Below are 57671 nucleotides of genomic sequence, written 5' to 3' on the forward strand. Positions count from 1 at the left end.
TCGTAACGGCCACAGCGGCACCGCGTACGCAGATCTGACGGCGTCCGACGACTGATGCGCGTCGAGCGCGGGGTAACGCAATTGCCGAATGCAAAAAACGCCCCTTGGGGCGTTTTTTTGCGCTGTGCTGTGCTCTTGCCTTGCATGGAGCCCGCTACGGCGTCTCCGGCTTTCAGACCGCCGCTTCCGCAACAGGCTGCGCCTGCGCGGAGCGCATCAAGCCTTCGATCATTCTTGCTTCCGCGCTCGCAATGTCGCTCAGCGAGGCAGCCGACAGTTGCCCGTCGAGAATCGCCAGCGCCGTACAGAGTTGCGCGTATTCATGGTCCTCGAGGGTCCACTGACCGTCTTCGTGTTCGCGCGTGTCGAGCCGAACCATCGCCGCATGGGCGCTCTCGATGTCCGCAAGCACGTCCTCGCCGACGCCAAGACGCGCCAGTTCCCGCGACACCAGCAGATGCCGGCTCAACGTCGTGTGGAGCGCCCGCGAACCCTGCCCGCGCCGGAATGCGTCGAGGGCCACATAGCCCTGCAGCAGCATGGCCGCGGTGACCGGCTCGTGCGCCGTGCGGCTAAAGGTCAGCGCACGCAACAGCGGGGACATGGCCGATTGGGCCGATTGGCCGTGTTTGCGGACTCGCGATTTACTGGACATATCGATTCAACCTCCTTCACTCACTTCCGGCTTCGCCACCGAATTCTCGCGCTCCGGTGATCAACCACCGATGCGCTTGCGGCTCGGCAGACTCTAATGTGAGTCTGCATCGCCATCGTGGCAAGCAACTTTTCGTCATACGTGCGCGATCGGACGCCCGCCTGCGCGCGGCGGCTCGCGACACGCGGCCGGCCGATGCCGAGCCGTATCGCAAATTGCAATGCCCGCATATCGGTTCGAAGCCGGCAAATACAAGTGCGTGATGCCGACCGGCAAAAAAAACCCTGTTCCCGTGAGGGAACAGGGCCGGACAGGATGGAACAGTCGTGCATGCGCGTGGATGCCTGCCGACCTCTAACCACCTAAACCTTATCGAGCTGTTGCTACGTGAATTACTGTATTACCGCCAATGCCGGTGCTGCGTGAACCGCTGTTACTCCAGGATGCTGCCGCTCCAATCACCAGCGTTACTGCTGTTGCTATCGTTGTTTCCACTGCGACTTTTACTGCCACTGCTGATGTTGCCTGAATCACTACCGCATCGCAGCCCGGTCCTTCGCCTTCGACTACCCCTGGCTGCAACCCCCCTGCTGCTTCGCGCATATCGTGCGGATCGCGCGTCGTTGCATTGCTTCTACTGCCTACTGCCTACTGCCTTACTGCCCTGCCGCGTTCGACAACCACGGCAAACTGCCATCAACGGTACGGTTCAAAACAACGCGGGGGATGACCGCGTCGATGGGCTCGGTGTTTTGTCGCGCCATGGAAAACAGTTTATGCGAGTGCATCCGCACGCAATTGCGCGAAGCGAGGGGCTTTGGCGGCCTAATTTGGCGAATCGGTGTAACAGGGGTTTTCGTCGGAGGTTAGCGACGGCCGGTGTCGGGCGCGGACGGCGGCTGGCAGAAGCGATGGGATCGGGCAGGCGACAAGGAGTACGACAACAAACCCGCGTGCGACGGCACGATCGCCGTCGCACGCTTTCAGTTCAAACGTGCGCGCACAGCGGGCTCGCGAGCAGGCCACCCTGCCGCCCGCAAGAGATCGACTCGAAGAACATCAACCACGCGCGGCAAAATCGCTGATCGTCAACAACACTTTTTCACCGGGGCGCGCGAGCAGTTTTCTCTCCGCGACCGCTGTGATGCGTTTGCGGCCGTCCGCGAATGTCTTCAGCACCCGCGCCTCGGCCGCGCCGCGTTGCAGCCAGAAATGCTCTTCCAGCGCCTCACGCGTGACGGCGCATTCGAGGTCCCGTCCTCGCGTCGAAAGCTGGAAAATCACCGCGCGTCCGTCCGCAGAGACGCTGGGTTCAAGTTCGACAACTTCCATGGTTCACCTCGCAAAGTTCGTTAAACCGTTCGCCGTATTGAACGAACGTCACCGAAAAAACTGAATGGAACGAAGGCCCGCAACCCGACCGCTTCGACTGAGCAATGCGCGCGATTGCGTCGCCGCCACGCCCGCATTGACCGACGCACGCAAGCGCGCGTGAATCGGCCAGCACAGCGGCGCATGGACGGGCGAACGTGCCGCCACGCATCCGGCGCCCACCACTCGCGGCCAATGCCACACGTTTGCGCAATGCGCAAACAACCTGTGTCAGGATAAAAGCCGGACGTGACGGCTTCGCCATCGACTCCGCGCATGACAGCGTGTGATTTCGCATCCCGCATTTTTCGTTCTTATGCCAGGCCGGCACCGTTCTCCGGCGTTCCCGCGTCTCGCTCGCGAGAGGCGCAACAAGCTCGGGCCAGCATGACGCGGATGAGACAAAAGCAAAGCGCATGCCACCAAGCTTTGGCCGCCTCGCGCTGCCGGCCGCGCGACCCATGCCCGTCGCCCGCGCGCACCCTACGTCGGCTCGCAAACAACGGCCGCGCCTGAAACAGCGCAGCGCGACCCGCACCGCTCCCCAGTCGCACCCATGCCTGTCCGCATGAGCGGGCGGTCGCATGGATCACTGAAGTAGAAAGACGAAAACATAACCGCGTGGTAAAAAAGCGCTGCTGGCGCGACAATTCACGACCATTCTTACTCACCGCCCGCGCGGGAAACGTGCGCGTGGCAACGTTACCGACATGTCCGTTCAAGAACCTGCCCTGACCCTGCGCCCCGCGCATGGCGACGACGAAGCCTTTCTGTTCGAACTGCGCAAGGCCACGATGACGGAGCACCTCGCGCGCGCCGGCGAACCGACGGACGACGCCGAACATCGCGCGCGTCTGCTGCATCGTTATGACACGGCGCGGGTCATCTGTATCGACGGGGCACCGGCCGGCCTGCTGAAGGCGCATCGCACCGACGCCGAATGGGTGGTCGTGCAATTGCAGATCACGCCGGCGCTGCAAGGGCGCGGCATCGGCGAATGCGCGCTGCGTACGGTCTTGCGGGCCGCTCAGGCCGACGCGTTGCCGGTCACGTTGAAGGTGCTCAAGGGCAATCCCGCGAAACGTCTGTACGATCGGCTCGGCTTCGAGATCGTCGGCGAGGATGATGCACAGTTTTACATGAGGCGCGCAGCGCGCGCGTCCGCGGAAACCGAAGCAGAATGAATGTCGGATAAAGACTGATGCCAGCCGATACCGACTCTATGTGATGGACTCTGATATGACCTTTCGCGACACCTCCGCCATCGACAGCTGGCACGCCCACATTTATTTCGATTCGAGCAGCCGCGACGCCGCGTGGACCTTTCGCGAGCAGATCGAAGCGCACTGGGGCGGCCAGTTGCAGATCGGCCGCTTTCACGAGCGCCTGGTCGGCCCGCACCCGATGTGGTCGTATCAGCTCGGCTTCACGCAGGCGCAGTTCGCCGACGTGGTCGGCTGGCTCACGCTGAATCACGGCGCGCTCGACGTCTTCCTGCATCCGAATACCGGCGACGCGCTGCGCGATCACCGCGACGCGGCCGTGTGGATCGGCCGCTCCTACGAGCTGGTGCTGAAGTCGCTGATGTGAGCGGCGCCGCACCGGCCCGCATGCACACGTGCTCACAGAGTCGAGTACGAACTGCACCAGCCGCGCGCGGCGACCTGCTTGTCGCCGAATAGTGTGCAGCCGCCATAGGCATCCGTCGCCGCGCCCTGGAACAGCGAGCAGTTGGCGCACGTTTGTCCGGCCGCGAAGGCGGGATATTTCGCTTTGTCGACCTTCGACGCGTCTTCCACATAACCCACGGCTTTTGCCTTGGGATCGGTTTCGCTGAGCCGGTTCCCGGCGTCGGCAAAAGCGGCTTGCGACAGCACGAGCGATGAGCCGACGCCTACGCTCAGGAGGAGAAAATGGCGGCGCGATGTTTTCATGATGTTCCGATGGAAAGTGGGGGCGCTAACCCGACGTTTTAATGTGCCGATCAATCGAGGAACCGCGTGAACCGTTCAACCGGTTCGCGCTCGGTGCGCAGCGTGTTGACGAGAGCGGCTTCGTCGGCGAAACCGAGCGACATGCCGCACACCAGTTGCTCGTCTTCCGGCAAGCCGAGATGCTGCGCAATCACCCGATGAAACTGCGTGAACGCGGCCTGTGGACAGGTATGGAGACCACGCCCGCGCGCGGCCGTCATGATCGCTTGGAGGAACATCCCGTAGTCGAGCCAACTGCCGCGCTCCATCACGCGATCGATCGTGAAGAACAGACCCGCCGGCGCGCCGAAAAAGCGATAGTTCTGCGCATGCTGTTCATGCATGCGCGCCTTGTCACCCTTTTCGATGCCGAGCAGACCATACAGATCCCAGCCGATCTTGCGGCGCCGGTCGAGATACGGCGACACCCATCGCTGCGGATAGTACGGATATTCCTCGTGATACAGCGCGTCGCGCCGTGGATCGTCGTAAGCGGCGAGCAGATCGCGCGATAGACGCGCGAGGGACCCGCCCGTCACCACATACACTTTCCACGGCTGCGTATTGGTGCCCGAGGGCGCACGGCTGGCGGCTTCGAGAATGGCTTCGATGTCGGCACGCGGCACCGGCTCGGGGAGAAACGCGCGAATCGAACGCCGCGTCATGAGCGCGGCATCGACGGGATTGGCGGGTGTGGGCATCGGCGGATTCCGGCAGAGGCGGCAAGGTGGCAGTCTGCGAAGATTCTAGCGCGAGCGCACGCTGTTCCGCTTTGCCGCCGGCAAGGCATGTGCGCGTGCATGCGTGAGCGGCGTCGCTCGTTGGCGCGGCTAGCTCAGCGGCGTTTTCAGCGCATCGACCAGATCGAGCACCTCGTACGGCTTGCGCAACGAGATCGCGTGCGGCAAGACCTTGCGTTGCTCCGGCGTCAGCGCGAGATCGTAGCCCGTCAGAAAGATCACGCGCAGATCGGGCCGCTCGCGGCACACGTCCATCGCCAGATCGACGCCCGACTTGCCGGCCAGCCCCACGTCGGTCAGCATCACGTTGATCGCGTGCTCGCTGAGCATCCGCTTCGCGTCCTGCTCGCCTTCAGCTTCCAGAATGTCGAAGTCGAAGGTCCGCAGCAACTCGGCGGTGCTCATGCGGATCATCTCGTCGTCTTCCACCAGTAAAATCCGCATGCGTGCCCCCACGGCAAAACTATCGGCGTCCGCCGCCGCAAACGGCGGATCGATTTGCAAAAGCTGGCGCTCGGCCTCAGACAGTTCAGCCGCCTGCGGGTTCTGCGACTGCAGCACGTAGCGGAACTTGCGCGCCAGCGCTTCGTGCGTGTACGGCTTGCTGAGCAGTTCGATGCCTTCGTCGAGCCGCCCGGCATGCACGATCGCGTTGTCGGTGTAGCCCGATGTGAACAGCACCGCGATGGTCGGCAAACGTTCACGCGCCTTGCGGGCCAGTTCGGTGCTGCGCAACGGACCGGGCATCACCACGTCGGTGAAGAGCATGTCGATCGGCACGCCGCTTTCGACGATCGCCAGCGCACTCTGCGCATCCTTCGCCTTCAGCACGCGATAACCGAGATCCGACAGCATCTCGACCACGGTGGTGCGCACTTCCTCGTCATCCTCGACGATCAGGACCGTCTCCGTGCCGCCCTTCGCGGGACCGGCATCGATATTCGTTTCGAGGTCTTCTTCCTCACGCACGCGCGGCAGATAAATGCGGATCGTCGTGCCGTGCCCCTCTTCGCTGTAGATCTTCACGTGGCCGCCGGACTGCTTGACGAAGCCGTACACCATGCTCAGGCCGAGCCCGGTTCCCTGGCCTTCCGGCTTGGTCGTGAAGAACGGTTCGAACACGCGCTCGCGCACGGTCGGCGACATGCCGGAACCGGTGTCCGTGACCGCCAGCATCACGTACTGGCCCGGCGTGACATCCACGTTGCGCCGGGTGTAGGCGTGATCGAGCGCGGCGTTGCCGGCTTCGATCGTGAGCTTGCCGTGGCCGTTCATCGCGTCGCGCGCGTTGATCGCGAGGTTGAGCAGCGCGTTTTCGACCTGGAACGGATCGACCAGCGTATTCCACAGCCCGCCCGACACGATGGTCTCGATTTCGACGCCGTCGCCGAGCGCGCGCCGCAGCATGTCGTCGAGTCCGCGCACGAAGCGGCCGAGATTGACGACCTTCGGCGCGAGCGGTTGACGCCGCCCGAACGCCAGCAGTTGCGACGCGAGATTGGCGCCGCGCGCCACACCGGCCAGCGCATTGCGCACGCGTTGCTCGGGCTTCTCGGCACCGGCGACGTCTTTCGCGAGCAGTTGCAGATTGCCGCCGATCACTTGCAGCAGGTTGTTGAAATCGTGCGCGACGCCACCCGTGAGCTTGCCGATCGCTTCCATCTTCTGCGCCATGCGCAGCGCCTCTTCGGCGTGCCGCAGCGCCTCGGCGGTTTCCTTGTCGGCGGTGACGTCGCGGCCCACGCCGTGAATCCGCGAGGTGGCGGGATCGAGCGCGAGCGTCCACGCGACCCAGCGCCACGTGCCGTCGATGCGCTTGAAGCGGTTTTCATAGCGCACCGGCAAACCGGTGCGGCGCAGTTCGGCGAGATGCGCGCTGACGACGGCGACGTCGTCGGGATGAACCAGATCGACGTACGAGCGCGACATCAGCCAGTGCATGTTATGGCCGAGCGCGCTGCTCCACGACGGACTCACGCGCTGCAGGCGTCCCTCGATATCCGCCACCACCAGCAGGTCTTCGCTCAGCTCCCAGAGGCGGTCGCGGTCGGCCACCGTTTCGATCACGCGGCGCTCCAGCGTCTCGTTCAGATCGTGCAGTGCGCTTTGCGCCTTGGCGCGTTCGGCGATTTCCCTTTGCGCGGCCTCGTAGAGGCGCGCATTGTCGATGGCGATCGCGGCCTGCGCCGCGATGCCGGCCACGATCCGCTCCGCGCGCGCGGTGAACACGCCGGGTTCCGGATGACCGAAGAACAGCCCGCCGACCACTTCGCCGTTGCGTGACTGCACCGGCGCAGCCAGATAGCTGCGCACCTTCAGATGACCTTCCGGCATGCCGCGATATGGCGCGTTGTGGCCGTAGCGCGGGTCCTGCGTGATGTCGTCGACGCGCACGACGCCTTCGCCCCTGAACGTGGGACCGAACACTGCCGTGTTGCGCGGCATCGGGAACCGCTCGAAGGCGTCCTGCGGCACGCCCGACAGCGTGTACAGCATGTAGCTGCCGCCGCTGTCGTCGAGCACGTTGTAGAAGAACGAACCGAACGCGGCGCCGGTCAGTTCGGTGGCGGCGTCGGTAACGATCTGCACGGCGCGCTTCAGGTCGAGTTCGGCCGCCACGGTCGAACCGACGCGATTGAGGATTTCGAGCGTGCGCGATTCCTCGCGCAGTTTCAACTCGGTCTCGCGACGCAGCCGCGCGAGTTGCAGATTGCCCGACACGCGAGCCAGCAGCTCGCGCGACGAGAACGGCTTGGTCAGGTAATCGTCTGCGCCGTGCTCGATGCCGTCGACGAGCGCTTCCTCGCCCGCGCGGGCCGACAGCATCAGCACCGGCGTGTCGCGCAGGAGCGGATCGGCGCGCAGTTCGCGCAGCAGGCCGAAGCCATCGAGCCGCGGCATCATCACGTCGGACAGCACCAGATCGGGCGGTTCCGCACGCGCGGCGTCGAGCGCCGCCTCGCCATCGGCGGCAAGGCGCACGTCGTGGCCCGCGGCGCGCAGGATGCGGCTCATGTATTCGCGCAGGTCCGCGTTATCGTCCACGACCAGCAGGCGCGCGCTTGCCGACTTCGATTCGCCGGCGCCGGCCACCGAAGCGGATACCGACGCCGAGGCCGCCGTCTCGTCGAGCAGCTCGTGCTCCGGACTCCAGCGCAACGCGGCATCCACATAGGTGCGCGCGTGCTGGCTCATCGCCGCATGCACGGCGGCGTCGCTGGTGGGCACCAGCATCGCGCCGCGCGGCAGCACGACGGTAAAGCACGCGCCCTCGCCCAAGCGGCTGTCGACCGCCACGGTGCCGCCATGCAGCTTCACCAGTTCCTGCACCATCGCGAGGCCAATGCCGCTGCCCTCGACCGAGCGGCCCGGCGCGCCCGCCACCCGATGAAAACGTTCGAAGAGCCGCGGTACTTCTTCTGCCGCAATGCCGATGCCGCTGTCGGTCACGCCGACTTCGACGCCGCCGCCTTCGAGCACGCGAACCGTCACGCGGATCGTGCCGAAGAACGTGAACTTGTACGCGTTCGACAGCAGGTTCATCACGACCTTTTCCCACATCTCGCGATCGAGCTGCACGATCACGGGACTCGCCGGCATCTCCAGTTCGAGGCGCAAGCCGGCCGCCTCGATCGCGGACTGGAACAGCGAGGCGAGTTCGGCGGTGAACGACGCGATGTCGGTGGGCTGCGTGTGAATCTGCATGCGCCCCGCCTCGATGCGCGAAAAATCGAGCAGCGCATTGACGAGCTTCAACAGACGCAAGCCGTTGCGATGCGTGATCTCGATCAACGCGCGGTCGTCGACGTCGGCGCCCGGCTTGTGTGCGTCCGCGCTGACACCGGGCTGCGGCCTCGCGAGCAGTTCTTCGAGCGGGCCGAGCATCAGCGTCAACGGCGTGCGGAATTCGTGGCTGATGTTGGAGAAGAACGTGGTTTTCGCGCGGTCGATTTCGGCCAGCGCTTCCGCGCGCCGCCGCTCTTCCTCATAGGCCTGCGCATAGCCGATCGCCGCGCCGATCTGGCCGGCGGCCAGGTTCAGGAAACTGCGATACGCGTCGTCGTAAAGACGGCAAGGATTGAGGCCCGCGATCAGCACCACCGCATGGGTCGTTTCACTGCCCGGCGATACCGGCAGGATGACCGCCTGCTCCGGCGCGAGATGCCATGGACCGGCCGGCAACGCGCTGCCGAAAAGCTGCGTCAGACCACCCACCATCTGCGGCGCCTGGACCTTCAGCACGTCGGCGAGCGGCCAGCGCGCAGCGCCGTCGATGCGCATCGACTCGGGTGCGCCGGGATGCCCCGGCTCGATGCCGCTCGCGCCGACCAGCGTGGCCGTCGCGCCGCCGGGTTCGACCGCGTACAGCAACGCGAACGGCAGGTCCTGCGCGTTGGAGCGCAGCGCACGCGCGCTCAGTTCGCACGCCTCGCGCCAGTCGCGGCCATCGGGGCTCGCCGCCGCCAGTTCCTTGAGCAAGGCGAGTTGCCGCTCGCCGGCCACCCGCCGGGTGTCGTCGCTGTTCGCGCAGATGATGCCGCCGGGCTCGCCGTCGTCGCCGGGAATCGGGCTGTACGAGAAGGTGTAATAGGTCTCCTCGGGGAAGCCGTTGCGCTCCATGATGAGCAGCTTCTGTTCGACGAAGGTGCCTTCGGCGCCGGTCAATGCGGTGTGCAACAGCGGCTCGATGTCCGGCCAGATTTCGGCCCACACGACCCGCGTCGGCTGACCGAGCGCGACCGGATGCTTGCCGCCGATGATCGATTTGTACGGGTCGTTGTAAAAATAGAGCAGCTCGTCGCCCCAGCCGATCCAGATTGGCTGCCGCGACGTGAGCATGATGCGGATCGCGATCTTCAGCCCTTGCGGCCAGGTGTCGGGCGCACCGAGCGCGGTGCGGCTCCAGTCGTAGGCGCGGATCAGCGCACCGAGTTCGCCTCCGCCGGCAAGAAACGACGGCGCGGTCGGACCGGCATGCGGTACATCCGACAGGAAGCGATCCGGCTCTTTCAACGCGATCTCCTCGGCGCGGCAGGTCAAAATTCGTGTGACCGCTGTTGCAAAAGCGGTGCCCGATACGACGGATGGCTAACGATGACGGCGCACTTGTAGTAGCGCGATTCAGTAGCGCGATTCAGTAGCGCGATTCAGTAGCGCGATTCTCGCACGCAGCGGGTTGCCGGAGGAAGAAGAGATGAGCGCCAGGGCTCGAAACGACGGGGTTTGAGCGCCGCGCGCCGACCCATGGGTTGGCGGGGCGGATGGCATCGGTCAATCATGCAATGCGGCGCGGGCAATGCCGGTACAACGCAGGTAAAACGTACCTCGACGCAGGGTGCGCCCAAGGCGAACTTCTCGGCGCGCGCGTTCGGCCGCGCTCGTTTGTGTTCACTCCGTTCGTGCGCCTGCACCAAGCCCGCATCAACCGCGGCTGATCACGCGCTTGCGTCCTTCCTTGACCCGCGCCAGACGCTCGTCGTCCCACTCATGGAAGCCGGCGCCGCTGCGCACGCCGACACGCCCGGCATCGACCTGCTGACGCAGCAGGTCCAGCACGTCCTCGTCTTTGGCAAGCTCCGGCATCAGATGCGAGGAAATGTCGAGGAAGGTGTCGAGCCCACCCATGTCCGCGCCTTCGAGCGGTCCGACGATCCCCCAACGGCGTCCCAGCGACGCCTTCATGACGCGGTCGACCACATCCGGCATCGCCGCGCCGGAGCGCACGATGTTCAACGCCTCGCGCAGCACCGCAAACTGCAGGCGGTTGCCGACGAAACCCGGAATCGCCTTCGCCAGCACCACCGGCTCCATGCCGATCGCGCTCATCAGCGCAGCGGTGTGTTGCGTGACTTCCGGCGCCGTCGCTGTGCCCGGCACAACTTCGACGAGCGGAATCATGTGCGGCGGGTTCCAGAAATGCGCGATCAGAAAGCGCTCTTTCGCACGCAACGGCGCGATCAGTTGATCGGGCGGAAAGCCGCTGGTGTTGCTCGCGAGAATCGCGTCATCGGCCAGCAGTTCGGTCAGCGCCGCATACAGGCGATGCTTCAGTTCGAGCACCTCGGGAATCGCCTCGATCACGAATTGCGCCGACGCCATCACGTCGAGTTGCGCATGGGTTTCGATGCGCGCGAGCGCCGCGCGCTTGGCCGCCGCGTCGATCCGCCCGGCGTCGATCAGTTCGTCCAGCACCGCTTCCGCTTTCGGCGCGACGCTGGCTAGCCGCGCAGGGTCGACGTCGTGGACGATCGTCCGGTGTCCGTGCAGCGCGCTTTGCGTCGCAATGCCGACGCCCATCAACCCCGTGCCCACTACGCCAATTGTTGCCTTGTCCACGCCGCTCTCCTGCTGCCGTCGATAAAAGCGTTCAAGCATAGCGCAGCGCGCCCGTTTGCAAGGCCGAACGTGACAAAGCCGGTCTTCCGCGAGGAAGGACCGGCTTTGTGGACAGCACGCCGCGAGGCGCGGCGCCGTCATGCATTAACCGTGATGCGGCGGACGATGGTCGTCGTGATGACGCGGATCGCGGTCGTGCGGGTGATTGTGCATCCACTCGTCGTGATCCCAGTAGCGGTGGCCGTCGTAGTAACGGTCGCCATGCCAGCCGATGTCGATCGACACACCCACCGGCATCATGTGCGGCTGACCATACACCGCCGGGCCGTAGCCATTCTCGACGGTGACGCGATCCTGAGCGAAGGCGCTGCCGGCTGCGAGCAACGCGCCGCCTGCCAGCAGGGTTGCAATGATCGAACGCGATGTCTTGTTAAAGGTTTTCATAGTGACCTCCCATCAAAGTTTTGTTTCAAGCCAGCGCCGGTGCTCGTTCGAAGGATCGAACCCGACGCCGTACGCTTGAGAGCAACTTTAGCGACGCAAACCGCCTGAAGACGTGAGCACTTGTAAGCGGGCATTTCAGAGATGGGGCCGGATGACGGCGCCGTCGTTCCGCGCTCTCCCCCGTCCACAGGGGCGGGCGTCGCGGGCAAGGCGCGGGAAGCGTCGGCTGGATGTCAGCCGCCGTTACATTCATTTCGTCGGAGAAATATTCGGCAAGGGATAGGCGGTCCGAATCGCCCGAAAAACAAAAGGCCACGGTACGCGTTTCGCGAACAGTGGCTTCAATATGGCGATGCGCACCCGAAGCGCGCGTCCTTGCGCGGTGCTCCGCGCTCAGGACGGTCAGCTGGACTTTTTAGTCGGTCAGCTTGACGCCGAACAACGTAGCTTGCGCGCGGCGCATACGCTCCGATTCGCGGCTACGCGCTTCGTACGAGTAATCCGAATCCATCGGCAGGTGGGGCGACGCAAAGAGGTCGCTGACCTTTTGGAACAGTGCAAAAATGAAGCTCATGGCGACTCCCGGTTGGTTACTGCATTTGCTAGGGTTTTCCCTTAAGAAGAAGTATAGGGTTTTCCCTTGGGGAAAAGCTAGTGCAACGCAGCAAATATTTGGTGCGGTGGGATGTCGAGGGTGATTTACGCCATGGTGCGTTGCATCATGACAACGTCCCTCTTTTCGGAAGTCCGGGTCGAAGGCATTTGACTACTACTGCAGAGTTGTCGAGGCCGCCTTGCGACTTCGCACCGGTTTCGCGCGCGGCGCGTCTTTGCGCGGATTGGCGATGGCAGCGTCGACTGCGCCGGCCGCCGAGTGGTCCACGCGCAGCAGGGTCGCGCTGTTCAATGACACGATCAGGCCCGGCAGCGTCCGCGCGGGATTGTCCTGCGGTTTGACGGACGCTCCCGTCGCCGTAAATTCGACGTTCAACGCCCAGTGGCCCTCGTGGATGCCCTGATCGCGCAACAGTGCGGCCAACAGCTCCTCGATTGAATATTTGTGCTCGCTAGTCGGCATGTTGGCTCCCGTCAGAAGATGCGCTGGCGTGCCCGGTCCGGCTTCGCAGCAGCGAGGAGAGTGTAAAACGCAGAGGGGAGCTGCGACGGGGCGGCGGGGACTGGGTGCCTTACCGCGCCTATCTGACGGGATGAGATTGGCGCGGCGGTAGATTCGAGACGCTGGCGTGGAAACTGGCCGCCGCTGCCGGCTATCGGCTATCGGCTATCGGCTATCGGCTTCGGCTTCGGCGGCAGCGGCGGTGACTGATATTCAGCCCGGGCTAACTGCCCTGGTCCTATACCCATGCAGGGTTCGCGCGGTGTGCTTGCCATGAGCCGTCGTCGCGCCGCCGGCTTGCTGAGGCGCGGCGGCTGGCGTCGCAACCGCCGCCGAAGCAGCATTGGCCGCCGCCGCGTTGGCCACCGCAATGTGCGAATCGAGCAAGCTGGCCATGGCCGCCTGCTGGTTCTGCATCATCTGTTCGATGCGGTGCTGCTGAGCGGTCGTTTCGCGCGTCAGGCGCATCAGAAGCAATGTTTGCGTGAGGCCGATTGCAACCGTCGCCAGCAACGCGCCCACCACGATCGACAGCATCCATTTCATGCGGCGCGAATGATCGGTCGCGGCGCGGCGCTGATCGGCAATCACGCCGTAGAGCGCGTCGACGGTATCGGCAAAGGCGGTTGCCCGTGCGCGATCGAGTTCCGGCGCGGCGCGCAGCGCGGCTGCCGCCGCTTCCGCCCGCTGCGCCTCCCGCCACGGCGCGGCGAACGCGGCGGCGGCGTCCGCTGCGGACGCCGCCGTGCTGGCCGACGGCTTCGCCTTCACATCGAGCCCGGCAGGCTCAGCCGATTCGGCGGATCTAGCAGACGCCTCGCCCACCCCCACCGTTACACCATCCCCGCCCTTGCTCACAGCGTCAACGTCAGCCACGGCCGCATCCCGCGAAGCCGTCGCTGCTTTCGCGAAAGTCGCAGCGAAGCGCTGCGGCGGCTTGCTGCCGCCCGACTTCGACGCGGCCGCCGGGTCACCCGCCGTGCGCGGTTCTTCCGCCTGGCGCAGCGCGGTCACGCTGCGCGCGACGGTCGCAGCCGCCATCGCGGACGTGAACGGCATCGCCAGATCGCGCCCCGCCACGGCCGGTTTCTCATCGGCGCTCGCTTGCGCCGCGGGTTTCGCGTCCGCCGGAGCCGTTTTTTCGCCGACGGGCAAAGCCGCCAGCGTCGACGGCTCGATTTCGAGTCCGCTCAATTGCGCGTTGACCGGCACCGGCTCGTCCGTCCTCGCGGCGCGAGGCGCGCGGCGCGCAGCCTTCGCGTCCAGCAACACGCCATCGCCGGCGTCGATCGCGCCGACCGCCGCCAGCACGACATCGGGTAGTTCGAAGCCATCCAGCGTGCCTTGCCGGATGTCGATATTCATCGCTTCCAGCGTCGCGCGGGTGGGATCGTCGGGGAACAGGTCGAGCGTGCTGTCGTCGCGGGACGCGCCGCTCAGTTGCGCGAGGCGTTGTGCCGAGCGCGCGGCGCGCGCCAGTTTGTTTTCGGTTTCGGTCGAGACGGTGGCCTGACGCCGCTTTTTCGAAGCGGCGCGCTGAGGCTGGGACTGCCTGGTTGCTACGGAATCTGCCATAGAGAAAAAGAGCGGTCGTCGCCGTAAAGCGGGCGCCGAGCACCGCTCGTCAATGCCACTGGAATTTTTCGAGCCCGCATTGTCGCATGGCCGCCCGCCCCCGCCGAAGCCATTCTCCGACGATTTTCGCCATTTCAGGATGACGCCTCGTCCTGCCGGAACTGCCTGACGCCATGCAGTTGACGCAAGCGCGCGCAGATCGCTTCATATTCCGTATTCGACACGCGATGGAGCGTGATCATCACCTCGTCGCACTCGGGCGTCTCGTCGCTTTGCTGCATCACGAATTGCTTGACGCGCGGGCTCGCCGCGCCGAGTTCGTCGTGCAGCGAGTGAAACGTCATCGCGCCGCGCTCGACGATCATCGTCAGCTGGCGCCGTTGCTTGACCGTGATGAAGCGGCGCTCGAGCGGCTTGATGCCGGCGAGGATGATCAGAATGATGATGGTCGCCGCGATCGACGCCGTGTACAGTCCGCCGCCGACCGCAAGGCCGATCGCCGCGACCGACCAGAGGCTCGCCGCCGTGGTCAGTCCGCGCACGATCTCGCCGCGCAGCAGGATCGAACCCGCGCCGAGAAAGCCGATGCCCGAGACCACCTGCGCGGCCATCCGCGACGGATCGAGCACGACGTGATCGCCGGTCAGCACCTCGGCGAAGCCATACGCCGACACGATCATGATCAGCGCCGAGCCGACGCAGACCAGCATATGCGTGCGCAGGCCCGCCGCCCACGAGAGCCGCTCCCGCTCAAAGCCGATCACGCTGCCGAGCGCCGCGGCCAGCACCAGGCGGGAGATGAGTTCGAGATTCCCCAGCATTGTTTTTTCTCCTTATCAGAAATTATTCGAAGCGGTTTTCGCACCCGTGGCGGCGTGTTCAGCGCGACCCGTTTGCTTTATGCTAAGCCGCGTGCGGGTTGCGTCGAGTGCGGGTTGCGTCGAGTGCGGGCTGCGTCGATGTTGCGTCGGCGGAATGGCGCGTGATTGCCGAGGCAATGCTGCGCCGTCGGCGTGCAAACCGGGTAGCATCCGCACTCGCCGCCGACCGGAGCGGCCACCGCGCCGCCGCTCAGACCGGACCAGCTCCGTGGACGCTCCGGCATCCCCCGCTTGACCAACCTGACCATACCAAGCATGAACCCTCCCGCCGCCTCGACGATCGTCCTCGCCACCGCACTGCGCGATCACTTCACGAGCGTCGTGCTGCCCATGTGGCGCGGACCGGGATTCAACACCGCGCTCAAGCTGCCCTACGAATCCCTCAGCGCCGAGGATCACGCGCCCCTGCCCGCCGAACGCTATCGGGCGATGGCTTGCGCGCGGCAGCTGTTCGTATTCTCGCAAGCCGGCGACGCGGAGCATGCCCAGGTGCTGTTCGACTCGTTGAGGCATACCTTTCAGGACACGGTCCACGGCGGATGGTTCTACAGCGTGGACGCGCACGGCGCGCCGCTCGACACCGCCAAAGATCTGTACACGCATGCGTTCGTCGTGTTCGCGTGTGCGGAATACGGGCGGCGTTCGGGCAATCGCGACGCACTGGCGCTCGTGCACAGCACGTCGGCGCTGATCCAGTCGCAATTCGCCGCCGACGGCGATCTGTTCAACGCCACGCTGAGCGCGGACTTCGACAGCGTCACCGGTACGCCGATCCAGAATCCGCTGATGCACCTGACCGAAGCCTGGCTGGCCGCCTGCGAAGCCACGCGCGACAACGTCTTCGGCGCCGCCTTGCGCCGTCTGGCCGGCGCGGTGGCGCATCACTTCGTCCATGAGCCGACCGGCTGCGTCGCCGAATTGCCGATCGGCGCGAGCGATAACCGTCTCGAACCGGGCCACCAGTTCGAATGGTTCTGGCTGGTTCGGCAGGCGGGCGCGCAGTTCGCAGGGACCGGCCTCGACGAAGCGCTCACGCGCGCGTTCGCCTTCGCGCAGCAGCACGGCGTGGACCCGGCCACGGGCGGCGTGTGTGCATCGCTCGACGAAACCGGCGCGATCAAGGACGCCACCCAGCGAATCTGGGCGCAAACGGAATATCTGCGCGCGCTGGCTTGCCAGGATGATCCAGCTGCGCTCGCCGCGCTGCCACGGCAAATCGAACTGTTCGAGCAACGCTTTCTACATCCGCGAGGCTGGTCCGAGTGCAAGACGCCGGCCGGCGACGTGGTGCGCGCCGACATGCCGTCCACCACGCCCTATCACCTCGCCACTGCTTACGCCGGCTTGCCGGCCTGAGCGCGGCGGCCAACCGCCGCGCGGCGCGAGCCCGTCCACTACCTGTCTCGCGGCCATGGCCAGGAAACTCGCCGAACCCTGGTATCACGCGCCGCCGGCGGAGGAAATCTGCCCGCTTTGTGGCCGGCCGATCCCGCCGAGCCAGCGCGACCTGCATCATTGGGTGCCGAAAACGAAGGGCGGCAAGGAAGTGGCCGCGTTGCACCGCATCTGCCATCGGCAGCTCCACGCGCTGTTTTCGGAGACCGAACTGGCGCAGCGCTTTTCGACCGTCAATGCACTGCTTACCGACGAAGCGGTGCGCAACTTCGTGCGCTGGGTTCGTACCAAGCCAAATGATTTCTACGAGCGAAGCCGCCGCAGCGCGAGGAAAGGCTGAGGGCCTGAGCGGCAAAGAGCGCGTGAAACGGGGTGAAATGCGGATGAAGCGCGCCCCATCGCGAAGCCGGCTGAGCGCCGGCTGCGAACTCACAAACGGGGGCCGACGCTAGGGCCGACCACCCGGTCGATCAATATTCTTCGCGTTGCCAAGGTCCCCAATCGGCGCCGGAAGATTTAATACGCATATAAGTTGCGCTGTGGCCGGTGGGAATATCCGACGTGTCGCCGTGCGGCTTCTGATCGGTGATGTGAAGGGCAAAAGCCTGGCGGTCTTCGGTATCGACGGTGATTCGGCCGACCGGGTCCAAGGCGCCCTCTTGAGGAGATTTAGACTCCAATATCGCGAGATAGGGGGTCAAACGACTCCAGAACGACGTAAGTTCTTCCTGCAAATAATGTGTCAATGTTTTTCCTGGAAGAGTAATACACGCAGTTTACCCTACCGGGCGGAACACCCTTCCAAATGCTTTCCGGAGCCTCAAAAAGGCCGATGCGGGGGAATACCCGAATACGGGTTGATTGGCGTCCGTCATAAAGACGTGATACAACTCTCACTTCGCGCTCGATCTCGTGTTGAGAAAAAGCGGGTCGCGAATGCAACACACAACATTTACTGGATCAAAAATGGCAACAGGTACTGTGAAGTGGTTTAACGATGCAAAGGGCTTTGGCTTCATCACGCCGGACGACGGCGGCGAAGACCTGTTCGCACACTTTTCGGAAGTTCAAGGCAGCGGCTTCAAGTCCCTGCAGGAAAACCAGAAGGTGTCGTTCGAAGTTAAGCAAGGCCCGAAGGGCAAGCAGGCTGCAAACATCCAGCCGGCCTAAGTACCTTCAGGTACTTGAGGCACCCTTAGGCGCTTGCGTCTGATGCAAAATGGCCCGCGTTCGCGGGCCATTTTCTTTGCTGCCATGCCTTCTTTTTGAGCGCCTGCGTGGTTTAAATCGCGCGCATTCCGAATAGCCCGAATTCTGGAACCGGCCCGCGCATCCCATCGAGCTGTTGCGTGCGCAACACAGTTTCAGAAATTTCGAACACGGATACAGCCTGTTTCAATTGCTGCGTCTGTTGATGCAAGGATGCCGCCGCCGCCGCGGCCTGTTCGACGAGCGCCGCGTTCTGCTGCGTCATCTCGTCCATCTGCACCACCGCCTGATTCACCTGCTCGATGCCCGTGCTCTGTTCGAGCGACGACGCGCTGATTTCCGCCATCATCTGCGTGACGCGCGAAATCGACGCCGACACGTTGCTCATGGCCTCGCCGGCATGCTCGACCAGCGCCGAACCGCCCTGAATCTCCGCGACTGATTCGCTGATCAAAGTCTTGATCTCTTTCGCCGACTGCGCGCTGCGCTGCGCGAGACCGCGCACCTCGCCCGCCACCACCGCGAAGCCACGGCCCTGCTCGCCCGCGCGCGCCGCCTCGACGGCCGCGTTCAGCGCGAGGATATTGGTCTGGAACGCAATGCCGTCGATCACCGAAATGATCTCGGCAATCTTGTCCGAGCTTTGCGCGATGCCGCGCATCTTGTCGACCACCTCGTTGACCACTTCGCTGCCTCGCGACGTCGCTTCGAGCGCAGTCTCGGCGAGCGCATTGGCCTCGCGCGCGTGATCCGCGTTCTGGCGCACCGTGGCCGTCAGTTCCTCCATGCTCGACGCGGTCTCCTCGAGCGAAGCCGCCTGGTTTTCGGTGCGTGCCGACAGATCGGCGTTGCCGGTGGCGATTTCGTCGGCGCCGAGGTAGATCGAGTCGGCGGATTCGCGCACGGTCTGCACCGTGCGCGCCACGCTCGCCTGCATTTTTGCGAGGCCCGAGAACAGCCGGCCGATTTCGTTGGTGCCGCGCGCGGCGATCGGCTGGTCGAGGCGCCCTTGCGCGATGCGCTCGAAGTGCTGGCCCGCTTCCTCCAGCGGCGCCACCACGCCCCGGCGCAGCCCCGTATAGACCGCGAAGGTGCCCGCCACCAGCAATACCAGGATCACGATGCTGACGACGCGAAACGTCGCCATGCGGGCGTCGATCGAATCGAGCGATGCGCGGCTCGCCGCCTCGCCGAATTGCACGAAGTTGTGTGACTCGGCGAGATAGGCATCCTGGAACGACTGGGTCGGCTGATCGAGGAAGGCCTGAATGTTGTTCGAGTCGAGAAACTGCACGAGTTCGGCGAGGGCGTCGTGCAGCTTCTTGTAGCGCTCGGCGAGCGCCGTGGCGCGGGCGCTGTTTTCGTCGCTCGTCTTCTGCGCACTCATGAACGCGCCGAACGACTGGTCGGCTGCCGTGAGCTGCTCGCGCGCGTGCTGCACGATGTCGGTCGGCTCCGCGCCGCCGCGCACCATGCGCGTGCCGGCGCGCGACAGGTTGATGCGGGCGTCCATCAGGCGCTGGGTCGTCTCGTTGACCGCGTCCACCTGCTTCAATGCGATGTTCGACAGATCGCCGACGTCGTCATGAGTACGGGTGAGCGACCAGAAGCCCAGCCCCACCGTGACGAGCTGGAATACGCAGAACGCGGCCAGAACACATAACAGGCCGGAGGCGACTTTGATCTTGCTGAACATCGTGAATCCTGAGGGCAAAGAATAACGGGAGCTACGTCAGGGTTAACGGCAGGGTCGCGTTCAGCTTGAGGCCAATTTCATTAAAAATCGGCTTACAACCCCTTTTCATCGGCCAACGTCATGATTGCGGCTGTTTCCCACAACAATACGCCGCACATTTTTCCGAATCACCTTGACGCGGTGCATTCACGCTTCCTAGAGTGGGTAGGGACTGCACGACGCAGGCCAGTGCAGATGCCACCACGGGCCTCGCCCGAAGGAATCACGATGACCGACCTCCTCGACCGGGCGCGCGGCGCACTGCATGCCCAGCCGTTCAGCATGTTGCTAGGCGCCGAGCTGATGCATACGGGCACCAGCGAACTCACCCTGAGTTTGCCGATCCGCGATGAGTTGCGGCAGCAGCATGGCTTCGTGCACGGCGGGGTCATCAGCTATCTCGCCGACAATGCGCTGACGTTCGCCGGCGCGCTGTCGCTCGGGCCGAAAGTCGTGACCGGCGAATACAAGATCAACTATCTGCGCCCGGTAGTGAACGGCACGTTGGTCGCGCGCGCGAAGGTCGTCTATGCGGGCCGGCATCAGGCCACCTGCCAATGCAACGTGTACGTGATGGACGGCAACCGCGAAAAGCTCGTCGCCGTCGCGCAAGGCACGGTCAACCGGATCGGTGAAAACGGCGAACACGAACCGGCGGGATAATCTGACGGGATTGCTTCGGCGCGGGACGGGTCTCGCGCGATCGCGCATCCTCGCTGATGCGGGATCGTGCGCGCGCATCCTCGCTGATGCGGGATTCGTGCGCGCGCATCGAACCGGCCAATTCACCTATTACAAGCGCAATGACGCCGAGTTGCGAAAGCCCCGCCGCACCCTCGCCCCCATCTCTGAACGAACGCTCGATCCGCAGACTTGCGCGACACCCCTCTCTCACCCTTTTTAGGAACCCTATGGACGAATTCGCTCTCGCCGCCGACGCGGACCGGCGCGCACACGCTTATCTCGCGGGCATCGGCAAGCGCCGCGTGTTTCCGGACGCGGCCGCGCTCGCGCAGCTCGCCGCCTTCGACGAAGCGTTGCCCCTGCACGGCCACGCGCCCGCCGACGTGCTGCGCCTGCTCGACGAAAGCGGGTCGCCGGCCACGGTGGCGTCGAACGATCCGCGTTATTACGGCTTCGTGATCGGCGCGGTGCTGCCGGCGGCCGCGGCGGCCGAGCGCCTGATGGGCGCGTGGGACCAATGCGCGTCGACCTTCGACAACTCGCCGGCGGCCGCCACGATCGAGAAGATCGCGGCGCGCTGGGTGCTCGAGGTGCTCGATCTGCCGCGCGAAGCGGCGATCGGCTTCGGCACCAGTGCGACCGCATGCACGCTCGTTTGCATTGCGGCCGCGCGGCGTGCGCTGCTCGCGCGCAAGGGTTGGGATTTCGATAACGATGGGCTCAACGGCGCGCCGCCGGTGCGCGTCGTCATCTCCGAGATGGCGCATATCACGGTGAAGAAGGCGTTGCGCGTGCTCGGTTTCGGCATGAAGCGCGTGATCGCCGCGCCGGTCGACGAGCATGGCCGCATCGACCCGGCCCGCCTGCCGGCGCTCGACGATATGACGATCTTCTGCGTGCAGGCGGGCGAAGTGAACACCGGCGAATTCGACCCGTTCGCCGACCTGATACCGCGTGCCAAAGCGGCAGGCGCATGGGTCCACGTGGATGGCGCGTTCGGCTTGTGGGCGCGCGCGTCGTCACAGCGGGCGCTGACGGAGGGCATCGACGGCGCCGATAGCTGGACCACGGACGGCCACAAATGGCTCAACACGCCTTATGACGGCGCGATGGCGATCTGCCGCGATGCGCAGGCGATGTCCTCGGCGATGAACAGCGACGCGGTCTACCTGAGCGGCGCGCACGACGCGCAGAAGAATCTGACCTTGGAGTTCTCGCGCCGTCCGCGTGGCATACCCATCTGGGCGGCGCTGCGTTCGCTCGGGCGCAGCGGCGTGCAGCAGATGGTCGATCGGCATTGCGCGCAAGCGTCGCGCATCGCCGACGGCTTGCGTGCCGCGGGTTTCGACGTGCTGAATCGCGTCGTGCTGAATCAGGTGCTGGTGCGGGCAAAGACCGACGCGCAGACGGTCGCGATTCGTGAAGCGGCCCAGGCATCCGGCGAAACGTGGTTCGGCGGCACGCTCTGGCAAGGACGGCCCGCGTTTCGTATCAGCGTGTCGTCGTGGCGCACGCAAGACGAGCACATCGACCGCCTGGTCGAGTTGCTGGCGCGGCTGCTCGCGGCGCAGCGCGCCTGATCGCGGCGACACGAACGACGCAAGCAAAAAGGCCGTTCCCGCCTCACGCGGGAACGGCCCTTCACATTGGCAACGCAGTTAAACCAGGCGCGCGAATCACTCCGCAGCGTAAGTCTTCTGCGTCTGCTCGCCGAGACCTTCGATACCCAGGCGGATCGTCTGACCCGGCTTCAGGAACACAGGATTCGGCTTCACGCCCATGCCGACGCCCGGGGGCGTGCCGGTCGAGATCACGTCGCCCGGCTGCAGGCTCATGCACTGCGACACGTACGACACCAGCTTCGCGACGCCGAACACCATCGTCTTCGTGCTGCCGTTCTGGTAACGGTGGCCGTCCACTTCGAGCCACAAGTTCAGGTTCTGCGGATCGGCGACTTCATCGCGCGTGACGACCCACGGGCCGATCGGGCCGAACGTGTCGAAGCCCTTGCCCTTGTCCCACGTGCCGCCGCGTTCGATCTGCCATTCGCGTTCCGACACGTCGTTGATCACACAGTAGCCGGCAACATGGTCGAGCGCGTTGGCTTCGTCGACATATTTTGCCGGCTTGCCGATCACCACGCCCAGTTCGACTTCCCAGTCGGTCTTCTTCGAGCCGCGCGGAATCTCGACGTCGTCGTTCGGGCCGCAAATCGCGCTCGTCCACTTGTTGAAGATGACCGGTTCGGCCGGCACCGGCAGATTCGATTCGGCGGCGTGGTCCGCGTAATTCAGCCCGATGCAGATGAACTTGCCGATGCGCGCGACACACGGCCCGAGGCGCGGATTGCCTTCGACCACCGGCAGCGAAGCCGGGTCGAGCGCGCGCAGCTTGGCGAGACCTTCATCGGTCAGCGCGGCGCCGTCGAGATCGCCGATCACCTTGGACAGATCGCGAATCTTGCCTTGCGCATCGAGCAGGCCCGGCTTTTCCTGGCCTTTCGGCCCATAACGAAGCAGTTTCATCGTGGTACTTCCCTTTTACGTTCAGTGATATTCGGTTCGTCAATCAGTGCGCGTCAGTTCGACCAGCCGCCGTCGATCACATGCGCCTGACCCGTCGTGAACGACGACTCGTCGGACGCGAGATACAGCGCCAACGCCGCGATCTCGTCGGGCTTGCCGACGCGGCCCATCGGCTGACGCGCGACGAACGCCGCTTGCACGGCGTCCACCGTCGTCCCTTGCGCCTGAGCCTGCGCCGCGATCCGCTGTTCGAGCGACGGCGAAGACACCGTACCCGGGCAGATTGCGTTACAGCGTACACCACGCGTGACGAAATCGGCGGCAACGGCCTTGGTCAGTCCGATCACCGCGGCCTTCGACGCGCCATAGGCAAAGCGGTTCGGCACGCCCTTCACGCTCGACGCCGCCGACGACATGTTGATGATCGAGCCGCCGCCTTTCTCCAGCATGCCCGGCAAAAATGCGCGGATCATACGGTACATCGCCTTCGCGTTCAGGTCGAACGCGAAGTCCCAATCCTCCTCGCTGCATTCGAGAATCGAGCCGGCGTGCACGAAGCCCGCGCAGTTGAACAGCACGTCGATTGGGCCGACCTCGGCGGCCAGCGCCTTGATCGCCGCGGCGTCGAGCACGTCGAGCTGACGCGCCTCGACCGGCTTGCCCGCCAGTCCGTCGATGCGGATGTCCGTGGCGATCACGCGCGCGCCTTCGCGTGCGAAGAGTTCCGCGGTGGCGAGACCAATGCCTTGTCCTGCCGCGGTGATCAGGGCCGTTTTGCCGGCCAGTCTTTGTGTCATCTACGACTCCGTGTGAATGGGCTGCTTATAGGCTGCTTGTGTCCTGCTGGTTGTCCTGTCTACGCTTCCAGAAATCAAAGCCGGTAAAACGCGGCGGCGTTCTCGCCGAACACCGCTGCACGCTCGGCGTCGCTCAACGACGCGAGCAAGGTGGTCGCGACCGAATGCCAGAGCAGATAGTCGCCGTTCAGATCGAGCACCGGCCAGTCGCTGCCCCACATCACACGCGCCGGGCCGAACGACGCGAGCAGATGGTCGACGTAAGGCCGCAGCGTGTCCTCGGTCCAGCCGGGCGACGCTTCGGTCGCGAGACCCGAGAGTTTGCAATGAACTTGCGGCAGGCTTGCAAGCCGCGTGATCGCGTCCTTCCACACCTGGAAGCCCGCCTGGCGATACCGGATCGGCGGCTTCGCGCCGTGATCGACGACGATGCGCAGCGTCGGAAAACGCTTCGCGAAAATTTCGATGTATTCGACGTGACGCGCGTAGATCAGCGCGTCGAACGCGAGGTCGTGCGCGATCAGCGCTTCGATCGCCGGCGCGAGATCGGGGTTCGCGATCCAGCCGTGGTCGGGCAGGTCCTGCAGCATCGGCCGCACACCCTTGAACTTGGGCTCGCGCGCGAGTGCTTCGATCAACGCAGGCGCATTCGGCAGCAGCAACGGCACCCAGCCAACCACGCCCGCGATCGACGGCTCGTTGCGCGCGAGGTCCAGCAGGTAGCGCGTTTCGTCGATGGTCGGCGCGGCCTGCACCACCACCGTCCGCTCGATGCCTGCCTGCTCGCGCAAGGGCGTGAGATCCGCCGGGCCGAACGGCCGGTACAGAATTTTCAGCTCCGGCGTGAGCCACTCGTAGTCGCCCCGCGCGGGGTCCCAGTAGTGCTGGTGGGCGTCGATCAACATCGTCGAGTCAATCCTCTGGCGCGGGTGCGCGCGCGTCGAGCAAGCCTTCGTCGCGCAGCGCGGACCACAGGCCTGCGGGGATCGGCAGCCCGAACGACGCGACGTTCTCGCGCAATTCGTCGGCACTGCGCGCGCCGGTCAGCACGGTGGCGACCGCCGGATGCGCATACGGAAACTGCAACGCGGCGGCGGCAAGCGGCACGCCATGCGCGCGGCACACCGCCTCCAGCCGCGCGACGCGCTCGATCACTTCGGGCGGCGCGTCGCCGTAGTTGAATTTCAGATCGCCCGCGACGCCGCGCGCCAGAATGCCCGAGTTGAACGCGCCGCCTAACAGGATGCTGACACCGCGCGCTTCACAGGCGGGCAGCAGGTCGTCGAGCGTGGTCTGTTCGAGGAGCGTATAACGGCCCGCGAGCAACGCGCAATCGATATCGAACTCGGCCATCGCGTCGAGAATGACCGCGCCTTCGTTGACGCCGAGCCCGACCGCCTTGATCGCGCCGGTCGAGCGCAACCGGTCCAGCGCGCGGAAACCGCCGCCTTCGGTCAGTTGCCGCCAATAATGGGGATGCTGGTCGCCGTGCGTGATGCGGCCGATGTCATGCACGAGCAGAATGTCGATCTCGACGATGCCCATGCGCTGCTGGCTGTCTTCGAACGAACGCATGATGCCGTCGTGCGTGTAGTCGTAGATCGCTTCGAAGGGCAACGGGTTTTGCCAGCCTTCGCGGTCGTCGAAGGGCGAGGTGCGCGGCACGAAGCGGCGGCCCACTTTGGTCGACAGCACGTAGTCGCCGCGCGGATAACGGCGCAACGCGTCGCCCAAGCGATGCTCGGCTTTGGTGTTGCCGTAATGCGGCGCAGTGTCGAAGTAGCGCACGCCGGCGTCCCACGCGGCGGTGATGGTCGCGTGGGCCTCCTCATCCGACAGATCGCGGTACAGGCCGCCGAGCGGCGCCGTGCCGAGACCCAAACCACTCACCTGCAATGTGCCGCGGCCAATGCGGCGCCGCTGGCCGATCTTCGATGCGATCGTTGCCGTCATTGAGCGCGTCTCCTTGTGTCGACCGGAGCGAGTGCTTCAGCACTGACTCCGGTCAATTTCTATTTTTACCATGCGCGGACAGGGTTTGCCCACTGCGTGTCAATGCGGCTCGATCGCGACGACCCGTTGCACCGGCGCCCCACTCGATGGCAAGCAGGCAGGCCCAACCGGCTCGAATGTCTTGTAAACCAGAATGAATTCCTGATGCCCGAGCATTTCCGATTTCGACGCCGCACCACGCGCCACCGCGACCGTTTGCTCGAACACTTCGCGGCCGACTTCATCGAGCGTGCCGCGCCCTTCGAGAATCCGGCCCGCATCCACGTCCATGTCGCCGGAAAGATTGCGATAGGTCGCCGGATTCGCGCACACCTTGATAACCGGCGAGATCGCCGAGCCGACCACCGAGCCGCGCCCGGTCGTGAACAGAATCACATGCGCGCCGCACGCGATCAGCTCGCCGATCTCCGCGTTGTCGCTGATGTTCGGAAAGCCGAAACGCGGCTCGCCGTCCGGCACCACGTCGAGCAGATAAAGGCCGCCGGTCGGCGGAATGTCGCCGGGTTTGATGATGCCGACAATCGGCGACGCGCCGCTTTTCGCATACGCGCCGAGCGATTTCTCTTCCTGCGTGGTGAGACCGCCGTCCGCGTTGCCGACCGCAAAGCTGCCGTGTCCGAGTATCGAGTAATAGCGCGCCGCCTTCGCGACGCACTCGACGATTTCATCGCCGAGTTCCGGCCGCGCCGCGCGCGTCTTCATGTGGAACTCGCAGCCCACCAGTTCGCCGGTTTCCTCGAAGATGCAGGCCGCGCCCGCGTCGATCAGATGATCGAACGCGCGGCCCACCGCCGGGTTCGCGGTGATGCCGCTCGTGCCATCCGAGCCGCCGCAAATCGTGCCGATCACCAGTTCGCTGAGCGCCATCGGCACCTTTTGTTGCGCGGCGAGTTGCGCGCGTGTGCCGCGAATCCAGTCGACGCCGTATTGAATCGTGCTGCGCGTGCCGCCCTTTTCCTGGATCGTCAGGACTTCGACGGGACGGCCGCTCGCGCGCACCACGTCCACCAGATAATGCTTGTTCATGCTCTCGCAACCGAGCGACACGAACAGCACCGCGCCCACGTTCGGATGCGTGGTGAGCCGCTCCAGCATCTTTTCCGCGTACCCGTTCGGATAGCAGCCGGGAAAGCCGATCAGATGCACGGGCGGCTCGCGTTCGGCCGACGGATCGTCGAACGCGTCGAGCGGCTCGCGAAACTGCGTGACGATCTCGCGCGCGACGTGATGCGCGCACTCGACCAGATACGCCACCGCGACCACGTTGCGGATGCCCTTGCGGCCGTCGCTGCGCAGATAGCCTTGCAGCATCGGTTGCTGCGCGGCGCTTGCTAAGGAGATGTCAGTCATGATGGTTCCAGCGGCACAACAGGCCGCGTGATGGTGTGCGTGTCAGTGATGGACGAACTCGTGACCCGCGTCGTGCGTATAGGTCGGCAAGTAGTCGCTTGCGAGGTTGTGCGTGTGCAGATGTGCGCCGCGTGCCACCGTTTCGGTTACGTGGCCGATCACTGCGCCATAGCGCAGCACCTTGTCGTCTTTCGCTAGCTCATGGCGCGCGACCTTGTGGCCGAGATCGATGGTGCGGGTCAGCGTAACGCGCTCGCCTTCGATGTCGACCTGCGTGCCCGCGTCGAGCCGCGCCGCGGCGATCAGGCAGTTGTCGGCGGGACTGAGCAGGATCAGGCGCGGATCGGTTGGCAATGGACGGCTGGTCAAGTGAGATCTCCGGGTGCGTGCGTACGAAGCGTGCGCATTAGTTCTGGCCTTCGCCGCTGGCAAGGCGCGCCACCATCAGCGAGCCGAGAATGATGGCGCCGTAGATCGCCTGAATCCAGAACGACGGCACCTGGGCGAGCGTCAGCAGGTTCTGAACGACGCCGAGCAGCAGCACGCCGGAGAGCGCGCCGAGCATCGTGCCCTTGCCGCCGTCGAGCGAAATACCGCCGATCACCGCCGCCGCGAACACCGTGAAGATCATGCCGTTGCCCTGGTTCGCGTTGATCGCGCCGACATAGCCGGTTACGATCAAGCCGCCGAGCGACGCCAGAATGCTGCCCAGCACGAACACGCCCCACGTGATGCGCTCGACGCGAATCCCCGCCGCGCGCGCCGCTTCCGGATTACCGCCGATCGCGTACAACGCGCGGCCAAGGCGGTGATAGCGCAATACGAACGCGGCAATCGCGAACGCCGCCGCCGCGAGCCACACCGACAACGGCAAGCCGAACACGATGGTGGTGGCAAGCGTGAAGAACGACGGCGGCATGTCGAACAGCGTGCCGCCCTTGGTCGCGCCGACCAGCATGCCGCGCAGCACGATCAGCATGGCCAGCGTGACGATGAACGCGTTCAGCCGCAAGCGCACCACCAGAAAGCCGTTGATCAAACCGATCACCGCGCCCACCGCGACGATCGCGACGAGACCGACCGCCGTCGGCCATTGCGTGCCGAAGCCCGCGGACGCCGCCGGCATCACCAGCATCGCGCCCACGGCGGGCGCGATGCCGACGGTCGATTCGAGCGACAGATCGAACTTGCCGGTCAGCACGATCAGCGATTCCGCGAGCACGACGAGCGCGAGCGCCGCCGACGCGCCGAGCACGCTGATCAGATTCGCCTTCGTGAGAAAGCTCGGGCTGACGAACGCGCCGATCACGATCAGCAACGCGAGCGCGGGCAGCAACGCCAGTTCGCGCAGGCGCGCGAGTTCGGAGCGCGCGCGTTTGCCGCGCGAGCCCGCCGCGGCGGACTGCGCCGGCGCTTGCGCCGTGGCGAAGGCGGGGCTGGGCACACTATTCTTCATGGAGACTGACTCCTTCAACGGATGCGATCAGGTCGTGATCCTGCCAACCCGCGGGAAATTCGGCCGCGACACGGCCACGGAACATGACCAGCACACGGTCACAGGTACGCAGATCGTCGAGCTCGCCGGACACGACCAGCACGGCCTTGCCCTCTTCGCGCACGCGATCCACGACGGAGAGCAACGCTTCTTTCGATTTCACGTCGACGCCCGCAGTGGGGTCGATCAATACGAGCACGTTGGGGTCGGTGGCGAGCGCGCGCGCCATCACCACCTTTTGCTGATTGCCGCCCGACAGTCCCGACACGACATGGTCCGGACCTTGCGCGACGATGCCGAGCGCGTCGATCATCTTCTGGCCGAACGCGTGCTTCTTCGCGGGCGGCGCGATGCCGAACTTGCCGAGCACGCGCGCGATTGTCATCGATGCGTTTTCCGCGATCGATTGCGTGAGCACGAGGCCTTCGTGATGCCGGTCCTTCGGCACGCAGCCAATGCCGTGCGCCAACGCGGCAGGCACGTCGCCGGGCGGCAATGCCTTGCCGTCGACGCTGACCGTGCCGCCTTTGACTGTGCGCAAACCGGCGATCGCTTCGGCGACGCTCGTGCGGCCGCTGCTCGTCGCGCCGGTCAGGCCGACCACTTCGCCGCGCTTGACGGTGAACGACACGCCCTCGTAATCGGAGCCGGCCAGTTCGTCGACGCGCAGCGCGATCGCCGTGTCGGCGGGCAACGCGGCGCGCGCCGCGGCGTCGGCGACGTTCAGCCCGCCGCGTTCGCCGGTCATCGCTTCGATCAGCTGCTCGCGCGGCAACGCAGACACCGGCGCGCTGACGATATGGCGCGCATCGCGCAGCACCGTCACCGCCTGGCAAATCTCGTAGACCTCCTGAAGATGATGCGAGATGAAGAGGAAGGTTACGCCTTCGCGCTGCAACTCGCTGATGCGCCTGAACAGGCGCTTGATCTCGTCGCCGTCGAGCTGCGCGGTCGGTTCATCGAGGATGATGAAGCGCGCGCCATACGACAGCGCCCGCGCAATCTCAACCAACTGCCGCGCTTCCACGCTCAGGTCGCCCGCGCGCGCGTCTTCACGCACGTCGATCTTCCAGTGATCGAGCAGCTCGCGCGCGTCGCGGCGCATCGCCTGCCAATCGATCATGCCGCCGCGCACCGGCTGGCGATTGATGAACAGATTTTCCGCGACGCTCAGGTCGCGAATGATCGTCGAATGCTGATAGACGCACGCGACGCGCTCGCGCCACGCGTCGCGATCCGCAATCGACGGCGCACTCGCGCCGCCGAACCGCACCTCGCCCATGTCGGGCTTGCGCAGGCCGGTGAGGATCGACACCAGCGTCGACTTGCCCGCGCCGTTGCGCCCGACGAGCGCATGCGACTCGCCGGGCATCACGCGGATGCTCACGTCTTTCAGCGCGGCCGTCGAGCCGAAGCGTTTGGTGACTTCAAACGCTTCGACGACCGGCACGGATGGCGTCGGTGCGCTCATTTGGCCGCTCATTTGGCCGCTCATTTGACCGCTCATTTGACCGTATTGCCCCACAACGCCTTGTCGTCGACATTCGACTTCGTCACGAGCGGCGCGGGCAACTGATCTTCGAGCACGCCCGGCGCGAGCTGGATGATGTTGCTGCCGTGATCGGTCGGGCCCGGCTTGAAGGTTTGCCCCGCCAACGCGGCCTTGATGTAGAACAGGCCGTATTTCGCGTACGAATCGGCGGGCTGCGAGATGGTCGCATCGATATCGCCACGACGAATCGCTTCGAATTCCTGCGGAATGCCGTCGTTACTCACGATCACGACGTGCTTCGCATCGCCTGCGGGAAACAGCATCTGCTTGCGCCGCAAGGTTTGCAGCGTCGGCGACAGATAAACGCCGCCCGCCTGCATGTAGATCGCCTTCACGTCGGGATTGGCGGTCAGCAGACTGTCGAGCGCGGTGGCCGCGACGTCGCCCTTCCAGGCCGCCGGAATTTCCAGCAGCGACAAGGCCGGATAACCCTTCAGACACGCGCGGAACGCTTCCGAGCGGTCGCGCCCGTTGACCGACGCGAGGTCGCCCATGATCTGCACTACCTTGCCCGACTTCACGTGTTCGCCGATGTATTTGCACGCCTTTTCGCCGTACGCGTGATTGTCGGCGCGCACGACCATCGCGACCTTGCCCTGCGTCGGCGCGACGTCCACGGCGACCACCGGCACGTTGCGGGCGGCGGCGGCGTCGAGCGCGCGGCTGATCGCCGCCGAATCCAGCGGCCCGACCACGATGCCCTTCGAACCGAGGTTCAGCAGGTTGTTCATGTCGGTGATCTGCTGGGCCGGATCGCCGTTCGAATTGACCGGCGCGAGGATGTCGAGGCTCATCTCCTTCGCGTACTTGGGCAGATAGTTGTTGTACGACTGCCAGAACGGCGATGTGAGCAGCGGCAGGCCGAGGCCGATCTTGCCCGCGTCGGCGGCTTGCGCGGCGCCGCTCACGGCGATACCGGCGGCGCATGCGGCCGCGGCGAGCGTGAAAAGTGAACGGTGGAACAGACGACGGGCCGCGAGCGGCCTCTGAACGGACGTGGACATGGGGTTGTCTCCTACGATGCGTTTGTTGAACTGCGTGAACCGGTCATGGATGCCGGCACTTCGTCCTGCGCTTTCTTATCGGATGTCTTATCGGGTATTGGCGTGCGCTCATTCACCAATGAACGTATTATTCATATACGGACTTTTCGAAGTCAAGGAATCTACGCTGGATCGGGCTCCGTACTTTCCCTGGACACGCGCCGCCTTGCTCAAGATTCGCCACGCACTTACATTCATGCGCCAGATAATGAGAACTGCACACGGAACCTCGCCGACGATGGACGCAGAAGACAAAGACGACGCCGACCGTTACCGGGCCCCCGCGCTCGACAAAGGCCTCGACATCCTCGAACTGCTCGCCGAGCAGAAAGAGGGGCTCACGCGCGCCGAAATCACCAAGCTGCTGGGGCGCAACGCGAGCGAGATGTACCGCATGCTCGAACGCCTCGTCGCGCGGCAGTACGTGGTGCGCTCGGCGGGAGGCGACCGCTATTCGCTGAGCCTGAAGCTGTATGCGCTCGCGCACCGTCATCCGCCGATGAACCGGCTGATCTCCGAAGCGCTGCCGCTGATGCAGCGCTTTGCCGATGCCGCCGAACAATCGTGTCACCTCGTGGTGTACGACCGCGGCAACCTGCTGGTGATCGCCCAGGTGGATGGGCCGGGCACGTGGGGCATGTCGGTGCGGCTCGGTTCGCGGGTGGGTTTGATCGATACCGGCTCGGGTCGTGTGATGCTCGCGTTTCAAAGCATCGAACAGCGTCAGCAGATGCTGGCCGAGCACACCAAGGTGAAGGGCGAGGTAACGATCGACCGCGATGCGCTTGAGCTCGCGTGCGAGCGGATTCGCGCGGCGGGTTTTTCGCAGAAGGACAGCCAGCAGACGTTCGGCGTCACCGACCTGACGTTTCCGATCCAGGGGCCGTCCGGCCAGGCGATCGCGGTGCTGACCTGTCCTTACCTGCGGCGTATCGATGAATACGTCGCGCCGACGCTCGAAGCCGCGACCGTATTGCTGCGCGAGACGGTGCAGGCGCTCTCGATGTTCCACGAGCACGACGTTTGAGTTGCTTGGAGTTGCTTGGAGTTGCTTCGGACCGTGTCGGTCAGCGTGGCCGACGCGCGCAATCGTGCCCTGGTCCGTTGAAAACAGACCGCTCGCGCACATGGTTTAGAATGGCGACCCTCTCAAATTACGCCGCATGGGTTCGCCCATGCGCGCTCATCGATAAGCAATGGCGAAACTTCTGACCGATTCCGAATTCCAGCGTTTTTCCGAACTCCAGCAGAAGCAGTCGAGCTTCACGATCACGCCCGCGGAAGCCGACGAACTGCGCGACATCGTCGCTCATGCGCAAAAGCGTCGCGACGACCGTGCCGCGGCGATGCAAAGCATCGAGACGTTCATCCAGCAATTCGACATCAGCCCGGACGAGCTGTTTTCGCCGGAACAGATCGGTGAAGCCGCCCGCACTTACGGCCTGATTCCGGCCGCGAAGAAAGAACGCGTGCTGCCGCCGTCGTTCACGTTCAACGGCAAGCCGTACCAGTGGACCGCGCGCGCGCTGCCGGACGATATTCGCGTGCCGTTGTTCGATGCGTTCAAGGCGGGTCAATCGGTGAAGTCGTTCATCGCGACGCTGAAGGATGCGAACCGTTGCGCGGTGACGATCGCGCGTCTCGAGCGCGAAACCGGCGCGGTGTACGCGGATGCGTGGCTGGAAGAGTTGTCGGTGACGCGCACGCAAGTCGATGAAGCCGCGGCGAAGCTGCCGGCTTGAGCTTGCGGTTTCATTGATTTGCAGCGTGAGAGGCCGTTCAGGCTTCTTGCGGTGTGAGGGCGGTTTGGGTCTTCGAACGCGGCCGCTTGTCACTCGTCGCAGTTCGGCCAGCTTCGGAGGTTCGATAGCCTCCGAAGACTGGAAGCATGAGTTCGGACAAAACGGTCCTCTGTACGGGTAGGGATGCGGCCGGTCGAACGTCGGAATTACCCGGAATCCAGACAGTTTCGCGCCCTTAGCCCTCCCTACCCGCCGTCTCCTCCAGCGCCATCCGAAACCCCACCACCCCCGGGTCTTCGGTCCGCGTGATCGTGAACCCGCAGCGTTTGGCCAGCGCGATCATCGCGCCGTTTTCGCGGAGCGCCTCTCCGACCAGCCAATGGACGCCGCGCACCCGCGCGTAGCTGATGATCCGCTCCATCAGCAATTGACCGAGGCGCCGGCCTTTCTGATCCGAGCGCACGGCGACCGCGAATTCGGCGGTCTCGTTGTCGGGATCGGAGACAGCGCGCACCACCCCCAAGGTCCGCACGAAACCCTCGTCGGACGTCACTGTCGCGATCAGCGCCATCTCGCGGTCGTAGTCGATCTGCGTCATGCGCGCGAGTTGCGAGTGGTCGAAGCTGCCCACTGCGCCGAAAAAGCGCAAACGCAGATCCTCGGGTGTCATCGCTTCGACGAAATCATGATGCGCTGCCTCGTCTTCCGGACGGATCGGCCGCACCGTCACGCGCAAGCCTTGCCAGTCGAGCGTCTCTTCGAAGCGGCGCGGGTAAGGCACGATCGCGAGGCGGCTTCGTTTGGCGGCGAGGCTCAGCACGGGATCGACCACGGTCACATGGTCGCTGTAGACCCTCAACGTCAGCGCCAGCGCGACGATCTCCTTGACGTCGCAAGCCGCCTGCGAGAGCGCCGTCAGTGCCGTCAGCGCCGGCTCCGGCGCGACCAGCCGCGCGTAGCGCGAACGCGTGACAATGTCGCGCGCGAGCACGGGATTCAGTGGCGGCAGGCCGTAGACGCGCAGCGCCTCGGACACGCCGTCGGCCGAGGGCGCGGTGAAGCGGAACACCGGGCCGAAGTTGTCGTCGTCGTGAAGCTCGATAGCGATGTCGACCACCGGTTTTGCGGACGACCTGTCGCTGTCTTCAGCGCAGTCCGCCGTGGATGTGGCAGCAGATGCTTTGAGCGCTCGTGCCGCTCGTTGCGTGGGCGTCTGCGCAGCGGCGGCATTACCTGCGCTCTCCAACCCGCTCCCCGCTTCCGCGTCCGCTTCCACCTGCAACCCAAATCGTTCGAGAAACCGCGCCGCCGCTTCGCCCTTCCACTCATGTTCGCCCGCGTTCAGCGCGGCGCAAGCCTGCGCCTGAGCCGCGTCGATCGCGTCGGGAATCCGCGCGGGCAATCCCTCCGGTGTTTGCATCAGGAGTTCGCGCCCCAACCGGTAATCGACCAGACGGGCGAACGCGCGTGCGAGCCGCTGCGGCGTCGTATGAACCGGAATGCCCTGTGCGTGCAGCGCGTCGCGCGTGGCGGCGTCCAGGCCGCCGAAGAAGCAGGCAAGCAAGCCGCGATAGGCGAAGCGCTGATTCTCGATCAGCGCCTGCGCGACTTCACCGACCGGCGCGCCGTGCGTCGATGCGTGGACCACGAACGCAGTGCCGGTGCTGCGATGCTCCGCCAGCAGTTTGAGCGCGGCGCCGAAATGCTCGGGACGCGCGTCGTCGCCGAGTTGCAGCGGATTGCCGCCGACCGCGTGCGGCAGCGCCTGCTGCAACGCGTCCGAGGCTTCGTCTGGCCACGGCGCGAGCATGCCGCCTGCGGCGGCGAAGGCGTCGCAGGCAAGCGTCGCGAGGCCGCTGTCGCTGGTGATCAGCGTCGCCGCCCCGCCGGCCGCCACGCGTCCGACGCCGAGCGTCTCCACTTCGTCGAGCAGATCATCGAGCGCATCGACGCGCACCATGCCCGCGCGCCGGAACGCGGCGCTGTAGAGCGCATCGGCGGGATCGGTGCGGCCCGAGCGCAACGCGAGCACCGGCTTGTTGCGCGCCGCCGCCCGCGCCGCCGACATGAATTTGCGCGCTGCACGCACGGTATCGAGTTCGAGCAGGATGGCGCGCGTGCCGGGGTCGCTGGCCAGGTAGTCGAGCACGTCGCCAGCGTCCACATCGGCCTCATCGCCAAGCGCCACCGCATGCGAAAAACCGAGCCCGCGCGCTTGCGCCCAACCGAGCACCGCATTGGTCAGCGCATTCGATTGCGACACCCACGCGACGCCGCCCGCCTTGACCGTGCACGACGGCGCGCCGAGATGCGCGCGCAGCGCGGGCGACACCACCCCGAGACTGCCCGGCCCGACAATGCGCAGCAGATGCGGCCGCGCCGCCGACAACGCGTGCCGCAGCGCGAGCCGGTCGTCATCGCTGCGCGCTTCGCCGACGATGATCGCGGCCCGCGTACCCAGCCCACCGAGCTTGTGGATGATTGCCGGCCACGTGGCGGGCGGCGTGCAGATCAGCGCGACGCTCGGCGCCTGCGGCAGATCGCCGGCGTCGCCGAACACGGTATGGCCGCCCAGCGTCTCGTACTTCGGATTGACCGGCCACAGCGGCCCGCCGAAGCCGCCTTCCAGCACACGCGCCCACACCATCGCGCCGGTGCTGCCGGGCCGCTCGGAGGCGCCGATCACAGCGACGGATTTGGGTCGAAACAGGGCGTCGAGATTGCGTACGGTCACTGGCACTCCGCGAAAGTGAGGAGGACGCGCCGGCCCGGCGCGTGTCTCAGTCAGCATAGGCGAAGTCGCGCGCTTGCGCGGATGTTGGCGTCAAGACCCTGGCTCGCGCGTCGAACCAGGCTGGCAAAAAAAAGCCGCGTCGTCGACGCGGCTTCTTCATTCATGCGCAGCTGGCAATCACATCGACTTCCGGAACGGCGCACCCGAGTGTTCGCGCAGTTCGTTGAACACGATCTTCGGCCACGCCTTTTGCGCGACTTCGATTTCGGACACGTGCGAGGCCAGATACGTCGGCGCATCCGAAGCATCGAGCGCGATCCGCGCCGCGTACGAATCGGTGAAGCGGCGCAGTTCGGCGGCGTCGTCGCAGGTCACCCAGCGCGAGAGCCGGTAACGCGCCGGCGCCATCCGCACGTCGACCTTGTACTCGGTCGACAGACGATGCGACACCACCTCGAACTGCAGTTGCCCGACCGCGCCGAGAATCATCATGCCGCCCACTTCCGGACGGAACACCTGAATCGCACCCTCTTCGCCGAGCTGCTTCAGCGCTTCGCCGAGCTGCTTCGCGCGCATTGGATCCACCACTTCCACGGTCTGGAAAATTTCCGGCGCGAAGAACGGCAGGCCGACGAACTGCAACTGCTCGCCTTCGGTCAGCGTATCGCCGAGACTCAGCGTGCCGTGATTCGGAATACCGATGATGTCGCCCGGATACGCCTCGCTCACGGTCTCACGGCGCTGCGACAGGAACGTCACCACGTTGTTGGCGCGGAACGTCTTGTTCGAACGCGTGACCTTCACGGCCATGCCGCGCTCGAAACGCCCCGAGCACACGCGGATGAACGCCACGCGGTCGCGGTGCGCGAGGTCCATGTTCGCCTGCACCTTGAACACGACGCCGGTAAACTTCGGCTCGTCCGGCAGCACCGGACGCTGCACGGTCATGCGCATCGACGGCGGCGGCGCGAGATCGACCAGCGCGTCGAGAATTTCCTTCACGCCGAAGTTGTTGATCGCCGAGCCGAACAGCACCGGCGACTGCTGGCCGGCCAGGAACTGCTCGCGATCGAAGTCGGGCGTCGCACCGGTGATCAGGTCGATCTCTTCCTTGGCTTTCGTCCAGCTATGGCCGAAACGGCGCTCGCCTTCCTCGTCGCTCAAGCCCTGCAGCGTTTCCACCGCGCCGCCCGCCGTATCCTGCCCGGCACGGAACACACGAACCTGATCTCGCTGGATGTCGTAGACGCCCTGGAATTCCTTGCCCATGCCGATCGGCCACGTGAACGGCACGGCCGCCACGCCAAGATGCTGCTCGATCTCGTCGAGCAGTTCGAGCGGCTCGCGCACTTCGCGGTCGAGCTTGTTGATGAAGGTGACGATCGGCGTCTTGCGGCTGCGGCAGACTTCGAGCAGCTTCAGCGTTTGCGCTTCGACACCGTTCGCGCCGTCGATCACCATGACCGCGGCGTCGACCGCGGTCAGCACGCGGTAGGTATCTTCAGAGAAGTCTTCGTGGCCCGGCGTGTCGAGCAGATTGATGACGGCGTCGCCGTACTCGAACTGCATCACCGAGCTGGCGACCGAAATGCCGCGCTGCTTTTCGATCTCCATCCAGTCGGACGTCGCGTAGCGATTGCTCTTGCGGCCCTTCACGGTACCGGCGATCTGAATCGCGCCCGAGAACAGCAGCAGTTTTTCGGTAAGCGTGGTTTTACCCGCGTCCGGGTGGGAAATAACCGCGAACGTGCGGCGGCGTTTGAGTTCGGAGACTGACATCAGGTCTGGCGGTCACGGAAAGGGGGTTCGGGCGGTTCCCGGCAGCCTGTGGCGGCCGGTATGCCGCGCCTTGCGCGGCGGCGTCGGGCTGCGGGACTTGGGCCGGAACCCGCATCGACTGGCAGACTTCGCCGCGTCGGAAACAGGTCACGAACAGACGTTCGACAATACGGGAATCGCCAGCGCAGAACAGCGCAGGGAACGAATGATACACGCCCGGGGCGGCGCGAGGGGAAACAGGGTCGCCCGTGCCGGTCGACGCGCGGCCATGCGGCGGGGTGAAGCAGCGACTATTCGGCATGCGCAAATGGATCGCGCGCCTCACCTATCTGGCGCGGAGGAGCGCGGCGACTCGCAAAGGTGAGAGTTTTCGGGACTGGCGATGGCGAGCGTCGCGGCGCGTCGAAAGGTGAAGCTGGACAAGCGTGGTTCGCGCACCTCCGAGGCGAACCTCACAAGAACGCAACACGCGGCGGACCATCACGAAACATCCAGCAGAACGTGCGGGGGAATCTTTCGTATTACCTGGGAACGCCCGCCAGCAAGGGATGGCGCGGGTTTTGGAAGAATCCGGGCGAGCACGCGGGGCCGTTCGCGGCAGCCGCGCCGCGAGGTGCGTCACGCGACAAAACCTGGCTCACCGAAACAACCGGCCGTGAGGAATGTCGTGTTGAAAAGCGCAGTGCCCGAGCTCAGGTTGGTGTCAAAGGTGAGTGTTTTCGGGACTCGCGCAGCGGTGCGACTTTCGCCCCACGCTGCGTCACTTCAGACAACTCGCCACGTCATGCGCTGGCGCGTCACGCCCGGCGGGCAAGGCGCCGCGCGGTGGCACACGTCATAGATCGATGAGAAAACGCTCGCGATTCTTGCCCGCGAGCCAGGCCGGCGAGCGGCCGCGACCGCTCCATGTCTCGCCGGTTTTCGGGTTGCGATACTTGGCCACCGACACCCCGGCTGCTTTGCGCGCCGGCTTGGGCTGGCTGGTAAAGCCGAGCTCTTCGGCGGTCAGGTCGTATTCGGCAACCTTCTGCTTGATGTCGGCGATTGCCTGCGCAACTTCCTTTTCGCGGGCCGCTGCGACTTCCTTGTGGAGTTTTTCGAGCTGGGCAGTCAACTGTTTGTACGAGGCCATGGCGGTGCTCCCCCCATCTGTTTGAATGAATTGCTGTGCGGACGCCCCGGAGGAAGTCCTCGGGGGGCACACTATCAGACGAATAAAGTGCCGGATAGAGTGGGCCGCAGCCGCGCGCCGTTCCATACGGAACGACTCAGTGGCGGCGGCTTCTGCACTCAGTCGTCAATGGCATCGTACACGCGGCGTTCGAAGTCGAGCGCCATCGGGAAGGGTTCGATTGCGCGCCGCTGGATCAGCATGAGACCGATCAGATTTTCGACCGGATCGGCGAACCAGCTCGTGCCGAACGCGCCCGGCCAGCCGAACGAACCCATCGAGCGATAGCCGAGCGGCAGTTGCTGCGCCGGGTCATCGACGACGGACACGCCGAGGCCGAAGCCCTGCCCCGCCCACAACACGTGCCCGAAAGCCGGCAGGCGACGCTGGTCACGGGTCAGAAAGTTGGAGCGCATCAGATCGACCGAGCGATGCGACAGCAAACGCGTCGCACCGACGCGCCCGCGTGCGAGCAGCAGTTGCGCGAATTGCAGATAGTCCTGCGCCGTCGAAACGAGGCCGCCCCCGCCGCTCTGGAAGCGCGCGGGGTTCGCCCAGCGGCTCGTCGACGGATGATCCTCGACGACGCGCCGCCGCGTACCCGGCTCGACGCCATAGGCGGTGGCCAGCCGCGCCAACTGCGCGTCGGGCACCCAGAACGCGGTATCACGCATGCCGAGCGGTTCGAAAATGCGCGTGCGGAAGAACTCGCCGAGCGGCATGCCGCTCACGCGTTCGATCAGCACGCCGAGCACGTCGGTCGCGATGCCGTAGTGCCAACGCGAGCCTGGCTGGAACATCAGCGGCAATGCCGCGATGCGGGCGAGCCAGGCATCGCCGTCCGCATGAGCCTCGAAGCCGTTGAAAGCGGCCGCGTACGCTTCGGCCAACGGCCCGGTCGCGGTGAAGTGATACGCGAAGCCCGCGCGATGCGTCAGCAAATCGAGCACGGTGAGCGGCGCTCTGACCGGGTCGGTTTCGTCGAGCGGCCCGGCGGGATCGCGCAGCACGCGCGGCGCGGCCAGTTCGGGCAGCCACAGCGAAATCGGCGTGTCGAGTGCGAGCCGGTCTTCTTCGATCAGCATCAGGATCGCGGCGCTGGTCACCGGCTTGGTCATCGAGGCGATGCGAAACAGCGTGTCGCGCTCCATCGGCAGCTGCGCGGCTTCGTCCCGCCAACCGAGCGGCTCGAAATAACCGATCTCGCCGCGCCGCCATACCATCGACACCACGCCCGCCACTTCGCCGCGTTCCACATAGCCTTGCAGCGCGTGGGTCAAGGCCGTCAGCCGGGTCGCGGATAATCCTGCTGGTGGTTGCATGCTGCTCCTGGGTGAATGGCGCGAAGTGCCGAGCCGCGACGTTCCCTTGCTCCCGCAGTAATCGTTACGGGCTTCAAGGCGACACGACGGCTACGCATTGTCGCCGGTATTAATTTTTTTGCCGCTCTTCCAATGCCGACAGCGCATCATTCAGCCGCTTGATTCGACTGGCTTGCGCCGGCACACGGACCGCGTCCGAAACCGAGTCGATCCGGTTGCGCCAATAGGACAGCGGGATGCGGTCTTCAGCGGAAATATGCGAAATAACGTGTTCTAGATGCTGGATATCTTTTTCAAGTTGATGATGATTCATTGCTTCCCCGTATTCTATTGAATTAGTTTCAAAGCATGAATGAAAGCAGGGAACGTGCCGCCGTCAAGCCCCACGGGCATGTTCGCAAAACGGAAAATCCTTCCTGACTGTCTGCCACGTCAGAAAAATCCGGAAAAATATGCTTGTTGGTTAAATTCCGAACCATAGGAAAATAATACTGCCGACAAGCCTCATGTTCCGTTAGGTTCCGCACCGACCTCGTCCGATGATCCAATCGGACATTAAGTCATATTCGCATTGACGCTAACGGAAACAATTCCCGGATGGACTGCAAAATCGTCGTTAAAACTTGATACGCATAATAACCCGCAATCGGATTCACATTAAACACAGCTGTTTATGACGGCCATGTGCATTTCGCGATGAACATGGCGCAAAGAGGTGAATGCTTCCGGTAGGTTTGGAGCATGTGGCGCCCGCGCTCGTTGCCGGGTCGCGGGCCGAAGTCGGGAATGTGGGTCAGGCCAACGTCGCCAGCTGTACACCGGCATCGTGCGAATGCGCGTTACTTCGCTCGGCAGGCGTAGATCAGATTGAGCGTGCCGCTCTGGGTGGACTGGCGGACCACGTCGAACGCGCCGCCGCAACTGGCACTGGCTTGCTGCGAGCAGGAATCGGAGCCGGCCGGGCATTGCACCAGCGTGGTGGCGCGGCCATCCGGCAGAAACAGCGGCGCGCTGCTGCTGCAACCGCTCAGCACGGCCATACCGCCGAGCGCCAGCGTGGCGCAGGCCCGGCGCGCGAAGGAGGAGAGATTGCGTTTCATTTGAAACCCCGGTCACGTCTTGTTTTTCGATCCCGCGATTGTGCCACGCGGCAATTACGCTGCGTCACCCGGCAACGCGGGACTTTTCAAACTTCGATGCCGTACGCCGCGATCTTCTTATAGAGCGTCGCGCGGCCCATGCCGATCTGGTTCGCGGTGTCGATCACGCGGCCGCCGTTGGCGCGCAAAGCGTCGCTCAGGAAGCGCTTTTCGAATGCGGCCATCGCGTCGCTCCACGAGGCCGGCGCGGGCGCGCCGGCCCCGGCATCCGGCGCCTGTGGCTGCGTCGGCGCGAGCACGCGGGAGACCGCGTCGGGCTCGTTGGAACGCTGCCCCCCGGCCTGGGCCGAGCCGATGAACGGCGCCAGCGTCCGTGCGTCGATCCGCTCGCTGTCGGACAGCATCACGGCCCGCTCCAGCGTGTTGCGCAACTCGCGCACGTTACCCGGCCATCCATACGAACACAGCAAGCGCAAGGCATCGTCCTGCAATTCGAAGTGGCCGCCGCTGCGTGTCTGCGTCGACAGATCCTCGAGCATCGTGTAAGCCAGCGCTTCGATGTCGGACGCCCGCTCGCGCAACGGCGGCGCATGGATCGTCAGCACGTTCAGCCGATAGAACAGGTCCGCGCGAAAACGTCCCGCCGCGACCAGCGCGGGCAGATCGGCCGAGGTGGCGGCGATGATCCGCACGTCGGCGCGCACGATCCGGTTCGAGCCGAGCGGCTCGAATTCCTTGTCCTGCAGCACTCGCAGCAGCTTGCCCTGCAGCGGCAACGGCATATCGCCGATTTCGTCGAGAAACAGCGTGCCGCCGTTCGAGAGTTCGAATTTGCCGACGCGCCCCTTGCGGTCCACGCCGGTATACGCGCCGGGCGCGGCGCCGAAAAATTCAACTTCGAGCAAGGTGTCGGGGATCGCCGCGACGTTGACCGTCACGAGCGGCTGATTCGCGCGTGCCGAGCCGCCGTGAATCGCATGCGCGAGGAGTTCCTTGCCCGTGCCGGTTTCGCCGAGCAGCAGCACCGGCGATTCGAGCTGCGCCGCGCGGCGCGCCCGGCGCTTCACTTCGAGACATGCCGCGCTGGTGCCGACGAAACTGCCGAATGTATAGCGCGCACGGCGCGCCTGCGCGAGCGATTTGCGCGTCGCGATCAGTTCTTCCTGGACGCGTGAGTAGTGGGAAAAGAGCGGCGTGAGCGCCTTCAGTTCATCGAACAACGCGAAGCCGACCGCGCCGACCGTTGCGCCCGCGTCGTCCTTGAGCGGCAAGCGCGTCACGACGAGCGGTTCGCGGTCCGTCTCCATGATGTCGAGCAGGATCGGCTTGCCCGTGTGGACGACCTCGCGCATCAGGCTGTTGGGGATCACCGCTTCGCAGTCGCGGCCGATCGCCTGCTGCGGGTCCGAGAAACCGAAGCGCGCCGCATAACGCTTGTTGATCCAGACGACGCGCGCGTCGGCGTCGACGATGAACGTGCCTTCGCTGAAGTTTTCGAACGTGCGAAAGAGCGACTCCATTGCCCGGCGCAGAACGTCGCCGTAGGTCGCAGGCAGGCCCGCCCAGTCATTCATCATGTTGTCGCTGTCTCCGGCTATCGTTTTAATTGTGGTTGTCTCAATTTGGAGACAAGCTTATCTCATCGAAGAGATCACCAGCAAGCCTGATTCATAAGGGTTTAACCTCAGTTCGACTGATCTTCAGCGGATTTGCGTCCCGTTTTGTAGACGTTTGGGTACAATCGGCGCGACCATGCTTTCCGCATCGGCCTGCGAAACCGACGCATCGGCCGGGGCCGTAGGTGTGGCACGGAACCTGCATTTTGCGGGCGCCGTGCCGACACACCGTCAGGATGGCTTATAGGTAGAACAACCAAGCTTTGGAGACTCAATGTCCTTTGTCATCGTCCTCGCCGCGCTGGCGTTTCTGATGTTTGCCGCGTATCGCGGCTACAGCGTCATTCTGTTCGCGCCAATCGCCGCGCTCGCCGCCGTTCTGGCGACCGAGCCCGCCGCCGTCGCGCCGGTTTTCACCGGCATCTTCATGGACAAGATGGTCGGCTTCGTGAAGCTGTACTTCCCGGTGTTCCTGCTCGGCGCCGTGTTCGGTAAGGTCATCGAACTGTCCGGTTTCTCGGAGTCGATCGTCGCGGCGGCCATCCGCTATATCGGCCGCTCGCGTGCCAATGCGGTGATCGTCGCGGTGTGCGCGCTGCTCACGTACGGCGGCGTGTCGCTGTTCGTGGTGGTGTTCGCGGTCTATCCGTTCGCGGCGGAGCTGTATCGCCAGAGCAATATTCCGAAGCGTCTGATGCCCGGCGCCATCGCACTCGGTGCGTTCTCGTTCACGATGGATTCGCTGCCGGGCACGCCGCAGATCCAGAACATCATCCCGACCACCTTCTTCAAGACCACCTCGTGGGCCGCGCCCACGCTCGGCGTGATCGGCTCTCTGTTCATCATCGTGGTCGGTCTCACGTATCTGGAATGGCGCCGCCGCGCCGCGATGGCGACGGGCGAAGGTTATGGCACGGAACTCGTCAATGAGCCGGAACGCGTCGAATCGAAGGAACTGCCGCATCCGTTGCTCGCCGTCGCGCCGCTGGTGGTGGTGGGCGTGGCGAACTTCCTGCTGACCCGCTGGATTCCCACCTGGTACGGCCCGACCTTCACGATCACGCCGGAGATCCTGCCGGGCCTTCATGCGCCGGTCGAAACCACGGTCAAAAGCCTGGTCGGCATCTGGGCCGTGCAGGGCGCGCTGCTGCTGGGCATCGTGATGGTCGTGGCCACGGCGTTCGGCCGCGTGAGCTCGCGCTTCGCAGTCGGCACCAAGGCCGCGGTGGCGGGCGCGTTGCTGGCGTCGTTGAACACCGCGTCGGAATACGGCTTCGGCGGCGTGATCGCGGCGTTGCCTGGCTTCCTCGTGGTGAGCGACGCCTTGAAGAGCATCCCCAATCCGCTCGTCAACGCGGCGGTTTCGGTGAGCACGCTCGCGGGTATCACGGGCTCGGCGTCGGGTGGCATGAGCATCGCGCTCGCAGCCATGTCCGACGTGTTCATCAAGGGCGCCGAAGCCGCGCATATTCCGCTGGAAGTGCTGCACCGCGTGGTCGCGATGGCGAGCGGCGGCATGGACACGCTGCCGCACAACGGCGCGGTGATCACGCTGCTGGCGGTCACGGGATTGACGCACCGCCAGTCGTATCGCGACATCTTCGCGGTCACGGTGATCAAGACGTTGGCCGTGTTCTTCGTGATCGCGGTTTATTACGCGACCGGACTGGTTTGACGTCATGCGTCGCGCGGCGGCTGCCTGAGCCCAGCGCTCAGCCACCCACGCGGCGCGCCACGGGGAGTTTTGGTCGGTTAGCGTAGCGTTTCGACAATCATCGATACGCTACGCCGACCCTTCCCATGACCTCGAGCCCCACCTTCTGGATGATCCCGCAGGCCCCGACGCCCGTCGGGCCTTTCTCCCACGCCACCGAAGCCGACGGCTGGGTGTTCGTCACCGGCCAGATGCCGACCTCGCCCACCGACGACGATGCGCCCTTGCCGGACGGCGTCGTCGCGCAAACGCGGCGGGTGATGGACAACCTCGTGCTGGTGCTGCAAGGCCTCGACCTCGGCTTGCAGCACGTGGTCGCCGCGCGCATCTTTCTGACCGAGTTCAAGCGCGACTACGCGTCGATGAACGCGATCTACCGCGCCTACTTTCCTGCGGATGCGCTGCCCGCGCGGACTTGCATCGGCGTCACCGCGCTCGCGCGCGATGCGCTAGTTGAGATCGACTTCGTCGCGAAGCGGCCGGGCTGAGCTCGATGTGCGGCGGCCGGGTATGTCCGGGAGCGGTCGGCGACAACGCCGCCGCCCGTGAGCCGCACCCGGCGCGACACCCACTTCGCGTCCTGCCCCGCGAAGCCGCGCTCGCGCTGGCCGTCGTTGCGCTGCTCGTTCGCGCCAGCGCTGGAAGCCGTCTCGGGCGAAGCGCGCGCCGATCCCGCCACGCCCCTTTCGCCGCCATTGTCGACAGCGACTTCGCCCCCCATCAAATTAACCCTGCATTAACGGCTTCAGGCTCCATAAACCTGAGTGGTTTAGTGGGAGACCCTCAAGCTCGCGGGGTTAATTGCCGTTACTCCTTGCACTCATGTCAGCACCGCGCCCACGCGCGTCAGCATCAGCAAGGAAAGCCATGCGCAACAATCAGCCTGTCACCGGGCACGAGTACGAATTCCCCTCATCCCACATGCTTGTGTCGGCGACCGATCTGGGCGGCCGCATCCAGTACTGCAATCCCGCTTTCATAGCCGTGTCCGGCTTTACGCGCGACGAGCTGATCGGCGAGCCGCACAATCTGATCCGCCATCCGGATATGCCGCGCGAAGCCTTCGCCGACATGTGGACGACGATCCGCGAAGGCCGTCCGTGGACCGCTCTCGTCAAGAACCGCCGCAAGAACGGCGATCACTACTGGGTTCGCGCCAACGTCACGCCGGTGGTCGAAAACGGCGCGGTGGTCGGCTACCTCAGCGTGCGCGTGAAGCCGGAGCGTGAAGCGGTGCGCGCCGCCGACACGTTGTATGCACGCATGCGCGCGGGCGAGGCACGCGGCGTGGCGTTGCGCCGGGGCGTGGTGGTGCGCACCGGTCTCGCCGGACGTTTGCAGGCGCTGATGCGTCTGCCGGTTGCGACACGCGCGGCGGCCGGCTACGCGCTCACACCGCTGGCATTGCTGCTGACCGGTCTCGCCGCATGGCAAGGCACGCCGCCCGCGCCCTTCTGGATCGCGTTCGGCGTCGCCACGGCGATCAGCGTCCTGTCGTGGCGCGTGCTGACACGCCAGCTGGCCGCGCCGATCGACGACATGTCGGGCTTCGCGACCCGCCTCGCCGCAGGCGACCTGACCGCCGATCTGCAGATCGCGCGTCACGACGATCTCGGCGACGTCCTGCAGGCGTTGAACCAACTGAAGGCGAATCTCGCGGCGATCGTCTACGACGTGCGCGCGCAGATCACCGGCATGCTCGACAATGCGCGTGAAATCTCCAGCGGCAACGTCGACCTCGCGCGCCGCACCGAGTTGCAGGCGGCGTCGCTCGAAGAGACCGCCGCCACCATGGACGAGTTGACCACCACCGTGCAAGCCAACGCCGACGCCAGCGGACGCGCGCTCGACCTGGCGCGCGACGCCCAGGCGGCGGCGGCCGAAGGCGGCAGGATCGCAGGCCAGGTCGAGCAGACCATGGCCGGCATCACCGAGGCGTCGCGGCGCATCGCGGACATCACCGGCGTGATCGACGGCATCGCGTTCCAGACCAACATCCTCGCGCTGAACGCCGCCGTCGAAGCGGCGCGTGCGGGCGAAGCGGGCCGCTCGTTCGCGGTCGTCGCGGGCGAAGTGCGGATGCTGGCGCAACGGTGCGCGGCGTCGTCGAAGGAAATCAAGTCGGTGGTCGAGGCGAGCGCGAGCGAAGTGGCCGCGGGCACGGAACTGGTCGCGCGCACCACCTCGCAGATGCGCGCGATCGACGAGGCGGTGGGCCGCGTGTCGTCGATCATCGTCGAAGTCGCCAACGCGAGCAGCGAACAGGCCGAGGGGATTCGCCAGGTCAATCAGGCGGTCTCGCATCTGGACGGCGCCACCCAGCAGAACGCGGCGCTCGTCGAGCAGGCGGCGGCTACCGCGCAACGTCTCGCGGAACAGGCCGACGTGCTCGATGAAGCGGTGCGTCTGTTCACGGTCGCCGAGGCCGCGTCCACGCCGCGCGCCGCGAGCGCGACACGCCGGGGCGATGCGGCCGACGCTGCGAGCCGCGTGGCGTCGGGCGTCACGCGCCACGCCATGCCTGGCACTCAGGCAAACGCGCTCGACGTCGAGCGCGAAGAAGCGACATTGGTCTGATAGATCGGCGTTACTCCCACCTCGACAGCCTACTATTGGCGCGTGAGGATGACATCGTCAGCACCCATCGTTGCAGGGGCAGGCTGACCCGAGTAACAACGGCGTTTAGTGGCCCGCCCCATTCCGGACGGGCTATTTTTTTGCGCGCCGGTTGGGTCGTCGAGGCGTGTTGAAGTGCCCGCGATGCGCCGTCACCCGCTCGACGCGGCGACTGAACGGTGAGGAAATACGGGAGTCGCGCGGGACTTGCCACGCGCCGATGCTCCGCTCACACTGGAGTTCGCCCTACGACGATTTCCATCACAGGAGACCGACGTGACTTCTTCCGACCCGGCACACGCCAATCCGCTCGCCGCGCATTTTGCCGCGATGGCGCGCAACAACGCGTGGTCGAATCTGCGCCTCTACCGCGCCTGCCGCAGCTTGACCGACGAAGCGTTCGCCGAGCGCAGGGTGAGCTTTTTCCCGTCGCTGCAACTCACGCTGAATCACATTCTGCTGGTGGACCGGTATTACTTCGACGCCCTGATCGACGGCGGCGAAGGGCTCACCATTTTCGACAACGAATTGCCCTATCCGCGCGCAGCCGACCTGTTCGATGCACAAGCGCGGAGCGATCAGCGGCTGCTCGTCTTCTGCGAGTCGCTCGCCGATGACGATCTGCAACGCGACGTGCGGATCGACCGCGGCCCATCGGTGGGCATCCAGCATGAGACCATCGGGGGCGTGCTGCCGCATCTGTTTGTCCATCAGATCCATCATCGCGGGCAAGTGCATGCGATGCTGAGCGGCACCCCGGCCGCACCGCCGCAACTCGACGAGTTTTTTCTCGCCGCCGACGCCCCGCTGCGCGCCGCCGAGCTGGACGAACTGGAGCGGCTGCGCGGGCCGCGCTAGCCTGCCCGGCTTTAACCGGCTCGTGCGTCAGCAGCATGACAGTCAGGGAGAAGGATCGCACCGCCACGGGGCATGAAAAATGCATCCGTCGTGGCGGTGAGTCGCGTTAAACTGAACACCACGCTTGGCTGTCACGGCATGCGCTGTCCGGCGAACCGCGCCAGGCAACACGCTGCGGCATCCCGGCGATGCAGGCAGGCGCGCGAGCCGCCACGCAAGCGTGACCATCGCGCGACAGACGGCGCGCCACCCTGCCCGTACAATGGCTCGATCAACAACGGAACAAGGACAACCTCGATGCGCATCACCGGGTCCTCCGGGTCAATGGCCCTGCTCACCGAATACGACGACGCAACGGCTCGCGAACTCCGCTCGCTGCGCCTCGAATCGACAGAAGACGGCAAAGGCATTCTTCTGGTCGAGGTCGACGAGCGCAAGCCGGGCATACACCGCGAAGTGCGCTACGAAATCACGCCGGCCGAGCTGATTGCCGCGATCCGCGCGCATGGCGCCGAATTGCCGGGCGAACAGCACAACCATCGTCAATGAACTGATGTGCGCGGCATGGCGCTCGTTCGCGCGTGCCGCGTGTTGCCTGTTGTTGTAGCCGGTTCACCAGCCGGGAATAAATGCGGGTGTGTCCGGAGTCGAGGCTCGCCCACGTTCGGCGACATTGATCCGCGCCTTGGCTCGAAAGCGAGCCTCGCTCTTTTCTCATTGTTCCGCTCGCGCCGCTAATCCGCGCGCTAAACCATCGGCACGCCGCCGGGGCGCAATCCATACCCGGATATCGGGCAAATTTTCAAGCCGTTTGCACGTCTTGAAAATGCGTCCATAATCCTTGCATTCAGCTTTGCTTTCCTTTACTGCGCCGCGCCCGCAAGGGTCGTGGATGTAAGTCGATGCTACATGATCTCGTCGAGCAATATGGGCCGGCGCTCGTCTTCGCCAACGTGCTGGCCGCCTCTATTGGGCTGCCGGTGCCGGCGATGCCGTCGCTCGTGCTGTTCGGCGCGATGGCGGCGATGCATCCGGGCTCGGTGGGCACGCAAATACTGCCGGTGCTGATTCTGTCGATATTCGCTACGCTGATCGGCGACAGCGCGTGGTATCTCGCCGGCCGCATCTACGGCGGCAACACGCTGAAGACCATCTGCCGCCTGTCGCTCTCGCGTGACACCTGCGTGAAGAAGACCGAGCGCTTTTTCGGCCGCTGGGGCGTGCGCGTGCTGGCCGTGGCCAAGTTCGTGCCGGGCCTGTCGATCGTGTCGATTCCGATGGCCGGCGCAATGGGCACGCGCTACCGCACCTTTCTCACTTACGACAGCATCGGCGCCGCCTTGTGGTCCGGCACGGGGCTGATCATCGGCGCGTTGTTCGCGCGGCAGATCGACATGCTCTTCGTGATCGCCGGGCGGCTCGGGCGCACGGCGGCGCTCGTCGCCGTCGTGCTGCTGCTGACGTACGCGGCTTACCGGTGGATCCGGCGCCGTCAGCTGATTTCAAAGCTCGCGTCCGCGCGCATCGAAGTCGACGAACTCGCCAAACTGTTCGCGGCGGGCAAGATGCCGGTGCTGTTCGACATCCGTTCGCATGAGAAGCGCAAGCTCGACCCGTTTGTCATTCCCGGCTCGAAATTCGCGGATGAGCGGCAACTCGACGAGATCGTCGCGACCTATCCGCACGACCAGAAACTGGTGATCTACTGTTCCTGCCCGAACGAGATTTCCGCGGCATGGATGGCCAAGCAACTCAACGAGGCCGGCTTCTCGGATGTGCTGCCGCTGCGCGGCGGCATGGAAGCCTGGCGCGATTCGGGCAAGCCGGTCGAAGCGCTGCGCGACATGCCGCCACCCGAAGTGGCGATCGACGACATCGAACCGAAGGCCGTCTAGCCCGGTTCGACAGCGAGCGCCCCCGCCTTGGCGCGGCGGCGCACCGCGGCGCCTCCCGTTCGCTCTATCAATGAACACCGAAGGAGCGGTTCAATGCTTTCGATTCAGGAAGTTCCGACTCAAGACGTTGAAGGACAACAAGCGGTAGTCGCCGATGCGCCGTTTTCGTCGCTCTCGACGCGCATGCACCAGATGTTCCCCCAACTCACCTGCGCGGAAATCGACCGCCTGCGCCGGTTCGGCGAGATCGGCCACTGGAGGGCCGGCGAACTGATGTTCGAGACCGGCCACACCGGCCCCGGCATGTTCGTCCTGCTCGAAGGACGCGTGAAGGTCTATCAGCGCGACGGCATCGGGCGCGAAGTGGTGATCGGCGAACATGGTCCGGGGCATTTTCTTGCCGAGGTCGGTCAGTTGTCGGGACGGCCCGCACTGGTGAACGGCCTCGCACTCGTTTGCGTCGAAGCGTTGCTGATTCCGCCTCAGGGGCTGCGTGCGCTGCTCGTCGCCGAGGCCGAACTCGGCGAGCGCATCATGCGCGCGCTGATCCTGCGGCGCGTGTCGCTGATCGAAAAGGGCGCGGGCGGGCCGATCCTGATCGGCAACAGCAGCGACGCGCGGCTCGTGATGCTGCAAGGTTTTCTGTCGCGCAACGGTCATCCGCATTCGGTGATCGACGAACGCGACGAAGACGCGTTGCGCCTGATCGAGCAATTCGCCGCGCAGCGGGAAGACATGCCCCTCGTGATCTGTCCGGACGGCTCGGTGCTGCGTCATCCGAGCATGCCGGAACTCGCCACTTGCCTCGGCCTGCTGCCCGACCTCGACGACTCGCATGTCTACGACGTCGCGATCGTCGGCGCCGGGCCGGCGGGTTTGGCGACCGCGGTGTATGCGGCGTCGGAAGGCCTGTCGGTGATCGTGCTGGACAGCCGCGCGCCCGGCGGCCAGGCCGGCGCCAGCTCGCGGATCGAAAACTACCTGGGCTTTCCGACCGGCATCTCCGGGCAGGCGCTCGCGGGCCGCGCATTCGTGCAGGCGCAGAAGTTCGGCGCGCATGTCGCGATTCCGGTCCACGTGAAGGCGCTCGATTGCGCCCAGTCGCCGTATCGGCTGGAACTGAAGTGCGGCGGGCATATCACCGCGCGCACGATCGTGATCGCGAGCGGCGCGGTTTACCGGCGGCCGGCGCTCGATGGTCTCGACCGCTTCGACGGACGCGGCGTCTACTACTGGGCGTCACCGGTCGAAGCCAAGCTCTGCAAGCGCCAGGAAATCGTGCTCGTGGGCGGCGGCAATTCGGCCGGCCAGGCGATCGTCTATCTGGCGACGCACGCGGCCAAGGTCCACGTGCTGATCCGCCGAAGCGGTTTTGAAGCCACCATGTCGCGCTATCTGATCGATCGCATCCGCTCGCTGCCGAATGTGTTCGTGCATCCGAATTCGGAGATCGGCCGGCTCGAAGCGGACGAAAGCGGGCTGGCCTCGGTCGGCCTGAAGAAGCCGCTGCCCGACGGTGTCGATCACTTCGACACCCGGCATCTGTTCCTCTTCACCGGCGCCGATCCGAACACCGACTGGCTGCGCACCTGCGGCGTGCAACTCGACACCAAGGGCTTCGTGCTGACCGGCACCGGCGCGGATGGAGCGGCGACGAGCTGCGATCTCGGGACGACGGTCGAAGGCGTGTACGCGATCGGCGACGCGCGCGCCGGCTCGACCAAGCGGGTGGCGGCGGCGGTCGGGGAAGGCGCGGCCGTGGTCGCGCAAATCCATCAGCTGCTGGCGGTGTCCGCCGCTGAAGCGGTCGCGCTGGGCGCCTGAGCCGAGCAACCCGCCGGGCCTTCACGCCGTCAGGCGTGCGAGGCTGCGGCGGGTAACCTGCTGTTACACACGTGTTCAACTCGTTGCACCTGTGCGCCTCCCCATTTCGTAAGATGGATGTCAGCCGTTCGACAGCGAATGGCCGGCTCTTTCGATATGGAGATTCGCATGATCAAACGCGCGATCGTATTCGCCGCCTTCGGCCTGACTGCCGCCTGCGCATCGACTGCCGCGCTGGCGCGGGTGGACGTCGGCGTGTTCGTCAATACGCCGGGCCCGGTGTATGCCGCGCCGCCCGTCATGTATGCACCGCCGCCGGTCGTCTACGCGCCGCAGCCGGTCTACGGGTACGGCTACCGGGACGATTACTATCGCGGCCGCGGCTGGCATCACGACCACGGTCGCCATCGCGGCTGGGAGCGGCATCACGGGCACGGCTGGTAAGGTCGGCAGGCGCTGCGGGGTTCGCGCCCGCTCCGATTCATCCTCCGTATTCACGCTACAGTAGCGGCTGCTGATCAGGCCGGGCCGCCCGCCCGCTCCCTTCGCAGTCACACTGACCAACGCCCGCGTGAAGACTCTGCCGCTCTCCGCAGCCCGCACCCTCCATCTGGCCGCGCAAGGTTTGCTGACGCCACCGCGTCGCAAGGCCGTCAAGGCCGATGTGCTCGACACGATCCGCCGCATGGCGCAATTGCAGATCGACACGATTCACGTGGTCGCGCGCAGCCCCTATCTCGTGCTGTTCAGCCGGCTCGGCGCGTATCCGCCGCAATGGCTCGACGAACATCTCGCCGAAGGCAAACTGTTCGAGTACTGGTCGCACGAGGCCTGTTTCGTGCCGATCGAAGATTACGGGCTGCTGCGTCATCGCATGCTCGATCCGAGCGGCATGGGCTGGAAATACGCCGCCGAGTGGCACGAGCAACATCGGGGGGACATCGAGACGCTGCTCGCGCAGATCCGCGCGACGGGTCCGGTGCGCTCGGCGGATTTCGTCCGCGAGACGGGAACGAGTAACGGCTGGTGGGACTGGAAGCCGGAGAAGCGTCATCTGGAAGTGCTGTTCGCGATCGGCCAGCTGATGGTCGCGGAGCGCCGCAATTTCCATCGCGTCTACGACCTGACCGAGCGCGTGTTGCCGGGTTGGGATGACGCCCGCGATCTGCCGCCGGCCCACAGCGTCACCACTGAAGTGCTGCGCCGTACCTGCCGCGCGCTCGGCGTCGCGCGTGCCGATTGGGTCGCCGATTACTACCGGCTGCCGCGCCGTCCCTATCGTGACGAGTTGCATGCGCTCGCCGACGCGGGCGAACTGATCCCCGTGCAAGTGGAAGGCTGGAAACAGGACACGTTCGTCCATCGTGACTTCGCGCCGCTGCTCGACGACGCGGCGAGCGGCAAGCTCGCATCGACGGTCACGACGGCGCTGTCACCGTTCGATCCGGTGGTGTGGGATCGTAAGCGCGCCGCCGCGCTGTTCGATTTCGACTATGTGATCGAATGCTATACGCCCGCCGCGAAACGCAAATACGGCTACTTCGTGTTGCCGCTGCTGAGCCGGGGCCGTCTGGTCGGTCGCGTGGATGCGAAGGCGCATCGGGCTCAGGGCATCTTCGAACTGAAGTCGCTGCATATCGAACCGGGCGTGCGTCTGAGCGCCCGTCTTGCGGGCGATCTGCGCCGCGCGCTGCAACGTTGCGCGGAGTGGCACGGCACCCCGCAACTTGCTATCACCTCGGCGCCGCCGGATTGGCTCGAAGCATTGAGCGCCGACAGCGATGCAAAAGCGTGACCCCACCGCGGCGCGAACGCACGCTCAATGCAGCGCCGCCCACGCGAGCGACAGCGAAAACACGCCCAGCACGATCGACGCGCCGCGCTGCATCTTCACCGGATCGAGCCACAGCTTGCCGCTGCCGAGCGCCGCGCCGAACGCGATCCACGCGAGCGCGATCGGCACCGCGAGGCACACGAACGTCAGCATCGCGAGAACATAGGCAGGCATCTGCGTGAAGGCGATGGGCGGAAAGATCGTGCCCGCGAACAGCAGGGCTTTCGGATTGAGCAACGTCGCCACGAACAGCATGCGCATGCCGCTCGTGCGTTGCGGCGACTCGGGCAACGCAACTGCCGCACGCCACATATCGACGGCGAGGTAGGCGATGTAGAGGCCAGCCGCCACACGCAGCAGCGACGGCAACCACGGCAGCGCATGCGACGCGTGCGCGAGAAAGCGTCCCCATGCGGAAATCGACACGAGATAGCCCGCGAGTTCGCCGGCAATCAGCGGCAAGGAGGGTCGCACGCCGTGACGCAAACCGGCCGCGGCCAGTAGCGTGTTGGTGGGCCCCGGCGTGATCAGGACGACGATGATACCGACGGCCAGCAGCGCGAATGCAGTCGCAGGGAACATGGGAGAGGCGCAATGGCGGAAACAGCGCACCTTTTTATCACAGAAGACAGGATCGCTGGGGAGCGGTGCAACGCGTGGACATGCCGCCGTCCGCGATCATCGCGTGCCACGGCGGCGCCCTCTGCTTCAGCGATCCAGCTTCGCGCGCAATTCGCGAGCGGCTTCCAGCAGCCCTTCGTAACCCGAACGCGCGTGCTCCGGCAGATCGGGATCGCCCACCAACGTGCCGAGCGTTTCGATCAGGCTGTACAGAATGCCTCTCGCCGCGCCCGAGGCAATGCCGCCGGACGATACCTGCTGATCCACGTGACTGAGCGCTGCATCGAGGCTGTCGAGGTCGGGCCGGTTGCCAGTGGGCGGCGGCTCAGGCGAAGCGTCTTGAGTCATGATGGAACATCGCTCCAGTTGATGCGTCGGTGAAGATACGTCGGTGAACACGCCATCCTTTCACGTCGTTATATACCGATCGCGCGCCGCCGTCTATTCGTGATCGGGCCGAGCGCGATCCACGTCAAGGCGTCCATCGATACATCAGGATTTTCGCGCGGGCGTCGTCTTCCAGCAGGACCACGTACTCGCCGTTCTCGCGCTGCGCCGCGCTGATGCCGAGATAGACGTCCACCCAGCCGCTCATGTTGCCGACGCTCGCGCCCGGCGTCATGTAGCCGACCGCCTGGCCCGTGCGTGCGTCGTACACATCGACCTTCGCCGTGTACAGCTCCGCGACGAAGATGTAATTGCCCGCCACCGCGACGCCGACCGTGGTCGTCTGCGGATTGCTTTGGGTATTCCACGGCAGCGAGATCGCGTACTGTTGCGTCGGCGTGCCGGAACTCCAGTTGTCGTAGCGCGCGAGCACCGGGCCCGCTTCCTTCCAATGTGTCGCGTCCCACGGAATCGCGCTCGTGAAACCGGACAGGTACATCGTGTCGGTTTCCGCGACATACACGAGCCGCGCAAGCCGCGTGAACGGCTGCGGCATCGCGAACATCTTCGAACTCGCATAGGTGTAGATCGGATTGCCGGCGGCGTCGAAGCCTTGCAACGGCATCTCGCGGACGCCGCTCAACGGCGTGGCGAGCCAGACGTTGGCTGGTGTGTCGACCCACCAGAAGCCATTGCCGACCGTGCTGCCGGTCGATGGATTGCTGCTGATCTCGCTGGTGTCGACAGTGCCGTTGCCATCGCTGTCGCGCCACAGCCATTCGCCGTAAGTCGGCTGCCCGGCGGGCCACGCGCCCGGCTGCGGATTCTGCGCGAGCAGGCCGGATGGGATCGCCATTTCGCCATGCGCCGCATCGAAGCGATAGACGTTCAGGTAATGCGCGCCAGGATCGAGCGTGTAGAGAAACGGCTTGCCGTTGATCCGGCGCACCATCGGCTCGCCGCGCACCCCGCGCGGCTGGTGGAATGCGGGGTCGCCGGGATAGTCGAAGCGGTCGAGCGTAAAGGCCGCGTACGACCATTCGCGGCCGGTGGGCTGGTGGTAGTCGAGCGTGAAGCGCTTCGAGCCCGTATAGACGGAGTTCGGCGTGGCCGGATCGAACGCGGCGCTATCGACGAACGTCAGCCCGTAGAGCCGCCAGTTGAACACACGCGAGCTCAACACGTAGCTTTCGAGCACCGCGCCTTGTCCAACCGACGTCGAGCCAATCGCGCGCGGCCCCTCGCCGTTCTGCGCGACGTAGAGATTGCCCGCCGGATCGACACCGATACCCGTGATGCCGTTGAAACGCATGTTGCCCGGCACGCCCTTCACGGCGTGAAACAGACCGTTGCGCGTGCCGATCGCCGCGCCGGCTTGCGGCTGACCGTTGGCGTCCTTGTTGAAGACGAGAATCTGCTGCAACGGCCCGTTGTCGGCGACGAGAATCTGTCCTGACGGCGTCACCGTGATGTCGGTCGGCACCGTCCCTGCCGGCAGCGTCAACGCGCTGGCGAGCGCGGCGCCATTGGCCGTGTAGTGGACGATAGTTAGGTTTCCGGAGGAAACACCGCTCAGCACCCATAACGTCGAATCGGTGTCCACGGCGATGCGTCCCGGCGAGGGCACGCTCCACGAGCGCAAAGGCTGCATCGACGCCGCGTCGTACACCACGATCCGGTTGCCGTAGGTGTCGGCGACGTACAGTTCGGTGTCGGTGGCGGCGAGGCCGCGGATGCTCGCGTCGGTGCCCGTTGTCACCGTTTGCACCGGTAGGAAACTGTTCTTCGTCGCATTCGCGCTGTTGCCGATGCCGCCGCTGAACGGCGTGCCGGTCGCCAGATTCGCAAGCGTGCGACGCGTGATGCCATACCAGGTCTGATTGGCCGGCGGATAGTCCGCGCCGACGAGGGTGTTGCTCTGGTTGCCGATCGACATCGCCGCATACAGGTACGTGTGGTTCACCGCGACCGCGTCGCCCCCGGCCGCGCCCCAGCCGTGCGTCGAACCGGCCACCGCGAGTTTGTCGCCCGCGCGGTAGGCGGCGATTTCGCTGCCGCTCTCATCCCAGAGGGAATTGGTATAAACGGTGCCGTCGGCGCCGACGCTAATGGCCTGAATATCCTGCTGCATCCATTTGCCATCGCCAAAACCAAAGCTATTGCCGATCCATGAAGTGGTGTAGTTCAGTTGCGATTGCGCGGATACGTTCACGGGAATAAGGCTATGGAATAAGACCACGACCATGCCCAGGCAAGAGAGGAGTTTCACGACGGTATTTCCTTGCGAGACACGAAACGCGCACGGCAGGCACAAAAGACGCGGTTTCGCAGATATGCGCAGCGGCCGGCCAATGCGCATATGTCAATAATGACGGTTTATATTCGCATATAAAAAGCGCAAATAAATTCTAAAAAATATTTATAGACCTTTATTCGCCCCAATTAATACGATACGCATAGGATTACGTCGTAATAACTTGCTATATAACTTTCGCGTGCAAATGCAATCGCCGCATCGACCGCAGATGCGGCGGCAATTGCATAATGGTGTGCGAAGGAGTCGCCTCGATGGCCTGGACGAGCGCGGCGGCTCTTGAGGAATGAGCGGGCCTTCGCTTCTTCGACCAAGCAAAGGCCCGCGTGCAACGTTACTGCGTTACTGCGTTACTGCTGGAGTTGCGTTACGAATGTGCGGCAGCCGCTTCCGCTGCGGCGACGGCAGGCGAGACGATCGCCGGTTGTCCCGTCTGGCGACGCGACCGTCCGGAGCTCAGATAGTCCGCGATCGAATCCTGCGTGACTTCGCCGACATAGCGGCCGTCACCATCCAGAACCGGCATCCACGACGAATTGAACTGATACATCTTCGACAGCACGATGCGCAAATGCTCATCGGCACTGACCGTCGCCTTGAACGGCGTGAGATGATCGCCGCACACGCCTTGCCCCGCGCGCGCCGCGCGGCGCGTCACGTAGCCGAGCGCCTGCCGGTTATCGTCGACGATGGTCAGATAGCGGTTGTCGCTGTCATCCATCATCTGGAAGGCGCGTGCCACCGGCATGTCGGCGCGAGCCGTTTCCGGCTGCGTGGCGGCGTCGCCGGCCTTCACCAGCAACAGGCGCTTCAACGTGCTGTCCTGTCCGACGAACGCGCCGACGAACTCATCATGCGGATGCGCGAGCAGCGTATCCGGATGATCGTACTGCACCAGCTGCCCCCGGCGGAACACCGCGACACGATCGCCGAGCTTGATCGCCTCGTCGATGTCGTGGCTCACCATGATCACCGTCTTTTTCAGTTGACGCTGCATCTGGAAGAACTCGTTCTGAATCGACTCGCGATTGATCGGGTCGACCGCGCCGAACGGTTCGTCCATCAGCAGCACCGGCGGATCGGCGGCCAGCGCGCGGATCACGCCGATGCGCTGCTGCTGCCCACCCGACAATTCGCGCGGATAGCGCTTCAGGTACTGCTTCGGATCGAGCGCGACCATCGACATCAGTTCCACGGCCCGCTCGCGGCAGCGCTTCTTGTCCCAGCCGAGCAGACGCGGCACGACCGTGATGT

General features: G+C 65.0%; 51 protein-coding genes (1 of these 51 only partly in view). 18 read left to right on the top strand and 33 right to left on the bottom strand.

The window, feature by feature from the left end; genetic code table 11:
• Nucleotides 1-172: 172 nt before the first annotated feature.
• Both ACZ9H4_RS03585 and ACZ9H4_RS03590 read right to left on the bottom strand, forming a co-directional pair.
• On the bottom strand, nt 173-655 hold the full coding sequence (locus tag ACZ9H4_RS03585; protein ID WP_476118247.1) for a hypothetical protein: 483 nt from the start codon (nt 653-655) through the stop codon (nt 173-175).
• 1059 nt (nt 656-1714) lie between these two features.
• A complete protein-coding gene (locus ACZ9H4_RS03590; protein WP_121319559.1) occupies nt 1715-1987 on the bottom strand; it encodes a DUF1488 family protein in 273 nt (90 codons plus the stop codon).
• A gap of 749 nt (nt 1988-2736) precedes the next feature.
• On the opposite strand from ACZ9H4_RS03590, the gene ACZ9H4_RS03595 reads away from it, so the two are divergent.
• Both ACZ9H4_RS03595 and ACZ9H4_RS03600 read left to right on the top strand, forming a co-directional pair.
• Nucleotides 2737-3210, top strand: coding sequence for a GNAT family N-acetyltransferase (locus ACZ9H4_RS03595; RefSeq protein ID WP_408142047.1), 474 nt, complete (start codon nt 2737-2739; stop codon nt 3208-3210).
• Nucleotides 3211-3265: 55 nt separating this feature from the next.
• Nucleotides 3266-3616 carry a DOPA 4,5-dioxygenase family protein gene (locus ACZ9H4_RS03600; protein ID WP_408154218.1) on the top strand — a complete coding sequence of 117 codons (351 nt, stop codon included), beginning with the start codon at nt 3266-3268 and terminating at the stop codon, nt 3614-3616.
• A gap of 32 nt (nt 3617-3648) precedes the next feature.
• On the opposite strand, the gene ACZ9H4_RS03605 is transcribed toward ACZ9H4_RS03600, so the two are convergent.
• From ACZ9H4_RS03605 to ACZ9H4_RS03645, 9 genes are all read right to left on the bottom strand, one after another.
• The gene (locus tag ACZ9H4_RS03605) at nt 3649-3960 is read right to left on the bottom strand and encodes a high-potential iron-sulfur protein (protein WP_408142043.1); all 312 of its coding nucleotides are present in this window, start codon (nt 3958-3960) and stop codon (nt 3649-3651) included.
• A 50-nt stretch (nt 3961-4010) separates the two neighbouring features.
• Nucleotides 4011-4700 carry a nitroreductase gene (locus tag ACZ9H4_RS03610; RefSeq protein ID WP_408142041.1) on the bottom strand — a complete coding sequence of 230 codons (690 nt, stop codon included), beginning with the start codon at nt 4698-4700 and terminating at the stop codon, nt 4011-4013.
• A gap of 129 nt (nt 4701-4829) precedes the next feature.
• The gene (locus ACZ9H4_RS03615) at nt 4830-9752 is read right to left on the bottom strand and encodes a response regulator (RefSeq protein WP_476118248.1); all 4923 of its coding nucleotides are present in this window, start codon (nt 9750-9752) and stop codon (nt 4830-4832) included.
• A gap of 408 nt (nt 9753-10160) precedes the next feature.
• Nucleotides 10161-11114: a 3-hydroxyacyl-CoA dehydrogenase family protein gene (locus tag ACZ9H4_RS03620; protein WP_476118249.1), complete on the bottom strand. Its 954-nt coding sequence runs from the start codon at nt 11112-11114 to the stop codon at nt 10161-10163.
• 105 nt (nt 11115-11219) lie between these two features.
• A complete protein-coding gene (locus ACZ9H4_RS03625; RefSeq protein ID WP_476118250.1) occupies nt 11220-11519 on the bottom strand; it encodes a hypothetical protein in 300 nt (99 codons plus the stop codon).
• A 415-nt stretch (nt 11520-11934) separates the two neighbouring features.
• Nucleotides 11935-12093: a hypothetical protein gene (locus ACZ9H4_RS03630; protein ID WP_167335652.1), complete on the bottom strand. Its 159-nt coding sequence runs from the start codon at nt 12091-12093 to the stop codon at nt 11935-11937.
• A gap of 195 nt (nt 12094-12288) precedes the next feature.
• Complete coding sequence (locus tag ACZ9H4_RS03635; protein WP_476118251.1) at nt 12289-12597, bottom strand: hypothetical protein; 309 nt, start codon at nt 12595-12597, stop codon at nt 12289-12291.
• A gap of 252 nt (nt 12598-12849) precedes the next feature.
• Nucleotides 12850-14211, bottom strand: coding sequence for a hypothetical protein (locus ACZ9H4_RS03640; RefSeq protein WP_476118252.1), 1362 nt, complete (start codon nt 14209-14211; stop codon nt 12850-12852).
• Nucleotides 14212-14345: 134 nt separating this feature from the next.
• Nucleotides 14346-15032, bottom strand: a complete 687-nt coding sequence (locus tag ACZ9H4_RS03645; RefSeq protein ID WP_408141781.1) for an MgtC/SapB family protein — start codon at nt 15030-15032, stop codon at nt 14346-14348.
• A gap of 306 nt (nt 15033-15338) precedes the next feature.
• Here ACZ9H4_RS03645 and ACZ9H4_RS03650 point away from each other — a divergent pair, with 306 nt between their 5' ends.
• Entirely contained in the window at nt 15339-16448 is a 1110-nt protein-coding gene (locus tag ACZ9H4_RS03650; protein WP_408326707.1) for an AGE family epimerase/isomerase, read from the top strand.
• A 55-nt stretch (nt 16449-16503) separates the two neighbouring features.
• Nucleotides 16504-16827: an HNH endonuclease gene (locus tag ACZ9H4_RS03655; protein WP_408141782.1), complete on the top strand. Its 324-nt coding sequence runs from the start codon at nt 16504-16506 to the stop codon at nt 16825-16827.
• 130 nt (nt 16828-16957) lie between these two features.
• Here the strand turns inward: ACZ9H4_RS03655 and ACZ9H4_RS03660 are convergent, their stop codons facing one another.
• Nucleotides 16958-17233, bottom strand: coding sequence for a hypothetical protein (locus ACZ9H4_RS03660; RefSeq protein WP_408141783.1), 276 nt, complete (start codon nt 17231-17233; stop codon nt 16958-16960).
• Nucleotides 17234-17453: 220 nt separating this feature from the next.
• On the opposite strand from ACZ9H4_RS03660, the gene ACZ9H4_RS03665 reads away from it, so the two are divergent.
• Nucleotides 17454-17657, top strand: coding sequence for a cold-shock protein (locus ACZ9H4_RS03665; protein WP_102632542.1), 204 nt, complete (start codon nt 17454-17456; stop codon nt 17655-17657).
• 112 nt (nt 17658-17769) lie between these two features.
• On the opposite strand, the gene ACZ9H4_RS03670 is transcribed toward ACZ9H4_RS03665, so the two are convergent.
• On the bottom strand, nt 17770-19392 hold the full coding sequence (locus tag ACZ9H4_RS03670; protein WP_476118253.1) for a methyl-accepting chemotaxis protein: 1623 nt from the start codon (nt 19390-19392) through the stop codon (nt 17770-17772).
• A gap of 267 nt (nt 19393-19659) precedes the next feature.
• Here ACZ9H4_RS03670 and ACZ9H4_RS03675 point away from each other — a divergent pair, with 267 nt between their 5' ends.
• Complete coding sequence (locus ACZ9H4_RS03675; protein WP_121320099.1) at nt 19660-20094, top strand: PaaI family thioesterase; 435 nt, start codon at nt 19660-19662, stop codon at nt 20092-20094.
• Nucleotides 20095-20342: 248 nt separating this feature from the next.
• Nucleotides 20343-21695, top strand: a complete 1353-nt coding sequence (locus ACZ9H4_RS03680; RefSeq protein ID WP_476118254.1) for a pyridoxal phosphate-dependent decarboxylase family protein — start codon at nt 20343-20345, stop codon at nt 21693-21695.
• A 96-nt stretch (nt 21696-21791) separates the two neighbouring features.
• On the opposite strand, the gene ACZ9H4_RS03685 is transcribed toward ACZ9H4_RS03680, so the two are convergent.
• From ACZ9H4_RS03685 to ACZ9H4_RS03725, 9 genes are all read right to left on the bottom strand, one after another.
• Entirely contained in the window at nt 21792-22640 is an 849-nt protein-coding gene (locus ACZ9H4_RS03685) for an ureidoglycolate lyase (protein WP_408326622.1), read from the bottom strand.
• 53 nt (nt 22641-22693) lie between these two features.
• Complete coding sequence (locus ACZ9H4_RS03690; RefSeq protein ID WP_408141787.1) at nt 22694-23437, bottom strand: SDR family oxidoreductase; 744 nt, start codon at nt 23435-23437, stop codon at nt 22694-22696.
• A 74-nt stretch (nt 23438-23511) separates the two neighbouring features.
• Nucleotides 23512-24342, bottom strand: coding sequence for an amidohydrolase family protein (locus tag ACZ9H4_RS03695; RefSeq protein ID WP_476118255.1), 831 nt, complete (start codon nt 24340-24342; stop codon nt 23512-23514).
• Between the two features lie 7 nt (nt 24343-24349).
• Nucleotides 24350-25390, bottom strand: a complete 1041-nt coding sequence (locus tag ACZ9H4_RS03700; protein WP_476118256.1) for an aldo/keto reductase — start codon at nt 25388-25390, stop codon at nt 24350-24352.
• A gap of 99 nt (nt 25391-25489) precedes the next feature.
• On the bottom strand, nt 25490-26800 hold the full coding sequence (locus ACZ9H4_RS03705; protein WP_408154530.1) for a UxaA family hydrolase: 1311 nt from the start codon (nt 26798-26800) through the stop codon (nt 25490-25492).
• 42 nt (nt 26801-26842) lie between these two features.
• Complete coding sequence (locus tag ACZ9H4_RS03710; protein ID WP_476118257.1) at nt 26843-27169, bottom strand: UxaA family hydrolase; 327 nt, start codon at nt 27167-27169, stop codon at nt 26843-26845.
• Nucleotides 27170-27206: 37 nt separating this feature from the next.
• Nucleotides 27207-28256, bottom strand: a complete 1050-nt coding sequence (locus ACZ9H4_RS03715) for an ABC transporter permease (protein WP_408141792.1) — start codon at nt 28254-28256, stop codon at nt 27207-27209.
• Nucleotides 28246-29766 carry a sugar ABC transporter ATP-binding protein gene (locus tag ACZ9H4_RS03720; protein WP_408154532.1) on the bottom strand — a complete coding sequence of 507 codons (1521 nt, stop codon included), beginning with the start codon at nt 29764-29766 and terminating at the stop codon, nt 28246-28248. The genes ACZ9H4_RS03715 and ACZ9H4_RS03720 overlap by 11 nt, the downstream gene beginning before the upstream one ends.
• A 32-nt stretch (nt 29767-29798) precedes the next feature.
• Nucleotides 29799-30851, bottom strand: a complete 1053-nt coding sequence (locus ACZ9H4_RS03725; RefSeq protein WP_476118258.1) for a sugar ABC transporter substrate-binding protein — start codon at nt 30849-30851, stop codon at nt 29799-29801.
• 277 nt (nt 30852-31128) lie between these two features.
• On the opposite strand from ACZ9H4_RS03725, the gene ACZ9H4_RS03730 reads away from it, so the two are divergent.
• Both ACZ9H4_RS03730 and ACZ9H4_RS03735 read left to right on the top strand, forming a co-directional pair.
• The gene (locus tag ACZ9H4_RS03730; protein ID WP_408141795.1) at nt 31129-31917 is read left to right on the top strand and encodes an IclR family transcriptional regulator; all 789 of its coding nucleotides are present in this window, start codon (nt 31129-31131) and stop codon (nt 31915-31917) included.
• Between the two features lie 169 nt (nt 31918-32086).
• The gene (locus ACZ9H4_RS03735; RefSeq protein ID WP_408154536.1) at nt 32087-32632 is read left to right on the top strand and encodes a hypothetical protein; all 546 of its coding nucleotides are present in this window, start codon (nt 32087-32089) and stop codon (nt 32630-32632) included.
• Between the two features lie 235 nt (nt 32633-32867).
• Here the strand turns inward: ACZ9H4_RS03735 and ACZ9H4_RS03740 are convergent, their stop codons facing one another.
• The 7 genes from ACZ9H4_RS03740 to ACZ9H4_RS03770 all read right to left on the bottom strand — a co-directional run bounded on the left by ACZ9H4_RS03740 (nt 32868) and on the right by ACZ9H4_RS03770 (nt 42315).
• Nucleotides 32868-35366 carry a bifunctional acetate--CoA ligase family protein/GNAT family N-acetyltransferase gene (locus ACZ9H4_RS03740; RefSeq protein ID WP_476118259.1) on the bottom strand — a complete coding sequence of 833 codons (2499 nt, stop codon included), beginning with the start codon at nt 35364-35366 and terminating at the stop codon, nt 32868-32870.
• Between the two features lie 177 nt (nt 35367-35543).
• Nucleotides 35544-37145, bottom strand: coding sequence for a peptide chain release factor 3 (locus ACZ9H4_RS03745; RefSeq protein ID WP_408141798.1), 1602 nt, complete (start codon nt 37143-37145; stop codon nt 35544-35546).
• Nucleotides 37146-37980: 835 nt separating this feature from the next.
• Nucleotides 37981-38277 carry an H-NS histone family protein gene (locus tag ACZ9H4_RS03750; RefSeq protein WP_408141799.1) on the bottom strand — a complete coding sequence of 99 codons (297 nt, stop codon included), beginning with the start codon at nt 38275-38277 and terminating at the stop codon, nt 37981-37983.
• A 158-nt stretch (nt 38278-38435) separates the two neighbouring features.
• Complete coding sequence (locus ACZ9H4_RS03755) at nt 38436-39638, bottom strand: serine hydrolase domain-containing protein (protein ID WP_476118260.1); 1203 nt, start codon at nt 39636-39638, stop codon at nt 38436-38438.
• A 109-nt stretch (nt 39639-39747) separates the two neighbouring features.
• On the bottom strand, nt 39748-39951 hold the full coding sequence (locus ACZ9H4_RS03760) for a hypothetical protein (RefSeq protein WP_408141801.1): 204 nt from the start codon (nt 39949-39951) through the stop codon (nt 39748-39750).
• Between the two features lie 526 nt (nt 39952-40477).
• Nucleotides 40478-40738: a hypothetical protein gene (locus ACZ9H4_RS03765; RefSeq protein ID WP_408141802.1), complete on the bottom strand. Its 261-nt coding sequence runs from the start codon at nt 40736-40738 to the stop codon at nt 40478-40480.
• Nucleotides 40739-40824: 86 nt separating this feature from the next.
• Nucleotides 40825-42315 carry a sigma-54 interaction domain-containing protein gene (locus ACZ9H4_RS03770; protein ID WP_476118261.1) on the bottom strand — a complete coding sequence of 497 codons (1491 nt, stop codon included), beginning with the start codon at nt 42313-42315 and terminating at the stop codon, nt 40825-40827.
• A gap of 313 nt (nt 42316-42628) precedes the next feature.
• Here ACZ9H4_RS03770 and ACZ9H4_RS03775 point away from each other — a divergent pair, with 313 nt between their 5' ends.
• From ACZ9H4_RS03775 to ACZ9H4_RS03815, 9 genes are all read left to right on the top strand, one after another.
• Entirely contained in the window at nt 42629-44029 is a 1401-nt protein-coding gene (locus tag ACZ9H4_RS03775) for a GntP family permease (RefSeq protein WP_408141804.1), read from the top strand.
• A 125-nt stretch (nt 44030-44154) separates the two neighbouring features.
• Nucleotides 44155-44556, top strand: coding sequence for a RidA family protein (locus tag ACZ9H4_RS03780; RefSeq protein ID WP_121320060.1), 402 nt, complete (start codon nt 44155-44157; stop codon nt 44554-44556).
• Between the two features lie 379 nt (nt 44557-44935).
• Entirely contained in the window at nt 44936-46645 is a 1710-nt protein-coding gene (locus tag ACZ9H4_RS03785; protein WP_408141806.1) for a methyl-accepting chemotaxis protein, read from the top strand.
• 369 nt (nt 46646-47014) lie between these two features.
• Nucleotides 47015-47542, top strand: a complete 528-nt coding sequence (locus ACZ9H4_RS03790; RefSeq protein WP_408142071.1) for a DinB family protein — start codon at nt 47015-47017, stop codon at nt 47540-47542.
• Between the two features lie 297 nt (nt 47543-47839).
• A complete protein-coding gene (locus tag ACZ9H4_RS03795; RefSeq protein ID WP_121320058.1) occupies nt 47840-48091 on the top strand; it encodes a hypothetical protein in 252 nt (83 codons plus the stop codon).
• Nucleotides 48092-48444: 353 nt separating this feature from the next.
• On the top strand, nt 48445-49437 hold the full coding sequence (locus ACZ9H4_RS03800; protein WP_408141809.1) for a DedA family protein/thiosulfate sulfurtransferase GlpE: 993 nt from the start codon (nt 48445-48447) through the stop codon (nt 49435-49437).
• A gap of 93 nt (nt 49438-49530) precedes the next feature.
• Entirely contained in the window at nt 49531-51261 is a 1731-nt protein-coding gene (locus ACZ9H4_RS03805) for an FAD-dependent oxidoreductase (protein ID WP_408141811.1), read from the top strand.
• A gap of 168 nt (nt 51262-51429) precedes the next feature.
• Nucleotides 51430-51705: a hypothetical protein gene (locus ACZ9H4_RS03810; RefSeq protein WP_408141813.1), complete on the top strand. Its 276-nt coding sequence runs from the start codon at nt 51430-51432 to the stop codon at nt 51703-51705.
• A gap of 127 nt (nt 51706-51832) precedes the next feature.
• Entirely contained in the window at nt 51833-53056 is a 1224-nt protein-coding gene (locus ACZ9H4_RS03815; RefSeq protein WP_408326642.1) for a winged helix-turn-helix domain-containing protein, read from the top strand.
• Between the two features lie 24 nt (nt 53057-53080).
• Here the strand turns inward: ACZ9H4_RS03815 and ACZ9H4_RS03820 are convergent, their stop codons facing one another.
• The 4 genes from ACZ9H4_RS03820 to ACZ9H4_RS03835 all read right to left on the bottom strand — a co-directional run.
• Nucleotides 53081-53677, bottom strand: coding sequence for a LysE family translocator (locus ACZ9H4_RS03820; RefSeq protein WP_408141817.1), 597 nt, complete (start codon nt 53675-53677; stop codon nt 53081-53083).
• A 126-nt stretch (nt 53678-53803) separates the two neighbouring features.
• On the bottom strand, nt 53804-54064 hold the full coding sequence (locus tag ACZ9H4_RS03825) for a hypothetical protein (protein ID WP_408141818.1): 261 nt from the start codon (nt 54062-54064) through the stop codon (nt 53804-53806).
• Between the two features lie 124 nt (nt 54065-54188).
• Complete coding sequence (locus ACZ9H4_RS03830) at nt 54189-56348, bottom strand: NHL repeat-containing protein (protein WP_476118281.1); 2160 nt, start codon at nt 56346-56348, stop codon at nt 54189-54191.
• A gap of 436 nt (nt 56349-56784) precedes the next feature.
• Nucleotides 56785-57671, bottom strand: the 3' portion of a protein-coding gene (locus ACZ9H4_RS03835) for an osmoprotectant ABC transporter ATP-binding protein OsmV (protein WP_408141820.1). Its footprint extends 298 nt past the window's final position; the window shows 887 of its 1185 coding nt (coding positions 299-1185); the start codon falls outside the window, past its right edge; it ends in the stop codon at nt 56785-56787.

The organism is Paraburkholderia sp. TE9906, assembly GCF_056279605.1.

What these genes read in the sequence shown, in the direction of transcription:
- ACZ9H4_RS03760 (WP_408141801.1), bottom strand. Translation starts at nt 39,951, where the DNA reads ATGAATCATCATCAACTTGAAAAAGATATCCAGCATCTAGAACACGTT.
- ACZ9H4_RS03680 (WP_476118254.1), top strand. Translation starts at nt 20,343, where the DNA reads ATGGACGAATTCGCTCTCGCCGCCGACGCGGACCGGCGCGCACACGCT.
- ACZ9H4_RS03805 (WP_408141811.1), top strand. Translation starts at nt 49,531, where the DNA reads ATGCTTTCGATTCAGGAAGTTCCGACTCAAGACGTTGAAGGACAACAA.
- ACZ9H4_RS03735 (WP_408154536.1), top strand. Translation starts at nt 32,087, where the DNA reads ATGGCGAAACTTCTGACCGATTCCGAATTCCAGCGTTTTTCCGAACTC.
- ACZ9H4_RS03620 (WP_476118249.1), bottom strand. Translation starts at nt 11,114, where the DNA reads ATGCTTGAACGCTTTTATCGACGGCAGCAGGAGAGCGGCGTGGACAAG.
- ACZ9H4_RS03595 (WP_408142047.1), top strand. Translation starts at nt 2,737, where the DNA reads ATGTCCGTTCAAGAACCTGCCCTGACCCTGCGCCCCGCGCATGGCGAC.
- ACZ9H4_RS03600 (WP_408154218.1), top strand. Translation starts at nt 3,266, where the DNA reads ATGACCTTTCGCGACACCTCCGCCATCGACAGCTGGCACGCCCACATT.
- ACZ9H4_RS03635 (WP_476118251.1), bottom strand. Translation starts at nt 12,597, where the DNA reads ATGCCGACTAGCGAGCACAAATATTCAATCGAGGAGCTGTTGGCCGCA.
- ACZ9H4_RS03715 (WP_408141792.1), bottom strand. Translation starts at nt 28,256, where the DNA reads ATGAAGAATAGTGTGCCCAGCCCCGCCTTCGCCACGGCGCAAGCGCCG.
- ACZ9H4_RS03750 (WP_408141799.1), bottom strand. Translation starts at nt 38,277, where the DNA reads ATGGCCTCGTACAAACAGTTGACTGCCCAGCTCGAAAAACTCCACAAG.
- ACZ9H4_RS03605 (WP_408142043.1), bottom strand. Translation starts at nt 3,960, where the DNA reads ATGAAAACATCGCGCCGCCATTTTCTCCTCCTGAGCGTAGGCGTCGGC.
- ACZ9H4_RS03700 (WP_476118256.1), bottom strand. Translation starts at nt 25,390, where the DNA reads ATGACGGCAACGATCGCATCGAAGATCGGCCAGCGGCGCCGCATTGGC.
- ACZ9H4_RS03810 (WP_408141813.1), top strand. Translation starts at nt 51,430, where the DNA reads ATGATCAAACGCGCGATCGTATTCGCCGCCTTCGGCCTGACTGCCGCC.
- ACZ9H4_RS03765 (WP_408141802.1), bottom strand. Translation starts at nt 40,738, where the DNA reads ATGAAACGCAATCTCTCCTCCTTCGCGCGCCGGGCCTGCGCCACGCTG.
- ACZ9H4_RS03755 (WP_476118260.1), bottom strand. Translation starts at nt 39,638, where the DNA reads ATGCAACCACCAGCAGGATTATCCGCGACCCGGCTGACGGCCTTGACC.
- ACZ9H4_RS03785 (WP_408141806.1), top strand. Translation starts at nt 44,936, where the DNA reads ATGCGCAACAATCAGCCTGTCACCGGGCACGAGTACGAATTCCCCTCA.
- ACZ9H4_RS03610 (WP_408142041.1), bottom strand. Translation starts at nt 4,700, where the DNA reads ATGCCCACACCCGCCAATCCCGTCGATGCCGCGCTCATGACGCGGCGT.
- ACZ9H4_RS03730 (WP_408141795.1), top strand. Translation starts at nt 31,129, where the DNA reads ATGGACGCAGAAGACAAAGACGACGCCGACCGTTACCGGGCCCCCGCG.
- ACZ9H4_RS03775 (WP_408141804.1), top strand. Translation starts at nt 42,629, where the DNA reads ATGTCCTTTGTCATCGTCCTCGCCGCGCTGGCGTTTCTGATGTTTGCC.
- ACZ9H4_RS03800 (WP_408141809.1), top strand. Translation starts at nt 48,445, where the DNA reads ATGCTACATGATCTCGTCGAGCAATATGGGCCGGCGCTCGTCTTCGCC.
- ACZ9H4_RS03690 (WP_408141787.1), bottom strand. Translation starts at nt 23,437, where the DNA reads ATGACACAAAGACTGGCCGGCAAAACGGCCCTGATCACCGCGGCAGGA.
- ACZ9H4_RS03585 (WP_476118247.1), bottom strand. Translation starts at nt 655, where the DNA reads ATGTCCAGTAAATCGCGAGTCCGCAAACACGGCCAATCGGCCCAATCG.
- ACZ9H4_RS03705 (WP_408154530.1), bottom strand. Translation starts at nt 26,800, where the DNA reads ATGACTGACATCTCCTTAGCAAGCGCCGCGCAGCAACCGATGCTGCAA.
- ACZ9H4_RS03685 (WP_408326622.1), bottom strand. Translation starts at nt 22,640, where the DNA reads ATGAAACTGCTTCGTTATGGGCCGAAAGGCCAGGAAAAGCCGGGCCTG.
- ACZ9H4_RS03745 (WP_408141798.1), bottom strand. Translation starts at nt 37,145, where the DNA reads ATGTCAGTCTCCGAACTCAAACGCCGCCGCACGTTCGCGGTTATTTCC.
- ACZ9H4_RS03695 (WP_476118255.1), bottom strand. Translation starts at nt 24,342, where the DNA reads ATGTTGATCGACGCCCACCAGCACTACTGGGACCCCGCGCGGGGCGAC.
- ACZ9H4_RS03725 (WP_476118258.1), bottom strand. Translation starts at nt 30,851, where the DNA reads ATGTCCACGTCCGTTCAGAGGCCGCTCGCGGCCCGTCGTCTGTTCCAC.
- ACZ9H4_RS03825 (WP_408141818.1), bottom strand. Translation starts at nt 54,064, where the DNA reads ATGACTCAAGACGCTTCGCCTGAGCCGCCGCCCACTGGCAACCGGCCC.
- ACZ9H4_RS03795 (WP_121320058.1), top strand. Translation starts at nt 47,840, where the DNA reads ATGCGCATCACCGGGTCCTCCGGGTCAATGGCCCTGCTCACCGAATAC.
- ACZ9H4_RS03630 (WP_167335652.1), bottom strand. Translation starts at nt 12,093, where the DNA reads ATGAGCTTCATTTTTGCACTGTTCCAAAAGGTCAGCGACCTCTTTGCG.
- ACZ9H4_RS03645 (WP_408141781.1), bottom strand. Translation starts at nt 15,032, where the DNA reads ATGCTGGGGAATCTCGAACTCATCTCCCGCCTGGTGCTGGCCGCGGCG.
- ACZ9H4_RS03720 (WP_408154532.1), bottom strand. Translation starts at nt 29,766, where the DNA reads ATGAGCGCACCGACGCCATCCGTGCCGGTCGTCGAAGCGTTTGAAGTC.
- ACZ9H4_RS03590 (WP_121319559.1), bottom strand. Translation starts at nt 1,987, where the DNA reads ATGGAAGTTGTCGAACTTGAACCCAGCGTCTCTGCGGACGGACGCGCG.
- ACZ9H4_RS03790 (WP_408142071.1), top strand. Translation starts at nt 47,015, where the DNA reads ATGGCGCGCAACAACGCGTGGTCGAATCTGCGCCTCTACCGCGCCTGC.
- ACZ9H4_RS03830 (WP_476118281.1), bottom strand. Translation starts at nt 56,348, where the DNA reads ATGGTCGTGGTCTTATTCCATAGCCTTATTCCCGTGAACGTATCCGCG.
- ACZ9H4_RS03780 (WP_121320060.1), top strand. Translation starts at nt 44,155, where the DNA reads ATGACCTCGAGCCCCACCTTCTGGATGATCCCGCAGGCCCCGACGCCC.
- ACZ9H4_RS03625 (WP_476118250.1), bottom strand. Translation starts at nt 11,519, where the DNA reads ATGAAAACCTTTAACAAGACATCGCGTTCGATCATTGCAACCCTGCTG.
- ACZ9H4_RS03640 (WP_476118252.1), bottom strand. Translation starts at nt 14,211, where the DNA reads ATGGCAGATTCCGTAGCAACCAGGCAGTCCCAGCCTCAGCGCGCCGCT.
- ACZ9H4_RS03655 (WP_408141782.1), top strand. Translation starts at nt 16,504, where the DNA reads ATGGCCAGGAAACTCGCCGAACCCTGGTATCACGCGCCGCCGGCGGAG.
- ACZ9H4_RS03675 (WP_121320099.1), top strand. Translation starts at nt 19,660, where the DNA reads ATGACCGACCTCCTCGACCGGGCGCGCGGCGCACTGCATGCCCAGCCG.
- ACZ9H4_RS03665 (WP_102632542.1), top strand. Translation starts at nt 17,454, where the DNA reads ATGGCAACAGGTACTGTGAAGTGGTTTAACGATGCAAAGGGCTTTGGC.
- ACZ9H4_RS03670 (WP_476118253.1), bottom strand. Translation starts at nt 19,392, where the DNA reads ATGTTCAGCAAGATCAAAGTCGCCTCCGGCCTGTTATGTGTTCTGGCC.
- ACZ9H4_RS03770 (WP_476118261.1), bottom strand. Translation starts at nt 42,315, where the DNA reads ATGATGAATGACTGGGCGGGCCTGCCTGCGACCTACGGCGACGTTCTG.
- ACZ9H4_RS03820 (WP_408141817.1), bottom strand. Translation starts at nt 53,677, where the DNA reads ATGTTCCCTGCGACTGCATTCGCGCTGCTGGCCGTCGGTATCATCGTC.